The sequence below is a fragment of the Legionella septentrionalis genome (assembly GCF_003989745.1).
In the GTDB taxonomy this organism is placed as follows: domain Bacteria; phylum Pseudomonadota; class Gammaproteobacteria; order Legionellales; family Legionellaceae; genus Legionella_A; species Legionella_A septentrionalis.
On sequence record NZ_RZGS01000006.1, the window covers coordinates 1 to 57,671 of the forward strand.

Below are 57,671 nucleotides of genomic sequence, written 5' to 3' on the forward strand. Positions count from 1 at the left end.
ATCTTCACCATGTCGGCCTTTAGGCTTTGGAAGTAATTTTTCTAAACGAGACCACATCTCGTCATCAATGACCATCCGTGACATTCCCTCTCCCCAACCCTCTCCCGCGAAGGGCATCATCATACTATCAAAACTCCTATCGTGGGAGAGGGGGTAGATCGAAGTGAAATAGAAAAATTTGTGCTCAATTTAAGATGAAATCTTGGCTAAAAAACTTTAGGGACGTTGCCTAAGTAAATATAAAGGGGGGCTTTAAGAAAATAACAGTACTGCAGACAGGTTGGCATTGCTTGCAGCACAATGCCAACTTATAGATTATTTAACTTTTTTCTCTTTAAAAAGCACATGCTTTCTTACTACCGGATCATACATCATCAATTCCATCTTTTCCGGATGATTACGCGGATTTTTGGTGGTGGTTTTATAATAACCAGTACCAGCGGTGGATTCCATTTTTACTTTAACGGTGACAGCGGCCACGTTTTACCCCCTATAATTAAATTTTTTCGCCTTTGGCTCTTAGCTTATCAAGAACAGCTTTAATGCCGATTTTATCAATAATTCGCATACCCTTGGTGCTTACTTTTAGGGTGACAAAGCGTTTTTCTTCTTCAACCCAAAAACGGTGAAGCTTGATATTAGGCAGAAAGCGTCTTCGTGTTTTATTATTGGCATGAGACACATTATTCCCGGTAATGGGTCGTTTGCCGGTAACTTGGCATACTCTTGACATGTTGTTACTCCAAAGGGGCCGGTACTATTTCCGGTTTGTTAATTCATGATTCGCAAGCGAATAAGTTGAATGCAATACTGGAGGCGTTTTATAGCAAAAAAAGAACAAAGATGCAAGTTGTGGTAAAAAGGAAAGAATATAGGTAAAAAAATAATCAGGTGCAAATAAGCTTGATTGTATAAAAGGACGCATTTTTCTCAATTCCCAGAATTTAAATAAAAAGTAATTTTTGAAAATCCGTTCATTTCTTGTTGCATGAAAATAAAAACCGTTGATTGAGGTTATAAAATCCCCCTATGCTGGCTTCATTTGTTTATTAGCTTTGAATTACTTAAAACAAGGAATGCAATGGTGCGATTAGCTGGAATTTAAAAAGCGCTGCAGGACGAAATTTGGTATTAAAGTCTGTTTTACTCCCAGCAGTGGAAGCCTATTGAACATAGAGCGAATGAGTTCTTTTTCAAGGTTTTTAATACTCTACCCACAGAGTTATACACAGATTTTGTGGATAACTAATATTTCATGCAAAAAATTAAAAGGGCTTTTTGCCTTGATTTTATGCGGTACTTGAAATTTAGATGCTACATTGTTTTGAAAATATGGCGGGAAGAGCAAAAAATTATCCACAGGATAAATAAGAATAATCTTTTACGTGGATTTTGAATGGTATCTAAATAAAAATAAAAAAAACAGTCTTGACGAGTTAATATTTTTAAAGATTAGCAAGCTGACTCGATGAGACGATTTCTGCCTACTTAGATAGCTTTTGAGTACCTCGAGCGCATTGGTGCGTGCTCCTTTGAAGATGGTGTTTAATCTTATCGAGCGAATCAATACATTCAATGGCAATTCGAAAATGAAATGAGGCTATTTAAAGATAGTGCCTCAACTGAAGTGTCGCAGTTTGCGGGACACGTCACTTTTTATTAATCCGTGCGGAACATCTTATGAATTCTTTTTCTATTTCAGATATGTATATCCTTATGATTGGTAGCAAAGGTACTCTTTTGGGTGCTGGTTATAATGATTCAGGGCAATTAGGCACTCTTGCAGAAGAAACGCCTTTCCTAAAAAAGATACCGTTTACTGAGCCTTTATCTCAGATAAAAACGGGCTACAAAAGCTCATTTTTAATTACTAGAGATAAGAAGCTCTTTGCCTTAGGACTTAATAGCCATGGCAAGCTTGGATTAGGCCATATCAGAAATGTTCATGAAGCTTACGAAGTTAAAGGGGTGAATGAACCTGTAGCTTGTGTTGTAACAGGTTGCTCCCATACTTTAGTTTTAACAAACAACGGGAAAGTATATGGTGCTGGGAATAATTCTTATAACCAACTTGGCCTGCCTAAAACAACAGGAGAATCTCATATTTTCATTGAAATACCTTTATCTACCGAAAAACAGGTACGTGCCAAACTTATAGCGGGAGGAGCTTATCATACAATTGCACTAACCACAGAGAATGAATTATATGCTTGGGGTATTAATTATTGGGGCCACCTAGGGCTAGGGCATACAGAGGACATTGAAAGGCCTACACAGGTGCCTTTGGAAAGTTTGGGAGGTAAAAAAATTATAGATGTAAAAGCGGGTTCTAGTTTCAGTGCCTTACTTACTGAAACTGGTCAAGTGTATTGTTGCGGAAATCTAACATTTAAGAAATTTCAAGAATTTAAGCTTGTGAAGGGATTGAATAAGGTTAAGGCTTTAGCAGTAGGAGATCGCCATATTCTAGCTTTAACTCATGATGGTAAAGTATTTGCTTGGGGAAAGAATGAGTATAAGCAAATCAGTATTTCTGCTGGCCAAATTGTTGTCTTACCTCGGTTGATTGCTACAAAAGCCGTTGCAATTAGCGGTCTAAATAATTCCTCTTTTATTTTAACCAAAGAAAATAACCCTTTATTAGCGCAGTTTGATTCTTATCAATTAAAATGCTTAGGGGAGAAAATTAACGTTTTTTTTGGGAATAAAGAAATTCCTGGATTAAAGTTTTCGATGATACAGCAAGCAGAACAAGTAAAAAAACCACTGATTAATTGGGCTCAATTTCAAAAATTATCTATATTTGCTGATATATCAATTACTAAAAATGAAGACGAAAGCTATTTAAATCTTCATTCTTTACATGTTAAAAAATAAAATGCTAGATGCATTTTGGTGAGGGAAGGGCTCATCATGTCGGGTCCAACAGCAATACAGATTTGAACATCGCTTAGTGTTTGGAGATATGCTTTGTCGTTATAAAGGTGTGCGATTCAATTGTCAGTCACTTAAACTGAGATAGCACAATCTCATAATATTGCTCCTCATATATCGATCGTGAACTTATATTGATAATAAAAGAGTTATACAGCAAGGGGTAGCTTCAATATTCGGTCAACAATTACATATCACCTGATTGGACTACATCAATCATTGAATTACCAGGAGCTTTTACAAAAATGTAGAAAGAAGGATGATTGATAAGATGAGTATTTAAGTTCAAGCGACATTCTATATAGTCGTCAGCACGAGAAGGAAGCTTGCACTCAAGCCCTGGCTCAAATTTTAAAAGCTGAATGCAAGCGTAATAGTGTGCGTTAGGGAAGCGCAGTAAATGTATGGTATTTTGTTGTCAAACTGTATAAAATAAACTCCCTAAGCTTGGCCATTTATAGTTTTATTAAAACGTCAGCTATAATGAGTTGCCTTCTGGATGAGTGAATCGATGCAACGAACTATTAAAAGTTATGTTTTACGCGCTGGACGAGTCAGTAATCGTCAGCAACAAGCTTTGGACGTTTGGCTGAATCATTATCAACTTGCTCAGCAAGACACCCCCTGGTGCCTTCATCATGAATTCGATAGGAAAGCCGATACCATTGTGGAAATTGGTTTTGGGATGGGAGCTTCCTTGCTGGCTATGGCAAAAGCGCAACCTGAATACAATTACTTAGGCATTGAAGTACACCGTTCAGGAATCGGAAGCCTGGCAGCCGGTTTATATGAGCAGGGGATTAATAACGTTCGCATTGCCTCGTTTGATGCGGTGGAGGTTTTTAATAAACACATTGCAGATGATACCCTAGCAGGCGTGCAGATATTTTTTCCAGACCCATGGCCTAAAAAACGACATCATAAACGTCGCCTGGTTCAGCCGGATTTCATCCATTTATTGGCACGAAAGCTACGTACAGGGGGATTTATCCATTGTGCAACGGATTGGCAAGATTATGCCGAACATATGTTAACCGTTCTTGCAGCCGAACCTTTATTGCAGAATATCGATCCTGCTCTGGGATTTATCCCAAGACCCGACACACGCCCTTTAACTAAATTTGAAGAACGAGGCCAGCGCTTAGGGCACGGCGTTTGGGACTTAATGTTCTTACGTAATGCGGATGAATACAGTGAGATAGCAACATGATTGTCGAATTATTAGATCCATACACATCTAAGTATTCTTATCTGCAAACCGTGTGCAAAGTTTGCAGAGAACATCAATATTCCAAAATAATTGAAAATTATAAAACATTAGTTTTGACGGCTATTGAAAAGCATTATTTTACGCCCAAAATGCAAGCGTACTTCAAGTCAGTAAACCCTACAGGAGAGCCATTCACCAATTATGAGGAAGAACCAGAGCAGATTGGACAAATCAAGAAATTCGTCAATGCTCTTTACTATGCTGAATTAGCTTTAAAAGATTTTGAGACAGTTAATCTTGAAGATGGTGATCATAAACTGCAAGATTTAAGCAAACTATATTACAAAACTTCCCAATATATTTTCCAAGCTTCCTATTTGATTACTCATATAGATGTAGATTTGTTTGACATGTTTGCCAAGGAATGGGAAATAATTTCGCCTGTATTTAAGTTATTTCATAGCCATGCAGAAAATATTAAGGAAGATACCAAAAATTTCCTATTGAAACTTCCCAATTTTCAAGTCCCTCATAGTGTAGGGAAAGTCAGTGGCATTATTGTTGATCAGATGAAGCCGCACAGTGGTAAAATAGATTATGAATTTCTTACCCAGTTTACTGCAGTAATACCCGGTTATTTGGAAAAATTCAGTAAAAAAATCAGCGAATTTTCGGAAAAAGTTAAAGAGCAAGAACCGAATTTGGATAGAAAAACGCTGGCCGAACTGCAGGAACATGCTTTCCAATTGATTAATTCCATCGATAAACTCAATGGCGGTGACTTGTATTTGACGGTTAGGTTACTCCACTACATTTATATTGTCCGTCATGCCCTTACCTTAAGCATGAGCATTATTGAACAATTGGGCAATTTAAGCGATTCCACCCAGGATGCCATCCACACTAAATTGGCAGAATTTAAATATAAAGTATTACCTGAGATTTTTGACAGCATAGACAATCTGGAAGTCCAATTCATGTTAAAACCGGGAACCATAGCACAGCCAGTTATGGAGGGCTTTAGGCAAGTATATGCTTCGCTGACAGAATACACCGGAAAAATGGTTAATTTTGCCAGCAAGGGTGAACAGCATAAAACAATCGAAGATGTGGAGTTTCTGTCTTATCGCCTAGAGCGAACCTATCAGCGCATCGCTGCTAACAAAAAGAAACTGGTCTCGATTGAAGAAGCTCAGAAAGCGGCAACGTCCTTTTTTCGTATCCTCAAAGAGCAGCAAAATACTCATACGAGGCTTGTAGATGTATCAGTTGAAATTAAAAAACAATTAGCTTTTTATTATCATTATTTACACCCTTATATGGCTCAAATGGATATGGATCTTGATCATACTATCCTGGATAGTTTGTCAAGAGAAAAGGGGGTGATTGAAGCCATTGGAAAACCATTGCACTGGCTCCCCTATATGGATTACACCGATGACATCGGTTTTATCCTTGGCAAGGGTAGAAAAATAGAAACTGAGAAGGAACTTAATATTTTATTCTCAAGACAGAGAGAAACGATTAAGTTTAATGAAGAAATCAATAACGAGGTCATCAGCACCATTCAGCAAGATGCTGAAGTTCATCTCCATCCTTGGACTAATAAGACGAATGCGTTTACAGTGGATGCCTCCACGATAACCAAAAATGAGTTCCTTTTAACGATTTTTAATCTTATGGATGGTAAGGGTGAAGCCCCTGTGCTTTCAGATACACAGGCTTCGCAGGTCAACAGCTTATATAGGGAAAAAAGGCAAGAATTACTTGAAGCGCATACTGCCTTAAAGCTTTTTTGCGAGATATTGAACAATGAAGTGCACCAATCGGAAAGCTCTGAGCAGCTTTTAACGAAACTCGACAAAGAGAAAAAAGACAATCTATACCGCTTATATAGACAATTTCGATATTATCTGGTTAGAGCCAATATGGAAGGCAATATTTCCCTGGATCATACCTTGGAAGATTGTTTGCAACCTGACCCAACAAAAAAATTTGGCCTGCGGCAAGGGGAAGAAACTGAAATTTCAATAAAGGGAATCCTGCAAAAAATTCTTCCTTTTGAAAAAGGTATCTGCGCTATCGGTACCGCATTTCTAAAATTAAATGACAACTCTGCAGGAAAACCCAATTTACTTGCTGCCGAACAGGCTCTTGAAGTGTATGGGTTATGTGAGATAAAGATAGCAAAACTTAAAAGAGCAAAAGAAGCATATCAGGAATTTGCTAATATTTTAGCCAGGCAAATTGACCGCAGCAATGATGGCTTACTTTTGGAATCGCTGGGAAGTTATTCTAAAGGAAAACTTCGAAGTTTGTACGCTATCTTTCAGCCTTATCTTGCCAGTGCACAAATAGGGAATGGCATGGGGTTGGATCAAAAGATTATTGAAAGTATCAGCAAGGAAAAGACGGAAAATCCTGTTTTAGTTGGCACTGTTCTAAAAGAGGTAGCCGCTTTAAGTGATGGTCTAACATCCGAACTTGAAAATTTAGAAGATGATTGCCGTTTCATAAAAAATTACCATTTATTGTTGCAAGCATTTGCAACCGAAAGCAAACCACTTGCAAAACCTGCATCTTTACCTCGGGCTCACCATGTGATTAAACATCAGAAGTTTTCGCAAACTTTGACTGAAGTGAAGGTAACTTGCGAGCGTTTTTTAAGATTTTTTAATCCCGCAATCCTGGCTCGTTTAAAGCCAGCGCAAACAGGCATTCCTTATCCTGAGTTAGAATCTTTGGATGAAGCTTTAAAAGAAAGCCATCAGACACTTAAATTAAAACGGTTATTTAATTGTTTATACCATTTGGAACAAGCCAGTATTAATCTGGAAAGTCTGAATGAAAAAAGCGGGCAATTCAAATATATGGTGGCTGTCATTCATGCCGGATATGAGCTTTATCAAGCTTGGGAACTTATTAAAGCCTTAGCTAAAGATCCTGCCTTTGCACTGATTGGCCATGAAATTTTACATAAGCTCCAGCATGTTTATACTCTAGGATTGAGTGTTACCAAACCCTATCTACCACAAAAAGATGCCCTGTTACCGGAAACAAGTATTGGTGTTGGGGCCAATTACTTTATTAATATTTTAATGATTCTGCCTGAACACATAATACATGCGCAGAAAAAAGAAGATCTTAGTTCCGAACTTTTGGAAAAACTTCAGGCAAGCTCCCTTGCAAGCGCTAAGGAAATTGAACGGATTATTAATAGTTCCGATTCTTTATTTAAGTTATTTTTCAAAATATCCCCCATGTACAATCTGTTTAACAAGCTAAAAACGCAGTTGACGGATTTAGCCTTGACTGCACACGATTCCATTGCTGATCACTTAACAGAAATCAGGGATAGGGTATTAACGGGCATCCTATTGGAAACCGACCGTTGGGAAGACCAGCTGGGTTTAATGCCGGGTGCGTTATCGAATACCATGAAACGCATCCTGGATGAATTTTACCAAGGGTTGCTGGAGCCGCTGGGACTTGCCTCGCAACACCATATAAACCTGATTACCAGTACAGTTCCTTTGCAAAACCGTGAAGAGAATGTAAATGAAAAAATCAAGCAGGCTAAGCAGGAAAAAGCCAGAATTGCCGAGCAGCGGGAAATTGTAAAAAGCGTGTTAAACAATATACAAATGTATGATTCTGCTGCAATACGCTCCAATGTCAAAATTTTTGCCCATGTACAAAATTCCTTACACGAGAATATAAGAAGAGCCCTACCCTTATTCACGGCACAAAGTTCAGCCATTGTAGAGAGTGAGGGATTGGATATAGAAGGAGTTCGCGCCTTACTGGATAAACCAATTAACGAAGATAATCTGGAAAAACTCGAACTATTGGCTCTTAATAGCTTAAATTGTCTTGCAGGTGCAGATGCTTCCCAGGATGTGGTAATAGAAACTGCCGCTGAAAAGAAGGATTATTTTGCAGAATTAGCTCAGGACCAAGAAAAATTAAATAATCAATTCATTACTGATTATAAGAAGGATTTTTTCAAAAAGCAGCTTGAAATCTATGCCGGCAAACAATTTGGTTTGATTCATTGTGGAGGCGAGTATCAGGAAAAACTCAAAGCTTACCTTTATAGCCAGGAAGATGCGCTATTGGCTACGATACCTGATTCCGGAGATATAAAGGATGCGGTAATGAAATTGCTGCAAAACTCGATACGGCATTTTGAGCATCGCAATTATCAGCATTATCACCGTTTAGACAGCATAAGGGCAGCTATTGCAAACTTTCAATTATATATTTTCCAGATTAACAAAGAATTGGATGAAAGCACTGCACCAGAAAAAAGAACCCTGTTTGAAAGCGAAAAAACCTTGCGGGTTAAATTAGCACATATTAATAAGCTGCAAGAAATGGCAGAAAATAAAAATTTAAGCATCGTTGAACGCATACAACAGATTCGCCAACATGTGAAAGGAGAGCAATTTTCCCGAGACATGCTGAAATATCATGAGCATCATAATGAAACATGGATGTGGTTGAAACAATGCATTTTATATCTGTTTGAATTGCTTGGTTTGTATACTCCGCCCTATAAAAAACATTATCAGCACTTGGTAGAAGTTACTGAGAAAGAGCAAAGTATAAACAATTTAAGCGCCCGTTTTGGTTTATTCTCCACGGATTTGCGCGGGTATAATTTGCCTACTTTGGTAGAGGAACCGACTCCACAACCGAATGTGCTTTCTACGCTTAGCATGCAATGACTTGCTTAAACGCGCCAGACCCCATAAAATCTTAATTTTCTTTTGCTAGGCGGGAGTAATAACGCATGGGGTGGAATGAGCCGGATAAAGATAAAGATCCATGGAGCGGTAAAAATCAACAACCCCCGGATCTGGATGAAGCATTAAAGCGTTTGCAGGAGAAATTGAAGAAAACCATTTTTGGTAATCGTCCCGATGGCAACAAGCCCGTATCTTCAGCCAGCGGTGGTTTCTTAGTGTTGATTACTGCATTGATAGCCGTAGTTTTATGGGCTTTATCAGGAATATTTATTGTTGATCCCGCCGAACAAGCGGCTATTCTTCGTTTTGGCAAATACATAGAAACAGTAGGCCCTGGCCCTCACTGGATCCCAAGGCTTATTTCTTCCAAAGTAGTTCTTAATGTTGATCGCGTTTCGGATTACTCCTATTCAGGGCAAATGCTGACCAAAGATGAGAATCTTGTGTCCGTCGCTTTGGTTGTGCAATACCGTATTGGTGATCTGGAAGATTACTTGTTTAATGTTGCAGATCCTCAGGAAAGTTTGCAGCAAGCCACTTCCAGTGCCTTGCGCCAAGTAGTTGGCCAAACTACTCTGGATGAAATTATTACCGAAGGCCGGGAGGCTTGGGGAAGCAACGTACAGGATTCTTTAATCAAAATTCTCGAAAGTTATAAAACCGGTATTGTGATTGTCAACGTTTCTCCACAACCGGCCCGGGCTCCTGAAAATGTACAAGATGCCTTTGACGATGCGATTAAAGCGCAGGAAGATGAAAAGCGGTTTAAGGAGCAGGCGCGGGCTTATGAAGCTCGGGTAATTCCAATAGCTGAAGGAAGGGCACAGCGTATTCTTGAAGAGGCACGTGCCTATGCGCAACAGGTTGTATTGCGTGCCAAAGGCGAAACAGCTGAATTCCTGCAATTATTGCCGCAGTATACCCGTGCGCCCGACGTCACAGGCGAACGCATGTATCTGGATACCATGCAACAGGTTTTAAGCAACAGCAGTAAAATTATAGTGGATGGTAAATCTGGGAATTTGCTCTATCTTCCTCTGGAGAAATTAATAGGCTCTACTCCCACTTTAAATATCAACAAACAGGAAATGGCTAAAAATACGGATGTGACGAACGCTACAGACGATGAAGCTTTATTCGATGGCCGCAGTATCGTTAGACCTACCGAACGTCCTGGGAGGAATGAACAATGAAAGCAACCAAAGCTCTCTTGGCCATAGTGATTTTTATTTCCTTAATCATTCTGTTCGCCAGCGTATTTACCATTACCCAAGGCCAACATGGAATTCTTTTAAGGCTTGGGCGGTTAGTAAAAGAACCCGGTACTGACAAAGTGAAAGTGTTAGCCCCGGGCTTACACATCAAAGTTCCTTTTATTGAAAGCGTGCGTTTATTCGATACCCGTATCCAAACCCTGGACATCAAGTCTTCCCGAATCGTGACGCGTGAGAAAAAAGATGTGATTGTTGATTATTACGTAAAATGGCAAATTGATGATCTTTCCCAATATTTTAAAGCAACAAGCGGAAATCAATTTAAAGCTGAGACGTTACTGGAGCAACAATTAAATACCTCTTTACGCGCACAATTTGGAAAGCGTACCATCTCGGAAGTGGTTTCCGGCGGGCGCGATGATGTAATGGGGATGCTGCGCGAGCGCGCTGAGCAGCAAGCTGCACAATTGGGGATCCATGTGGTGGATGTGCGGATCAAAGGGATTGAATTGCCACCCAATACCAGTAATGCCATTTATCAGCGCATGCGTGCTGACATGCAAAAAATTGCCAACCGGCACCGTGCGGACGGTAATGCAGCTGCGGAGGCAATTCAAGCTGCCGCTGATGCGAAAGTGACGGTTTTACTAGCGAAGGCACGCAGTGAAGGTCAAATTCTCCGAGCTCAAGGGCAAGCTGCTGCTGCGGCTATTTATGCTGATGCATTTGGCCAAAATAAGGAATTTTTTGCGCTTTATCGCAGTTTAAAAGCTTATATTGAAAGCTTTAACAGTAAACAGGATATTTTAGTGCTGGATCAGAACAGTACTTTTTTTAACTATTTTAGACATGGTGCAACAAAAGGGAATGGTATTGCAGCGCGGAGTTAACTATAATATTCGACTTTCTAAAAGGGTTAAGCATACTTAACCCTTTTTTGTTGGAGATGGTGTGTTAATTAGTTTTCTTTCCGCATTGGCTTTGGTATTTGTATTTGAAGGCATCATGCCTTTTATTGCTCCCGAGAAGTGGAAGAAGCTGCTTTTGAAAATCATTATTCAGGATGAAAGAGCGTTACGTATTTTTGGCTTGTTTAGTATGTTAATGGGGGTTGTATTGCTCACCATTATTCATCAATTTGCAGAGTAAGAGTTCATTATGGGTAGAAATGTTGTAGTAGTGGGTACACAGTGGGGTGATGAAGGCAAGGGTAAGATTGTTGATCTGTTGACCCAAAATGCACAGGCGGTTGTGCGTTACCAAGGTGGCCACAATGCTGGGCACACCTTAAAAATCAATGGAGAGAAAACGGTTTTACGTCTGATTCCATCAGGTATGCTAAGACCCCATGTACAATGCTATATCGGCAATGGCGTAGTTTTATCTCCGCAAGCGCTGCTGGATGAAATCAAGGAATTAGAAAACAAGGGAATAGATGTACGAAGACGCTTGCACATAAGCCAGGCATGTCCTCTTATATTGTCTTGTCATGTTTCTTTGGATAAAGCACGGGAAATTCACAAAGGGAATGCTGCGATTGGCACGACAGGGCGGGGCATTGGGCCTGCCTATGAAGATAAAATAGCACGGCGCGCAATAAAAGCCGGCGATTTGTTACATCGCGAGCGATTTATTTCTAAGCTGAAAGAATTGCTGGAATACCATAATTTTTTATTAACTCATTATTACCAGCAGCCTGCGGTAGATATGGAAAGCATTTTACAAGACTCGCTAACCTGGGCGGAAGAATTAAAGCCTATGATAAAAGATGTAACCACCTGTTTACATGAGCATCGCAGCCGGGGAGACAACATTTTATTTGAAGGCGCACAAGGAGTTTATCTGGACATTGATCATGGAACGTATCCTTTTGTAACGTCTTCAAACACATGCGTAGGCAGCGTGATTAATGGCGCAGGTTTTGGTCCGCGTTATTTAGATTATATTCTGGGGATCACCAAGGCATATACTACCCGTGTTGGTGGTGGTCCCTTTCCTACTGAACTCAAGGATGAAATTGGCAAGCGATTGGCAGAGCGTGGCAATGAATTCGGAGCCGTTACCGGACGCCCACGCCGTTGCGGCTGGTTTGATGCAGTATTGTTACGTCGGTCTATAGAATTAAACAGTCTTTCTGGCTTATGTATGACGAAACTGGATGTTTTAGACGGTTTATCCACTGTACGCATCGCTGTGGCTTATCGTACATCCGATGGAAAATTGTTGCATCGCCCACCGCAAGCAGCCGAGGATTTTACTGACTTGGAAGTTGTATATGAAGAATTGCCAGGCTGGAATGAGTCTACGGCAGATGTTACCGAAGTTGCACAATTACCGGAAAATGCAAAGGCTTATGTTAAGCGCATTGAAGAATTATTAGAGATTCCAGTTGATATGCTATCAACGGGGCCTGAGCGTAATTCAACCATTATTTTGCGTGATCCATTCGCCTAAAAGGGCATATTATACTGGTGTCCTGGCTGTAATTCTCCAAAAGCAGCATGGTATCCTGCCCTGGCAGATAGCTGTGGGCAGGAACACCATCCTTGCTTAACCTATGCAAGCCCTTGCGCATATTGGCAATAGATTTAACAAGTATGGCTTACAATAATGATCTATGGGTTGGGATGCTCCTGCTTATGTTCATTCTTCTGGTTTTCATTGCTTTGCACTATTCCACAGGCAATGCGATCGCCGCCACCTCCGGCTTTCGGGTTGTCGCTATAGTTATCGCCGCCGGCATGAATCATTACGGCTGTATTTTTAAGTACACTGGTTTTCAACCGTGGTGCTAAAGTCGGCGTTGTAGCTTTACCATCTGCAGTAACGTATAAAACGGGTAAATCCCCAAGGTGGCCTGAGCCATAAGGTCCTTGATGTGATTTTGTGTTGTCCGGATCGAAATGTTCTCCTGCATCCATGCCATGGGCGGCGCAATTAGAATGCTGGTGTAAATGTAAACCATGCAAGCCTGGCGTCAAGCCATGTAAATCGGGAATAATCAATAATCCTTTCGCTGTATCTTTAAAAATAATTTCCCCCAGTGAATTTTCAGCAGCGGTGGTGTCGTAAATTGTAACCCGTACTTGTTCCGCATGACTCGCAAGACTTGCAAAAGTCAACGCTGTAATGAAAAACCATTTATTCATACACCACTCCTTAGTTATTTATACCGGGTTTTTAGCATAGCAGATGTAGGGAAAAAGCATAGGTCATATAGACTCAAGCTGTATTGTGCTATTATTTTTTCTTCCCCCATTTACTTGTTACCTCATGGAATCGCTAAAAGTAAGACTTATACTTGCTTGCGCCATATTTTTTTGGGGATCTGCTTATGTAGGCATCCGTATTGGTTTAGCTTCTTTTTCTCCAGGAGCACTGGCGCTATTTCGTTTCTTTATTGCTTCAATCATTATGTTTTTCATTTACCGCTGCACTTCATTCACCCAAAGCCTTCCTTGGCGTGTTCGCATGCAACTGATAATCATTGGAATGATTGGCATTGGGTTATATAACATTTGCCTCAATTATGGGGAATTGACCGTTTCTGCAGGGATAGCGAGTTTCATTGTAGGATTGATGCCGGTGATTACTTTGCTGTTTTCAATTATTTTCCTCAAAGAACGCCCAGCCCCTGTGGTGTATGTGGGGATAAGCATCAGCTTGCTGGGACTTCTAGGGATTGCTTTAGCAGAAAATATTCATCACTCCATGCAAATCGGGATTTGCACTTTATTTTGTTCCGCAGTCGTTGGCGCATTCTATACGATAATTCTACGACCTTTTTTAAGGCATTATCATCCAATTGCCGTATCAGCTTGGACTATTTGGGGCGGCATGATGATTTTATTAATGTATGTTTCATCATTATGGCACGAATTGGGGCATGCTGATCATAGAAGTATACTGGCTGCTTTATACATTGGCATTTTCCCCGCTGCATTAGCTTACATGGCTTGGAGTTATGTTTTGAACTTCCTGCCTGCTTCGCGGGCAGTTTTATATCTTTATGCCGCGCCGCTCGTTGCCATGCTGCTTGGTTTTTTCTTATTGCAGGAATGCCCATCCTTATTTTCACTAGCCGGTTGTGTATTAGCGCTGCTGGGTGCATTACTGGCGTCTTGTTCCCATTTGTTGCCATTTGCTTTCAAATCACGGCGAAAACTAGTAGTGGAATAACTATTGTGTTTAAAACCATGAACTTAATCTCGCTTCTGTAGGTATTAACCGGCTATACTAAATTTTTTCAACGATATGATTTGCCATGGAATTACTCGTTAATAAGCCTTTCAAAGCTTTGTTTGAACCTTTGGATCTCGGGTTCACGCAATTAAAAAACCGTCTTCTTATGGGTTCTATGCATACCGGATTGGAGGAAGACAAGCCTGATTTGCAGCGTCTTGCCACTTTTTATAAAGAGCGGGCCCAAAGTGGGGTGGGATTAATCGTTACCGGTGGTTTTGCTCCAAATCGCGCCGGCCGGCTGGCTCCATTTGCTGCGAAGTTGACTTCGGTAACTGAACAGCGCCGGCATGAAATAGTAACGCATTCCGTACATGAGGCTGGTGGTAAAATTGCCTTGCAAATTCTCCATGCAGGACGTTATGGGTATCATCCGTTTATCGTTGCTCCAAGCCGGATAAAATCGCCCATCAGCCCTTTTACACCTTGGGAGATGAGCAAACACCGCATACTAAAAACCATCCAGCATTTTGCCCGTTGCGCCCGGCTTGCGAAAGCAGCAGGGTACGATGGGGTGGAGATCATGGGCAGCGAAGGGTATTTGATTAATGAATTTATCGTTACCCATACGAATCAACGCCGCGATGAATGGGGAGGTTCTTACGCAAACCGCATGCGGTTCCCGATAGAAATTGTAAAAGCCGTAAGAGAAGCCGTGGGTGGGCAATTTATTATTATTTTCAGATTGTCCATGCTGGATCTGATTGCCGAAGGCAGTTCCTGGGATGAAATCGTTGAGTTGGCAAAAGCCATAGAAGCAGCGGGAGCAAGTATGATTAATACTGGGATCGGCTGGCACGAGGCACGAATTCCAACGATCGCGACCATGGTGCCACCAGCGGCGTTTACTTCGGTTACCAAACGCTTAAAACCCGATATTAATATTCCGATTATCACTTCAAATAGGATTAATACGCCGGAGTTGGCAAATGCAGTACTGGAAAACGGGGCGGCGGATCTTATCTCCATGGCAAGGCCATTCCTTGCAGACGCGCAATTTGCTGAAAAAGCGAAGCGTGGAGAAAGCGAAATGATTAATGTTTGTATTGCCTGTAACCAAGCCTGTCTCGATCGCGTTTTTGTGAATAAAACGGCTTCATGCCTGGTAAATCCTCGTGCTTGTAATGAGACAGAATTAATCTATCAGGCTACCAACTGTCCCAAGCGCATTGGTGTGGTAGGCGCAGGGCCAGCAGGGTTAGCTTTTGCCGCCGTGTGTGCAGAAAGAGGGCACCAGGTCACTTTATTTGAAAAAAGCGCATGGCTTGGGGGACAATTTAACTTAGCTAAGCAAATTCCCGGTAAAGAAGAATTCCAGCATACCATCCATTATTTTTCCCAACAATTGCAAAAATTCCAAGTCGATGTGCGTATGCAGACGGAGGCTAGCCTGGAATTGCTACAGGATTTTGACGAAATAGTTTTAGCGACCGGTGTCGATGCAAGAATCCCCGAGATCCCAGGGATTCGTCATGCCATGGTAATGACTTACATTGAAGCCATTACCGGGCAAAAAATTCCAGGGCAACGCGTCGCCCTCATTGGCGCCGGCGGAATAGGTTTTGATGTCGCCGAGTGGTTGACCCATGAGACAGCGAATTCCCGTGACCAATTTTATAAGGAATGGGGCATTGATATTAGCGGGCAGCACCGCGGCGGGCTAATGCCGCCTGCAATTTCCCCTTCCTTGCGGGAAGTATATTTATTACAAAGGAAAAAAGAAAAATTAGGGAAGCGCCTGGGGAAAACGACGGGCTGGATCCATCGTTTAAGCCTTAAACATAAAAAAGTGCATATGGTAAATAACGTCAGCTATGAAAAAATTGACGATGCGGGTTTACACATTCGTATAGGTGAGGAGCCTAGATTATTAGCCGTTGATTCGATTATTATCTGTGCCGGTCAAATTGAACAGCGTTCCTTGTATGAACCGTTAAAGGAGCAGGGATTGTCGGTGCATTTAATTGGCGGAGCCTTTCGGGCTTTGGAATTGGATGCACGGCATGCCATTGATCAAGCTTGTCGCTTGGCGGCATTAATATGAGTTCTTGGTTTCACTGTGAATATAGCTCTCCGTTGAACATTTTTAAGACGTTTGAATGATAATGAATTTAATTCGATGCATTAGTAATTTGTTTTTGCTTCCGTTGCTGCTATTGCTATGGACCGTGCAAATAGCATGGTCTGCCGTACCGTTTATAGTTGATACGGATATGGGGGTCGATGATGCCATGGCCCTATTGTATTTGTTACAGCGACCTGATGTTGAGCTTAAAGCGGTTACCATTGCCAGCGATGGCAATGCACATTGCACACCTGCTTTGCGCAATACTTTGGGTTTGTTGCAAATGTCACAGCGACCGATTATACCCGTAGCTTGTGGGCAAGAGACACCGTTGCTTGGCAAGCATCATTTTCCACAGGCGGTATTATTAGAATCCGATACACTGGCAGGTACTGTAAAATTATTGCCTAAGGTATCTACTAAGCAATCACCTCATACTGCCGTGGATTTGCTGATAAAAACAGTCCAGGATGCTTCGCAGCCTGTGACCATACTTGCGATTGGACCATTGACCAATATTGCCCAAGCCTTGCAAAAAGCTCCTGAAATCAAAAGGAATATTCGTGTTATTTATATTATGGGGGGAGCTATTGATGTGCCGGGAAATATTCCTGAAGTTGACTCTGCCAGCAAAAACCATACGGCAGAGTGGAATTTTTATCTAGACCCGCTGGCTGCAGAAATCGTATTAGCGCAGGGCCTGCCGATCGTTCTTGTACCGCTTGATGTCACCAATCAGTTACCCATTGACATGGGTTTCTATAATGCCGTGAAAAACAAACATCATACCCCAGCGGCTGATTATGTTTTTTCCATGTTGCAAAACAACATCAAAATCTTGCGGGCCAAGGAGTGGTTTTTCTGGGATCCCTTAGCTGCCGTTATTGCAAGCGATGAATCCATTGCCGCGTTCAAGGTACAACGCCTGAAGGTTGTTTTATCCCCTGAGATACAATCTGGCAGAACAATTGTTGATAATAAAGCAGGCCATAGTGTGCGTGTGGTGACCGGCGTGGATGCAAAACGTTTTACAAGCATTTTTTTGAATTACTTAAATAATCCCAATAGCAGGGCCTGAAAATTATTATTGAATTTGCATATTGTAAAAATAGGTGCCTGCTCCTAAAGCAGTTATAACCCTGTTTTATCCTTTTTAGAGAATAATTGACTGGAATGTCAATAATAATCCAAATAAAAAATGCATTTTGGTGTAAAATTTGCTATTATAGTGAGCATTTTTTGCATTGATTAATCTATTTTTGGAATTTTATGACACAAGATAAAACTACTTTTGCTTCTCTTGGCTTATCCGAAGCGTTATTGAAAGCATTAGATGATTTGAAATTCGTACATCCTTCGCCAATCCAAGAACAAACGATCCCTTGGTTATTGCAGGGACGGGACTTAATTGGCCAGGCACAAACTGGAACTGGAAAAACAGCAGCTTTTGCCTTACCGGTCTTACAAGGTATTATTGCAGCCGAATTAACCCCACAAGCTCTCGTATTGGCTCCTACGCGGGAATTGGCCATTCAAGTTGCCGAACATTTTCAGACACTCAGTAAATATCAAAAAAATATCCGGGTGACTATTCTATGCGGTGGGCAGGATTATCGGCCGCAATTAAAGGAATTGCGTGAAGGCGCGCAAATTGTCGTCGGAACACCGGGAAGAATCCTTGATCATCTGGAGCGTGGTACTTTGCAGCTGGAGCAGCTGAAAACTTTCGTGCTCGATGAAGCAGATGAGATGCTGCGCATGGGCTTTATCGAAGATGTTGAGACGATATTGGCCAAATTGCCTGCCGGAAAACAAATGGCTTTATTTTCAGCTACGATGCCGCCTCGTATCCGGCAGATTGCTCAGTCGTATTTGCATGATCCGGTTGGCGTGGAAATCCGTGCGGAAACAGCAACCGTAAAAAGCATCGAACAGCGTTTTTTATTCGCGTCACAAGCGCAAAAACCGGAAGCATTAACTCGCGTTTTAGCAGCAGAAGATCACCAAGGTGTTATCGTGTTCGTCCGTACCAAGAGCAGCGCGGATGAAGTTGCAGAATTCTTGCAAGCGCATGGACACCATGCCATGGCCATCCATGGGGATTTAACGCAAGCGTTGCGGGAACGCATCATTGCCCAATTTAAACAAGGGGCCATCGATGTGTTAGTGGCAACTGATGTGGCGGCGCGCGGATTGGATGTAGAGCGGGTTACGCATGTAATTAATTATGATATTGCGCATGATTGTGAAACCTATGTACACCGTATAGGCCGTACAGGTCGAGCAGGGCGCAGCGGCGTCACCATTTTATTTGTTACGCCCAAGGAAGGACGTATGTTGAATGTTATCGAACGGCACACACGCCAGCGGATCCAAAAAATTTCGGTGCCCAGTGATTATGCCATTCAGGTGGCAAAACAGCAGCGTTTCCTGGCCAAGATTAAGGAGCGGTTGCAACATGAATATTTACCTGCTTATAAAAATATGCTGGAAAATTTCGCTAATGAGCATTCTGTTTCAGCTTTGGATGCAGCGGCAGCTCTGGCATTGCTTTTAAATCAGGACAAATCCTGGGAGACTAAAATTACAGCTTCTCAAAAAGCACCTTTCCCTGAAACAATGCATGAGGAGCGTCATTTTAGACAAGATAACCGCGCCAAAAAATTCAATGGGGAGCGCAAGGCAAGTGGTGAGCGTAAACGGGGAGCTGAAGATTATCCGCAGGAATTATTCCGCCTGGATGTAGGCCGCGTGCACGGTGTTAAACCGGGTAATATTGTTGGCGCCATTGCGAATGAAGCAGGATTACAAAGCCGGTATATTACCGGTTTAAAAATTCACGATAATTATTCTACTGTGCGTTTGCCCAAAGGTATGTCAAAGGAAATCGTGCAACACATTCACAAGGCTTGGGTTTGTGGGCGGCAATTGAAGATTACTTCCATGGGTACAGCTTAGTCTTTATTATTGCATGAGTTAATTTTACGAATATGGCGACCCAATCAGGGTGTAGAGGCATAAAAGAAACACCAAAATAGTTTTTTCATTTCGGTGTTTGTTCAGGCGCTACCTTTTGATTGGGCTTTTTTTTCAACTATAATGATGGTTAAAAATAATAAAGGACAAGCATGAAAATTATCTTTTCTTTTTTTCTGTTATTTGCTTCTCTGGTAACCTTCGCAGCTCCTATCAACAAAATTGTGTCATTCGGCGACAGCTTGTCTGACAATGGTAACTTGTATGAATACATGAAACACCAACTGCCAGTATCTCCTCCTTATTTCCAGGGCCGATTTACCAATGGTCCTGTGTGGATCGAATTGCTGACGCAAGCTTATTATCCCAATAATCCTTCCGAACATTTGCTTGATTTTGCTTTTGGCGGTGCTGGAGTTTCTGAAGAGGATGCGGATGATACTTTGTTTACCCTAAAAAGGGAGGTAGACAGTTATTTATTGGCTCACCACGATAAAGCAGATGAAAATAGTCTATACGTGGTATGGATTGGTGCGAATAACTATCTTTCCATTCCTGATGATGCACAAAAATCCTTACAAGAAGTTACCTTGGGTATTAGGCATGATCTTGAGCGCCTACTGAACAAGGGCGCGCAAAACCTGTTGGTGGTTAATCTTCCCGATTTAGGGAGAACACCCATGGCCCGCGAGCTTGAAGCCGAGCAATTCTTAACAGATATTGCCAGAAAGCATAATGAAATCCTGGGGCAAATGGTGGTGGATTTGCAGGCCGGCTACCCGGACAGACGTGTTCTTCATTTGGATGTGTATGAAATTTTGGGAGAAGTACTTCAGTCGCCAGAAGAATATGGTTTTTCAAATATTACGCACACTTGTTACGAATCTTTGTTAGAGCTGGGTTCTGCCAATCCTGTTTTAAGCATGGTCGCTAAAATCAATGCAGGGCAAGGCCATGACGCCTGTAAGGGTTATTTATTCTTCGATCCCGTCCACCCTACTGGGCCTGCCCATAAAATTTTGGCAGAAAAGTCTAAAGCGTTTTTCGATGAGCTTGGCCTTGAATTTCAATAACACCAACTCTTTATCGTGATACTGTCTCTTGTAGAGGGGCAGTATCATGAATTTTAAGCCGATCTTAAGCTTACAGAATTGTGAGCCCTTATTCCCAGCCTTTACTTGCGCAAATTTGCTCATAAGCTTGCCGAATTTTTTGCGTTTTATCAGTCGCAAGCTTAATCATTTCTTCGGGTAGCCCTTGTGCGATAAGTTTGTCTGGATGATTACGGCTCATTAGGCGCCGGTAAGCTTTTTTCACGTCGTGTTTGCTGCTATCGGGATTGATTTCAAGTATTGCATAAGCATGCGCCAGCGAACTATTAGGCGGCGTATAGCTGGTGTAGGAAGATGAAGAAGATTGACGCTGCGAAGATTGCTGTCGCGAATGATTCCGATGGGTAGAGTGAAATTGGAAGTCTTCATAAAAACGATACTGTTGTTCTAAAGGTGCAAATCCCAAATATTGCAAAATGGTATTAATCGTTTGAATTTTTTTATCAGTTAATCCATCAATTTTCGCCGCCCGATATTGGATATCAATAAATAATTTCAATAGATCCAAATTGTCATGGGATGTTTCTTTCAAAAGGGTTAAAATTCGCTTGAAATTAAAATTGGTTGATTTACCTTCATTAAATAAGGATATGGCTGTTCTCTTTTGTTCAGCATTGAGGCGCATTTCTTCCATTAAGCCTCTAGCCATCCTAATTTCTTGTTCAGAAACTCTGCCGTCCGTTTTAGCAATATGCCCCATGACGGAAAAAGTTGCTTCAAAAAATATTTTCTGCACTTTTTTACGCTTCTCAGCATGATAATGCCAATAGGGACGACTGAAATGTTCATTTAAACCGCGGTCGAAAAAATTACCGATGAGAATACCGAATAGCGCTCCGAGAGGCCCGCCCATTAAGTATCCTAAAAAAGCACCAATGATTTTTCCCCACCACGTCTGATTGATAAAAAATTGACGTAGACTCATCTGAAATCCATAAAAATTGAAAAGCGTAGCTGTACTTAGCTCGATAAATAATAATTTTAGCTGTACTTTATTGTTTTTTGTACTATTAACTGGAATTAGATGGGTTTTTGCTATTTTTGCTGGCTTCTACGTGATGTGTTTCTTGATTATCTTTTGCGCCTTTACCCTCAGGCTGACAATATTGATAGTCAATCGCCAAGCATCAGCTTATAATGTTTGTTTTGTATTTTTACCTCTATGCGTCGTCTTTATACACTTCTTTTTTACAGTTTGATTCCATTTCTCTTGTGGCGGCTTTACTGGAAGGGACGTCGTTTGCCTGCTTATCGCTTACGCATAAAAGAGCGTTTTGGACTTTATATTAAGGACAATAAGCCGGTGGATGTTTGGCTGCATGCTGTTTCTGTAGGGGAAGTGGTTGCCGCCTTTCCTTTAATTGATGCATTGCTCGCACAGCAAAAAAAAATTCTGGTCACTACCATGACGCCGACTGGATCGGAAAGAGTTTTAAAACAATATGGAGGAAAAATCCAACATCAGTATATTCCTTACGATTTACCTTTTGTGCTGCGCCGTTTTTTCAGAAACTATGCTCCCCGAATAGGTGTCATCATGGAAACGGAGTTATGGCCTAATTTAATTTATGAAGCAAAACGTATGCAAATCCCCCTTTTATTGGTCAATGCACGCATATCTGATAAAGCATTTGGCTCCTATCAACGCGTAAAATTCTTATTTAAATCCGTTTTAAATCAATTTACGGCGATTTTGGCACAAAGCGAGCAAGATAAAAATCGTTTTATCCAGTTAGGGGCGGCAAAAGGAATGGTTTCAGCAGCCGGGAATATAAAATTCGCTATCCAGACAGGGACTTTTATTAGTGCCATTATGGATTACAAAAAAAAATGGGGTGCAACGCGTCCAGTATTTATTGCAGCGAGTACTCATGAGAATGAAGAAGAACAATTGCTGCAATGCCTGCCCGAATTGCAAAACGCTATAAATAATGTGTTGTTTATCATTGTCCCCCGTCATCCTGAACGTTTTTCTTTTGTTGCCGGGCTTAGCAGGCAACTAGGCTTTGCCACGGCTTTACGCAGTCAGCCTGAAAGCATTACGAGCAAGATAGAAGTATTGATAGTGGATTCCTTAGGTGAGTTGTTGAATTTTTATAAATTAAGCGATTATGCTTTTGTCGGAGGGAGTCTTGTTCCGATAGGCGGGCACAATGTGTTGGAGCCAATTGCTATGCAGGTTCCTGTATTTTGCGGACCTTATCTCCATAATTCTAAAGCTGTCTGTGAGGATTTGCTCAAAGCTGGCGGCATGCAACGGCTTGCAAGTGCACAGGAAGTGGTCCACGCAGTTATTACGATGCATAAAAATCCACAATACCGCATAGATCAGATTGCAAAGGCTTTTCGTCTATTACAAGAAAATCAGGGAGTAGTTGCCGATTACCTGCAAAAGATTAATACGGTGTTGGGGAATACCTGACTGCGAGTGCAGTCAGGTATTAAATTAATTGCCTTGGTTTTGCCTTTCTTTAATTTCGGACAGGGTTTTGCAATCGATACAAAGTGTCGCAGTAGGGCGTGCTTCCAGACGGCGCAACCCGATTTCAATCCCGCATGCCTCGCAGTAACCGAAATCCTCATCACGCAGACGTTCCAAGGCATCCTCGATTTTTTTAATCAATTTGCGCTCTCTATCCCTTGTTCGCAACTCCAAGCTGAATTCTTCTTCCTGACTTGCACGATCAGAGGGATCAGGGAAGTTAGCTGCTTCGTCTTTCATATGGGTGACAGTACGATCCACTTCTTCCATTAATGATTGGCGCCAAGCCAGCAAAATTTTTTCAATATGTGCCAGCTGTTTTTCATTCATATACTCTTCACCCGCTACCTCTTGGTAAGGGGAGATGCCCATGTTCCCAACTGCGTCATTTTTCACGTTTTGTTCACTCTTTTTAGTTAAATCAATCGTTTCTTGTGGCATAAGGCCTCCTGCAAACTTTCTTTCCATAGTCACGCCATGTGAAAACGGCTAGGTATATCAAAAAACCCATTATTCATCAACTATAGCTCATTAAAAAAAAATTGCTTAAAAATTAGCATTCTTAGCAAGCTAAGGTTTATTTCAACACCAACCACCACTGATGCGATCATGCCCTTGAATATCAGGCCAACATTGTGTGTGTTGATAACCGCATTGATTTAATTGACTCAGTACCGCGTGTTTTTGTTGCCAGCCGTGTTCGAGCAACAATAAGCCGCCGGGGCGTAAATAGTATTTGCTCTCTGCAATAATATGATGGAGAGCTTCCAAGCCATCTGCACCGCTTATTAGAGCCAGGCGTGGTTCAAACCGTACGTCCCCCTGGGAGAGATGGGGATCGTGTTCGGCTATGTAAGGGGGATTGGAAATCACTGCATCAAATTGCCGCTTAGGCAGGGAGGCAAACCAATTGGAACATAAAATGGTTACATTGCTTAAGTTAAGCTGTTTCGCATTTTCACGTGCTGTATGCGTTGCTTGCTCGCATACATCGCAGGCTAAAATACGCCAATGCGGGCGTTCGGCAGCCAGGGCTAAAGCAATCGCCCCACTGCCTGTGCCTAATTCCAAAATGGTTTGCGGTTTATCAGCAAGTAAACTTAAGGTTAATTCAACCAAGCGCTCGGTTTCAGGTCTTGGGATCAGTGTGGTGGAATTGACTTGCAAAGGTAAAGACCAAAATTCACGCTGCCCGGTAATGTACGCAATAGGCAACCCTTCTTGCCGCAGAGCAACAAGTTGCAGGTAAGCTTCACGCTCTGCCTGATTTATTGGTTTCTCAGAGTGAGCATACAAGTAAGTACGGGATACCTGCAGTGTGTGGGCCAATAATATTTCCGCATCAAGGTAAGCAGAAGCACTCGTGTGGGCAAGGGCCGCCGCCGCTTGTTGTAAACTTTCTTTCAAACTAATCATTGTGGCCCAATTCAGCAAGCAGCTCGGCATGATATTCGCGCTTTAATGCTTCAATTACAGGGGTTAAATCGCCGGCAATCACATCATTTAATTGGTAAAGGGTAAGATTAATACGGTGATCGGTTAACCGTCCCTGTGGGAAATTATAAGTGCGAATACGCTCCGAACGATCCCCGCTTCCCACCAAAGAGCGGCGTGTTTCTGCCTGTTGCTGACGCTGCTTGCTTTGCTCTGCATTTAAAAGCCGGGTTTTTAACAAGGCCATGGCTTTGGCACGGTTTTTGTGCTGTGAGCGTTCGTCCTGGCATTCAACGACTAAGCCGGTAGGCAAATGCGTAATACGGATTGCTGAATCTGTTTTGTTGACGTGCTGGCCGCCTGCCCCCGATGAACGATAGGTATCAATGCGCAACTCGTCCTGATTTATCTCAATGTCATCAATTTCTTCAACTTCTGGCAAAATGGCAACAGTACATGCCGAGGTGTGAACTCGCCCCTGAGATTCCGTTTCAGGAACCCGTTGTACTCGATGCGCACCGGATTCAAATTTTAAATCTCCATATACATTGGTGCCGCTGACCCGGGCAATCACTTCTTTAAAACCGCCATGCTCACCATAACTGGCGCTGACGATCTCAACTTGCCAACCTTTTATTTCTGCATAACGGCTATACATACGGAATAAATCCCCGGCAAAAATAGCTGCTTCATCACCTCCTGTGCCGGCCCGAACTTCAAGATAAATATTACGCTCATCATCCGGATCTTTCGGGATTAAATGCCATTGCAATTCTTCATCCAAAGCGGCCAAACTAGCTTTTGCTGCCTCGATCTCTTCTTTAGCCATGCAAGCCAGTTCCTGGTCTTCCCCTGCAAGAAGCTCCTGCAACGAAACTACATTAGCTTGCGCATCCAGGTATTGTTTATAGCATGCGGCTATAGGCTCAAGTTGGGCATATTCTTTGGAAAGCGCTTTAAATTGATTTTGATCCGCAATGACGGACGCTTCCGATAGTAAACGCTCAACTTCCTGAAAGCGTTCCAGCATTTGTTCCAATTTTAACTCAAGGGATTTCTTCATAAGTGTGATTAATCGGCAGGTGAAGTAAAAAGATAATGTGCCAAGTCGAGCAAGTCTTCGCGATTATCCATGGCAGCTTGTCTAAGCCCGACGGTCGGGCTATGAATCAATTTATTCAGTAAACGCTCGCTAAACTCAGTCAAAACATGCGGATGGGAAAGACCCGAGTCCAACTTCTGCATGGCACGTTGCAATTCAAGTTGGGCAAGTTCCTGCATTTGTTTACGGTAGTCGCAAATAACTTTTTTTGCTTGTAGGGAACGACGCCAGCGGATGTAATTATCAAGTTCGCAGTCAATCAGTTTTTCAGCTTGCATGGCTGCACTTTTACGCTCATCCATTCCTTTTTCTGTCATTTTTTGCAAGTCATCAATATTAAACAAATGAACGCCCGCTATCTCGCATACATCAGCTTCAATATCTCTTGGTACAGCTAAATCCAAGAAAAACATGGGGGCTTCATTGCGCTGCTGCATGGTATGCTCGACCAGGCTTTTGGTAATAAAAGGCAGTGGGCAGGCCGTAGCGGTTACAACAACGTCGGCTTGCGCCAAGTAGTGCGGGATATCGCCAATTGTTAATGATTTGCCTGCAAATGCATCGGCCAACTGTTTTGCATTTTCAGGATTGCGACTGGCTACCAGGAATTGGGTTACTCCTGCATTATGCAAGTATTTTGCTACCAAGGAACTGGTTTCGCCAGAGCCAATAAGTAATACCTTTAGGGAAGATAGCTCGGTAAAAAGTTGGCCAATTTTCTGGACGGCGGCAAAAGCAACTGAAACTGGGTTATTGCCGATGCCACTGCGGGTTCTAATGCGTTTACTTGCCCGAAAAACGTATTGAAACACCTGGCGCAAATTATGTTTAACAGTTCCTGCACGGCAAGCTTGTTGATAAGCTTGTTTCATTTGCCCCAGTATTTGCGGTTCCCCGAGCATCATCGAATCCAAACCGCTTGCTACCCGAAACGTATGTTGTAAGCCTTGGCGCCCATGGTGACTATAGAAAAAGGGTTTAATGAATTCGGGTGAGAGTTGGCGGCTTTTTGCAAGCCAGGGAAGAATACCATCCGGATGGGCTGCGTCGCAATAAATTTCCAGGCGGTTGCAGGTAGATAAAATAACCGCTTCATTTACTGAAGGCAAATCCACAAGCTCGCCCAGCAAGGTATCTTGCATGGCAAGCGGCAGTGCGATTTTTTCACGCACGTCGAGAGGGGCAGTCTTATGATTGAGTCCGCAGGCAACAAACACCATATCAGGAGAATGAAGGGATAACTGTCAATAGGATAAATTGTAACCTATTACAGGTAAAATTTATAGATTTATTACTGGCTGCGGGATAAATGCGTCCAATGCCAAAGGTTACTTTGTCTTCGCTATTGCTGTAAGTCAATCCAGTGAGGATTAATCTGGCTTTACTGGTTTTTTGTCATAATATTTATTCCAATTTCTAAAGTCTTATAAGTTGCCGCCGTTAAATGAATTAAACACTTTTTACAGGCTTGATTTCCTGATAGGAGAGTGAAATGGAAATAATTTTCCAGGGCAAGTTTGAGAATGAGGAAGCAGCTGAGAGCATTTTAAGCGTTATAAAATTGTTTAAAGACCGTTACCGCATTAAGCAATTTCGCGAAATTCATCTAACCGTTACGCTTTTGGATGAGCAGGGCGATGATGTAGAGCTTGTGGATAGTGAGACAGGGGAAGTTTATCGATTTTTTGAAGTACATCGTGAAAATTATGAGTTGAGTAGACGTCCTTCCTTGCCCGTGTTGAAATTGGTGGTTGATAACACGCGAGGGGAAAATTCTGGTGGTTAAATCGGTTATTGCGATTGTCTTGAGTTTGGTGTTGGTCATTGGCTTGCACGAGTTGGGGCATGCACTCGCTGCGCGCCTATTCGGGGTAAAAATAAAACGGATTTCGATTGGTTTTGGCAGACCTTTACTTAAATGGCACGCTAAAAATGGATGCGAATGGATATGGGCGTTATGGCCGCTTGGGGGCTACGTGCAATTGCTCAATTCGCGTATTGAGCCAGTATCTACCAAAGATTATACCGTTTGTTTTGATAGGAAACCCGTTTGGATGCGTATTATTGTCCTTTTGGCAGGCGCGATGGTAAATTTACTCATTGCCTGGCTGGCTTTGTTAGTTATTTTCATGATGGGATTTCAGCGGGTTTCACCTGTGGTTGCTGAAGTGCACCCCGCCAGCATGGCCGCCGCTGCAGGCATACAAGCTGGCGACCAATTCATTGCCATCGCTGGCAAGGAAGTGTTTTCCTGGCGTGATGCAGGCATGAGATTCATCATGGTTTTAGGTAAAAAAAATGTGCCTGTTATTCTTGAAGATAAACAAGGGGATAGACGCCAAGTGATTATGAACCTTGCGCACTGGCATTATGTGCGCGGATCCAATGCATTGTTGAAAGGATTGGGGATAGAAGCTGATATCACCATTCAACCCACGCAAAAAATGGGTTTGCCGTTCCTGCAGGCAGCGAAGGAGGCTTTTTTAAGCTCGTTTTATACGCTTGCCTTTTATTTGGTTATGCTTAAACAATTGTTATTAGGGATGCTTCCCTTTGCTGCGTTACTAGGACCATTGGGGCTGTTTACAACCATGATCACGTCATTTGCGCAGGGCATTATTGTCTTTTTATTATTTATCGCAAATTTAAGCCTGGCCGTAGGCCTTGTTAATTTATTTCCAATTCCGGGTTTGGATGGAGGGTCCATTATCTATGCTTTGCTGGAAAAAATTCGTGGAAAACCTGTATCTATTGCGCTGGAGATTTTATTACATCGTTTGGCAATGATTATTTTTTGCGTATTGTTCATCCAGTTAATTTTGAATGATGTCGCCTGCTATCTAGAAAAATAGCGAGGCGGTTTGTTAGGTTTCTAACAAAAGCCGCCTGGCAGCGATTAGCAGCTAGAGCTAGGCAAGCGGCTGGGGTGCGGTTCTTGTTGCGCATTTCGGGTAAGCTCCCTGACGCGCCTTTCTTGCCATTGTCCCAAAGAAGCTGCGGCCAAAGTTATATTATTTTTGCTTATAAATTCGGCTGCTAGGCAGGGAGCATAAAACTCTACATTTCTATCTTCAAAGTTATAGTTAAGAGCTTGCAAGATAAAATCCGGCGTGTATTCATGATTGCAATAAATGGGTACAGTGTTGTTGTCAAAACAAGATTCAATTGGTTTTCCATTTTTAAACAAAACTGAAGCATGTTCCGCATTTAGTGTTTCTTTTAGGTATCCCATTGTTGTTTCTTTAAATACGTGTACTTTGCTTTCTGCGTTTTTTCCAATAAAACCAAGCACATTTACCTCGGGAAGGAAAAAGCTTAAAAGGCGTGCGGGAGAATTAAAATAAGTACCATCTTTTACATTAACGAATTCATTCGCGGTAAAACATGCGCTTAAAACAATATTGGCCACTTCACATTGCGTATAAGTTTCCACACGCCGCACGAATTCCACGAAATTGGCTGTTGCTTCCAATTCGGAATTTGCATCACGTCTTCCCGAAAAAAGCCAACCTGAAGCACCATGTGCTGAAAGCCATATGGTCAGTGATTTGTTCTTTAAGGTTACTGGTTTGATGGCTGCCGAGAATTCGGTGTCTTCGCTGTTAAAAAAGAGGGGTTTTTTATTGATGATCCCGTAACCTAGCTCATCACGTACCATGGATTCTGCATCCTTAAATCCTATCGCATGCGAGCCTTCATCATAAGGGGATAAAACAATTAGGGCTGCCGGTTTGTTCTTGTTTGTTAATCCTGCCTGTTTCGGTTTCAACAATGCGTTAATTGTTTGATTCATTTGAATATTTTTATTTGGGTGGTTGAGGATTTTTTATTTTAATCCACTTTGCTTAATAAATTATTAAGCTTTAAGTTTTTATGCCAAATAGTTTATTTTTAAATAGGTTATCTTTTTTCTAAAAGACTAACAATTAATCATGTTGTAAAATAATTTATTCTTTGTTATAAAATAATACTGTTTTACTATTAATTTAATATCATGAAAACTTCCACCAGTTCTCTTCAGTCTGCCAGTTATGAACTTAATGACGCACGCTCTTCTTCCAATGCAGTCGATGCCGAGGATTTATTATTTACCCTGAAATTCATTCCAAGAGTTTTGTTAAATTCTGTGAAATTTGGAGCATGCGGCATGTTATTAGGTTGGGGGTGTGCTTATAATTTTGCTGAGCTTTGGAAAAGTTTCCTTACCAAACATAGTCAATCTGTTCATGGTTTAGAAGATTATGTGCCCGATGACCAGCGTTTTTTACATATGTCTCGTAATCAGCATTTTAATCAAGTTACACCTTCCATAGCGAGTATCGCACCTACTGTGGGATTAATAGTGGGGGCGGGTTTTGGTATATGGTATGGAGCAAGTAAAAAAACAGCTGAGTTTATGGAAGACTTAAATGCCGATCGTGCCGAAAGAAAAAATATAAGCGGCAATTTAGTTTAATGATTTAAATTAAGCAGAACCAACTATTATTGTAAACGGTGAATGAAACAATCAGTTTAGAACAGCACGCGCACAACACCAAACGTCAACTTGCTCGACTCCTTGTTTTTTTAACGCTCGTGCTAATTCATTTGCAGTACTGCCTGTGGTTAACAAGTCATCGACCAGTGTCACATGTTTATACTGAATGGCTTTCACCATAAACGCACCGCGAATGTTCTTCTGTCGTTGTTTGCTATTTAAGCTGGCTTGCGCGGCAGTTTCTTTTATTTTTCTACATAAATCTAGCTCATACGGTATTTGCAGGCGTTTAGACAAACGTTTGGTTAACTCAACCGCCTGGTTGAATCCTCGCATGCGAAGGCGCGCAGTACTCATAGGCACAGGCAACAAACATTGCGAATCGGTCATGCGGCGGGGAATCTTTTCCAGCATCAACTCAGTAAAAAGCGTGGCGAGATAAAGTCCTTCGCGGTATTTAAATTCATGCAGCAAGGTACGCAGTGGTTCTTCAAAATGGTAAGCAGCGACAGCTTCATCAAAATAAGGTTTTTGTTTGCAGCAATATCCGCAAATTAAAAAGGTATCTTCACCCTGCAGCGGCAGCGCGCAAAGTTGACATGCCTGTTTTATTGGCTGTAATAGCTTAATGCAGTCATTGCAAACTGCAAAAGCACCATAATGATAATGATTGCAGAGTGTGCAAATAGAAGGTAATCGCAGAATTTGTGTTATACTTTTCCTTTTTTGCATGCGGGCTGAAGCTCTTATTCCATTTGGTTCATCATGAATATAAAAACCGAAATTTGCAATGCATTTAATACCCATGCAGCAGAGTACGAAGAGCATGCCAAGGTGCAACTGGAAATAGGCGAGCGTCTTTTTGCCCGCCTCCAATACCTTAAGGTTCAGCCGCGCTATGTTCTTGATTTAGGTTGCGGGACAGGTTTTTTTTCACAAAAATTAAAACAATATTATCCTGCTGCCCACGTCATCGGTTTAGATTTGGCTCATGCAATGCTTTTGCAGGCAAAGAAAAAACAACGCTTCTGGAAAAAATGGCCTTTAGTGACAGGGGACATGACGGCATTACCGTTTGCAGCAAATTTATTTGATTTGGTTTTTGCCAATCAAGTGGTGCATTGGTCGCAACCCTTGTCTGCTGTTTTTGCTGAATTAAGTCGGATAATGAAACCTGATGGCTGTTTGATGTTCACCACATTGGGCCCGGATACTTTTCTAGAGCTACGCCAGGCTTGGTCTGTGGTAGATCATCATGCGCATACAAATGAATTTACTGATATGCATGATCTCGGCGATTTATTGCTAGCAGAACATTTTCTGGATCCAGTGGTGGATATGGAAAAATTAACCATGCACTATTCAACTTTGCCGCAGCTTGTAAATGCATTGAAATCGCAAGGCGTGCGCAACATTAATTCTTCCCGCAACCGTGGTTTAACTGGAAAGAAAACCTGGCAGAAATTTACTGCTGCAATGGGAAATCTGCGTACAACCATGGGAAAATATCCATTAACTTATGAAGTAGTTTATGGTCATGCTTGGAAAGGAGCTGGGCGGCGAATCGGGACGGGCACGGAAACTTTAATTTCTGTCGATAGTTTGCGTAAAAAACTTGAAAAAAATTAACTATTACTGAATGAAGATAGACAGAAATTCATCTTTTATAAAATTTTGCATTATCATAAATAAAAACTGCGGATTATTACTTAAGGAGCATCATGGAATTTGTCAGCCGTTATGTTGCGCATCAGCCAGACGAACAAGGCCTGGTGAGTTATTCCGCAAACGAGCATCGCGTATGGCAAATATTGTTTGAGCGACAATGCAAGTTGTTGCCCGGTAGAGCTTGCGATGAATTTTTATTGGGTCTGGAGAATTTGGGCTTAACTGCTACTCAAATCCCGCAATTACCTGAGGTTAGTGCGCGGCTTAAAGCACTAACTGGTTGGGAAGTGGCTCCTGTAGCGGCTTTAATTTCAGCGCGGGAATTTTTTGAATTGCTGGCTGACCGCCGTTTTCCCGCGGCTACTTTTATTCGTTCCGAAGAAGAATTGAATTATGTAAAAGAGCCCGACATATTTCATGAATTATTCGGCCACTGCCCCATGTTAACTAATCCTGTTTATGCCGATTTTGTGCATAATTATGCGCGTAAGGTATTGGAATTCCCCGAATGCGAATGGGCATTGCTGCAACGTTTATTTTGGTTTACCGTGGAATTTGGTTTAATCCTTACGGAAAAAGGAATGCGGGCTTATGGAGGCGGAATCCTATCTTCCATCAGCGAGACTGTTTACAGTGTTGAGAGCGATGTCCCTCTCCGAGTTTTATTCGATCCAGTTGCTGGATTCCGTATGCCTTACCGCATTGACATGTTGCAGCCCGTGTACTTTGTTATACGCAGTTATGAAGAATTGTATGCTTTTGTTATGTCCGATGTTAAGGAATTAATTCAGCGAGCAAGAACACTTGGAGAATATCCACCCTTTTTTCCAGTAACTGCAGGGAATCCAAATATTCATATCCACGCTTGTTGATTTTTATAAGGGGTTCATGCTGCTGCATTTCCAATGGCATTCCCATTGTAATGATTGGTTTCTCTTGTTAATATCGTTTCACCTTTGTGTTCATTGGCTATGTCTTGTCAAGGAGCATCCCTTTGATAAAAGTTCTAATTGTTGATGACCATGCTTTGGTGCGAATGGGCATTCGACGATTATTGGAAGATATGTCCGATATGGAAGTTGTCGGTGAAGCCGAAAGCGGTGAGGTAGCTTTAACTTTAGTCAAAGCAAAGCAGCCAGATGTCGTCTTGTTGGATATGAAGATGCCTGGTATTGATGGTTGGGAGGTAACCCGACGGTTGAAGAAATCCCACCCTCAAGTAAAAGTCATTGCGGTCACTGCCGTATATACTGAACCTTTGCCGGCACGAGTTCTGCAGTTGGGCGCCATGGGTTATTTAACCAAGGAATCCGGTGCAGAGGAAATGGCAGCTGCCATTCGGAAGGTATATAAAGGTGAAAAATATCTAAGTGCAGAAATTGCACAAAAAATGGCGATTAATAGTTTGCAGGCGCCTCATGAATCCCCGTTTGATTTATTGTCTGAACGTGAAATGCAAGTGATGCTCATGATAACGCGCGGCATGACGGCACAGGAGATTGCCGATCGGCTATTTTTAAGCAGTAAAACCATCAACGGTTACCGCTATCGTATGTTTGAAAAACTGGGTATCAAGAATGATGTGGAATTGACCTATTTGGCAATGAAGCATGGCGTGATTGAAAACCCTAGCGAATCAACGCAAGAAAGTTAACTTTTTCTGCCTTATAATTAAGATATAAACTAATTCAGTTGGCCAGGATGAATCTAAGGTATGCTTCGCGGCGCCTTCTTTGTTGCAATTAGCGCAATTTTGTTTGATATTGCATGCCAATTATACAAAGTGCAACATAAAGTGCATCGTCGTGTATAATAAAAAGCCATGTCATCTTAGGCACTGTATGACTGAATCCACCACAGAATGATGTACCTTTGATTACCAATGAATAAGCGTAATTCTTCAATTGATCTAGGCGATTTCCTTGCGTCTCTTACCCCAAAGCCTGGTGTGTACCGGATGCTGGATGCACAAGGGCAAGTATTGTATGTAGGGAAAGCCGCCAATTTAAAAAAAAGAGTTTCCAGTTATTTTAATAAAAATAATTCTGGGGTAAAAACGCGATCGCTGATAAGCCAAATTGCTGCTATTGAAGTGAGCATAACCCGCAGCGAAACGGAAGCATTGCTGTTGGAAAGCAGTTTGATTAAATCACTTCGCCCCAAGTACAATGTGCTATTACGCGACGATAAATCTTATCCATATATTCATGTAAACCATCATATTTTCCCGCGCATGGAATTTTTGCGTGTTAAAAAGAAGCCTAAAAAGGGCCAATTTTTTGGGCCTTATCCCAGTGCCGCTGCGGTGCGTGAAACCTTGGGCGTTATTCAGAAAGTATTTAAAATCCGCAATTGCAGCGATAATTATTTTAATGGACGTTCGCGGCCCTGCCTGCAATTTCAAATTAAACGCTGCAGCGCTCCTTGTGTAGGGAACATAAGCAGGGAAGATTACCAACAGTCAGTTGATGATGCGACCCGCTTCTTACAAGGTAAATGCCAACTAATTCTCTCCGAATTGGAACAACGCATGGAAAATGCAGTCAGCAAACTTGAGTTTGAAGAAGCTGCACGCTTGCGAGATCAAATTAAAAGCTTACGTTTAATTCAGGAGCAGCAGGGTGTTATTCAACTGCGTGGTGATGCGGATGTGATTGTAATTGACGCACGCCCAGGTTTTGCCTGCGTGCAATGGGTGACGGTGCGCGACGGACAAATTCTTGCAAGCCAAAGTTTTTTTCCAAGTATTCCGGAACAAGGATTAATTGAAGATGAACATACAAGCGCACATTTGTGGCAGCAAGTTTTTTCAGCATTCATTGCTTATTTTTATATAGACACACCAGAACGGATCCCTTCCTTGATTTTGACTGATCATGACATCACAGAACAAGGGGCATTGGAAGACATGCTGGGCACTCTGCGCGGCAAGGCTTGTAAGATACAAGCAAATCCACGTGGAATAAAAGCTCGTTGGCTGGATTTTGCCCGGCAGAATCTGCAAGTCAGTGTGCTTGAGCAAACCAGCTCAACCCAGCTTCTGGCTGACCGCTATGAAGCGCTGAGGCAATTGTTGAATATGCCGGAAGCAATAGAACGTATGGAGTGTTTTGACGTAAGCCATACTCAAGGAGAGGCTACGGTTGCCTCATGTGTGGTATTTAACCAGCAAGGGCCTGCCAAAAATGAATATCGGCGCTTTAATATAACCGGCATTACTGCAGGTGACGATTATACGGCGTTGGAGCAAGCCATTACCCGCCGGTTTAAAAAATTAACCGCTGAGCAGAATTTGCCGAGTCTATTGATCATCGATGGCGGAAAAGGACAAGTCGCTGTTGCAAAAAGGGTGCTGGAGTCTTTTCAAATCAATAGCGTTAAATTGCTAGGTATTGCTAAAGGTCCGACCCGTAAGGCAGGCTGGGAGCAGTTAATTTTGGCGGATGAAGCGCGCGAAATTACAGCAGCGCCCGCATCTCCGGCATTGCATTTGCTGCAGCACATTCGGGATGAAGCGCATCGATTTGCCATTACCTTGCATCGTAAAAAAAGACAAAAGGCCCGGCTCGATTCTTCTTTAGAATCTATAGAAGGCATCGGCGCGAAAAGGCGGCAAGCTTTATTAAGGCGTTTTGGAGGGTTGCGTGAGTTGACGCGTGCTCCTGTCGAAGAAATTGCTAAAGTGCAGGGAATAAGCCGCAGTTTGGCGGAGCGGATTTATCAACACTTACACAATTAAACTGCGTATGCATCAGGTATATTTCTTCTAAGCTACCGATATATATAGATATTTTTTACTATTCAAATAGCTTTATTTAAATTTTGGGCTAAACTTTTATTAAAAAAGGCCGATAATTAATATAAGCAATAGCACAGAAAATTCCTTGATTAGAATAATTGGAAGGTATCTATTATGAACCGATGGAAGCTAATAATAACAACTGTGTTATCTATGACGGCAATGCTTGCCAAAGCTGCTGACACACCAATCTACTACGGGCCTGCCTTGTGCGCCTATCCGCAATTTGAATGCATAAAAACGGGACGCGGTGACACGTGGGAACGTTTATTTCCTGATGAAAATCAGCGCGATTTGGTGCAGAGGCTTAATCGCAGCTACAACCATTTATGGCCAGGGAAAGAAATTGTGGTTCCTAAAAATCTCTCGCAGATCACTTTATTCGATATTTCGCCTTTCCCATTGAAAATTAACCCTGAAGAAAAAGAAAAACAAATCATCGTTGATCAAGAAAAGCTTGCATGGGGGGCTTACGATGAGCAAGGCAACTTGGTTAAGTGGGGCCCTATCTCCTCCGGTAGCGATCGTTGCTCTGATAACAGCAGCCCTACCTGTCGGACCATGACTGGAATATTCCGGGTGTTTAGTAAAGAAAATGAGAAGTGCAAGTCCGATGTTTTCCCTTTAGGTAAGGGGGGGGCAAAAATGCCTTATTGCATGTATTTTCACAAAGGTTTGGCTCTACACGGTTCGGATGACATCCCGGGTTATCGGGCAAGCCATGGATGCATACGCATGTTTGTTCAAGATGCAAAATGGTTGAATTTAAATTTCGTACAGTTATCCAATGAGCGGAATAATTTCCTTGGCACAAAAGTTGTCATACGCCCATTAATTGCGGTCGAAAAAAAGCAAGTGACTGGAAAAAAACAAGCAACTGAGAAAATACAATGAAAAAAATAAAAACAATTATGCGTAAAGCCACTCTCCCATTGCTTCTCTGTGTATGCGGTATAAGTTTGGCGCAGGCTGCAGCGCCCTCCGCTCCGAAAAAAGAAAAACCAAATGAAGAAAGGCAGAATCCATTAGGTTGTCGCGACGTAGGGTATCAATTCGAATTAAAAGTATTAGAGCTTCTGCCAGAAGCTGCGGGTGAGCGAAACTCACTTTATTTTATATTAAATAAATTGGACAAACCCATTAATCTGTATCAAATGCGTAGCAATGACAGCGCGAGGAGTATGTATTTAAACCATGTTATTCAGGGTAATCAATGGGCGGTACTTTCCACCTGTGAGAAAAATCTTAAATACATTTGCACCGTGAATGAAGGCAAATCTCCCTATGGAAAAATAGTGGATTGTGGAGAAAGTCTGCAAGTTTGTGAGTATGCACGTGTTAGATTTGGATTGAATAATCGGGGCAATTATTGGGTGGTCAAGAGCACTAACCGTAGCGGTGCGGTAAGGGAAGTAGTCCATTATGGCATTATTCCGCAATAGTAATTGATAGTGATGTATTTGCAGGGAATTTATACATAAGCCATTGCGTGCGCTAATGCCGGTTAGCTGCCTTGGCGCAATAACAAGGGGAATATAATGAAATCGCTGATGCCATGGGTTTGTTTAGTTGCTACCGCAAGCGTTCAGGTAGCCTTTGCAAATGAGGGCTTAGATGCCTACCGGGAAGGTGATTATGTGAACGCTGCTGCAAAACTGGCAGCGGATGCCGGCAAGGATCCAATCGTGGATTACTATTTAGGCCGCATGCGTTTATATGGTTATGGCCAGCTTAAGAATAATGCCTTGGCTTTGCGTCACTTCAAACAAGCAGCAGAAAAAGGTTTTTTACCTGCTCAGAATATCATGGCGCGATATACTTTACTTGTGGAAAATAATCCAGAACAAGCCTTGTCCTGGTTTAAAAAAGCGGCTGAAGGTAATGACGTACAGGCGCAAATGTATTGCGCAGCAGCTTATCTATTTGGCATTGGCACCAATAAGAATTCCAATCTTGCCAAAAAATATTACATTGACGCCGCCAAAAATGGCAACAGCATCGCTGAATACACACTGGCCGAGCACTTTTTGCAAAGCCGACATGGCAATGATAAAAAACTGGGTTTAATCTGGCTGAATAAGGCAGTTGAAAAAGGCAACCCGCAGGCGCAGTTAAAATTGGGGGAATTATATGCAGAGGGAAAACTTGTCCCGAAAGACTTGGATAAATCCAGCCAGCTTATCAATCAAGCCATAGCACAAGATTATGTAGATGCTATTTATGAAGCCGGAAAAATTGCTGAAGAACAAAAAGATTTAAATGCTGCAAAAGATTGGTACGCAAAAGGTGCTTTTAAAAATTATTTACCTGCACAAGTCGCTCTTGCCCAATTATACTTACGGACTGACAGCCCGCTTTACAATCCACATACAGGATATTTGTGGGTATTAAAAGCTGCACAACACGACTCTGCTGAGGCTCAACATTTATTGGCAAAGCTTTACCAGGAAGGTAAGGTCATTGCGAAGGATGAAGTTTTAGGCAAAGAATGGGAGCAAAAAGCGCTTGCCACTGAAAAAGCAATGCAGGGGCCTGCGGCTTTAAGTGCACAGGCTGCGCAATGGTTGAGCAATCAAAAAGCGGTTACTTTCGCCCAAGGCGGGTATCAACTGGGTGGGATTTTCAGCGCTTGGCAAAATCCCGAAGCCTTAAAGGAAAACAATTACAACCAGTCTCCAAAAATGGATGTAGTTGATAGGACCGCCCTGTATCGTCCTAATTTTGTGTTTACTACACCTAATGAAATAGTAGTCAGCGAGTATTATGATGCCTTAGCCGCTTCTTTGGGAAATTTGGATGATGTTGTTAATTTTCCCAAATATGCGCTTAATAAAAACGAATTTGTTATCCACAGTCCTCCCAGCGTGCCCAACAGCCCGCAATTATGGGAAGTGGCTGCTAATCCGGTAGAGAGCGAATCATTTGATGTATTCACTTTGTTAAGCAAACCTGCCGCGCCTCCTTCTTTATCATTTTTTGATCGCCTTTATGAGCAAGCAATTCTTGGGAATTCAAGCGCTCAATTTCTGTTGGCACAAATGTATGAAGATGGCATCGATGTTAAACAAAACGTCCAGGAAGCCATAAAATTCTATCAATTGGCTGCCGAGCAAAAAGATTTGCGCGCCGAATATAATTTGGGTCTCTTATATCTTGAGGGTAAAGGAGGTATGGCCCCTGATTATCAACGCGGGATGAACTGGCTGCAAGACGCTGCATTTAAAGGCAATGCGTATGCGCAATTTGCTTTAGGCCGCATCAATGAGCGAGGCTTACGTGATGCAAGCGGCAAAGAAGTGATAGCGGCTAATGCAGATGAATCAACCGCGATGTATTATCTCGCTGCGGCCAATGATTTCGGCACGGCACAATATCGCTTGGCTGAACTTTTAGTACGGGAAAAGCCCGCCGATGTCAGCATGGCTGCAAAAGCAAGGCGAAATCAGTTAATTAAACAATTATACGAAGGGGCTGTAGCCGGCGGAGTACAACAAGCTGCGTTACCGCTCGCTTTTTTCCATGCCATGGATTCCGATAAGGCGAAACAAGTGCAAGCGTTTAACGTGGCCAAGAACGAAGTAAGCAAAGGCAATGGTCAAGCTGCTCTTTTGTTGGGGATTTTATACGACCGCGGCCTCGGCGTTGAAAAAAATAGCGCTGAAGCCATGTACTGGTATCAGCAAGCTTCGCTAAATCCGGTGAGTGCCTTTATTTTGGGTACGTATTTTATTGAGGGCAAGTCGGTGAACCAGGATAAAGAAAAAGGGCGGGCTTTATTGCAGCAAGCAGCCGATGCAGGCTTTCCTTATGCAGATCTGAACCTCGCTGTTTTAAAACAACAACAAGGCGAACCTTTTTTACCGGAACTCGATGCAGCTCATGCTCTGGGTAACAGCAAGGCCAGTTTATTATTGGCAGATTATTACTTATCGCAAGCAACAGATGAGCAAAAAATGCAGCAATCCCGTGAGATTTATCAGCAATTGGCTGAAAAGGGAGATAAGGAAGGACAGTTAAAGCTTGGTTTTATGTATGAAAAGGGCTTGGGTGGCCCTGTAGATATGGCGATGGCGCAACAATGGTATACCGCTGCAGCCAATCAAGAGCAGCCTGTGGCGCAATATTTGCTAGGCCATTTATATCAATTAGGTTGGCTTGGAAAATTGCCTGATTACGTCGAAGCGAAAAAATGGTATGGCTTGGCGCAATCGAATTACTCTCCTGCTGCCGTGGCGCTTGGCTTTATTCATGAAACGGTTGAGGATGATTATGAGCAAGCCTTTATTGATTATGAAATGGCAGCTTTGCAAAATGATCCAAATGGGCAATTTAACCTGGGTTTAATTTATGAAAAAGGGAAAGGCCGTGCTGTTGATTTCGAAAAAGCCAGGGAGCTTTATGCATCGGCTGCTGAAAAAAATCATAGCCAGGCTATGACGCAATTGGCTGGTTTATTTTTCAATGGACAGGGTGGGCCACGCGATCAAGAGCAGGCTCTTTATTGGTACAAGAAGGCAGCGGCTTTAGGCGAACGTGAGGCTTTATATCAGTTGGGTTTATTATCTGAAACTGGAGTAGCGCTCAAACTTGATTTCCCAGAAGCACTACAATACTACGAACAAGCCGCTGATAAAGGCAATGCAAAAGCCATGTTAGCCTTGGCGCGCATGTATCAATATGGGTTAGGGGTTGAAAAAAATAATCAACAAGCTGCAAAATTCTATGAGAAATTAGCCGCACTGAATAATCCCTATGCACAATATCAATTGGCCACTTTTTATTATGATGGTGCCGCTGGGGAGCGCATGCCAGAGAAAGGTAAAAAATTATTGCTGCAAGCGCAAGAAAATGGCAGTGCCCAGGCGCGTAAAATATTACAAAGACTGGAAGCTCAAGGGCAAGTACGCTTAAGCTACATCGAACCTGTTTCCTTGAATTCTGCGCCCCATTTAGCAGGCCGCCCTGTGGAATTAATGTATCTGGATGCATTAAATGAATGGAATTTGGGAGATGAACAATCCTCGCGCATAATCTTGGATAGAATCATGATGCAATTTCCTCATTATGTCCCGGCCAAGCGTGCCTATGAGCAACTCAACCAGACTTTAAATTCACCTATCTTTGGCTAAACATAAAAGGTATCGTTTCAGGGAGTTGATTTTCTGTAAAAACTCCCTATATACCCTATGTAGCTTTCAATTTGCTGTAATCATTTTCTAGTTGTAGTAAACATAACTTACTTAACAAGGAGAAGAAAAATGGCTCTTATCAAACGCGATCAACAAATTTGGCCCAGAGATTATTTAAGTACCATGTTAAACCAATTTTTACGGCCTTTTAATTATGAAGAAGATACGGGAACAGATGCTAGTTTATGGAGTCCGGCTGTTGATATTAAAGAAACTAATGATAAATATATTGTAACCGCAGATCTTCCGGGTGTAGAAAAAGACGACATTCATTTGTCACTGGAAAATAATGCCTTGACCATAAAAGGTGAGCGCCGCTACGAGAAGACGGAAGAAAAAGAAGGTTTTTCCCGTATTGAACGCATGCAGGGACAATTCTATCGTCGTTTTATACTGCCTGAAACTACGGATGAATCTAAAATCAAGGCAAAATACAAAAAAGGCGTTTTGGAAATTGTTATTCCTAAGAAAGAAAATAAATCCAGAAAGATAGAAGTCCGAGTCGAAGAATAATCAAAAGGCCGAACCGGTTTTCCGGTTCGGATTTCGGTTAGAGCAACGGAACCTTAGGCAGCAGCCATAGCTTTTACGCGGGCGCTTAAACGGCTTTTGATGCGGGCTGCTTTATTTTTATGAATTAGACCTTTGCCAGCAGCTTTGTCAATAACAGGCTGGGCTTTTGCATAGGCTGCGCGAGCGGCGTCTTGATCACCGGTTTCTACAGCTTTTAACACATTTTTGACATAGGTACGGTACATAGAACGTGCGCTTGCATTATGCTGGCGTCGTTTAACGTTTTGGCGTGCGCGCTTAATAGCTGACTTAATATTTGCCACTTACACTCTCCACTCATTACAATAATAAAAAAGATTAATCATGCCTATCTTGACGTAAATTGTCAAGGTGGCTTATGCTTGGTCAGACACTTCAAATTATACTTCATTCGCCTATGTCTGTGACGGAAACCATGCTGCCCAAACGACAAAGTTTACTGCGTTCTACCTCATTGGTATCCGCAATGACGTTTATGTCCCGTATTATGGGCTTTGTACGCGACATGATTTTAGCACAGTTATTCGGCGCGCAGGCAGGAATGGATGCTTTTTTCATCGCCTTTAAAATTCCTAATTTCATGCGACGCTTATTTGCCGAAGGCGCTTTTTCACAAGCGTTTGTTCCGGTTTTAAGCGAATACCAGAAAACAAGAACACTTGAGGAAATCCGTTTGTTTCTGGCACGAATTGCCGGAAGCTTAAGCATTGTTTTAACCCTGGTGACTTTAATTGGCATTATAGCGGCTCCTTATATTGTTTTTATTTTTGCCCCAGGATTTGGGGAGCATACCAGCCGCTCAGTATTGGCGACCGAAATGCTGCGCATCACTTCGCCATATTTAATGCTGGTTTCACTAACGGCTATGGCCGGGGCTATTTTAAATACCTACGGATATTTCGGGGTGCCCGCTTTTACGCCGGTATTGTTGAATATATGCATGATTTTAGCCGCGATTTACCTAAGTCCTCATTTTGCAGAACCGGTGGTAGCGCTTGCATGGGGGGTATTCATCGCGGGGATCGCCCAGTTATTGTTCCAGTTGCCTTTTCTCTACCACAGGAAATTGTTAGTCAAACCCAGTTTGATGATGAAGGATGAAGGCGTAAGGCGTGTTTTGAAATTAATGGTTCCTGCTTTGTTCGGTGTTTCAATCGCACAAATTAACTTGCTGGTGGACACCATTTTTGCATCTTTTCTGGCAGTAGGCAGCGTTTCCTGGCTGTTTTATACCGATCGTTTGACCGATTTCCCGCTCGGAGTTTTTGGCGTCGCCATTGCGACGGTGATTTTGCCGCATTTGTCGCGCCGCCATGCCGAGCAAAGTTCAAACCTTTTTTCTCGCGCTTTGGATTGGGGGTTGCGGACTTTATTGCTGGTTGGTGTCCCTTCCGGGCTAGGTCTTGCCTTATTCGCCATGCCGTTGATAGCAAGCTGTTTTGCTTATGGCGAATTCTCTCTCACTGATGTAGTGCAAACTCAAAAAAGTTTGTTTACCTTGGCTTTAGGCGTGCCGGCCTTTATGATGGTCAAAGTTCTTGCCTCAGGATTTTACGCGCGTCAAAATATTAAAACACCGGTAAAAGTAGGTGCATTGGCTATGGTAGCCAATACTATTTTTTGCGCGTTGTTAATAAAACCCTTGGCTCATGCCGGTTTGACCCTTGCATCCACTCTCGCCGGGTATATCAATTGCGGTATTTTGCTGGTCCTATTGATAAAACGTGATATTTACCACCCATGTCCCGGATGGCGCCGTTTTTTATTGCAATTGGGTGTGGCCAATTTGATCATGAGTGCTTATTTGCTATGGGCGGTCGGTGATCCTGTGCTTTGGGTAGCCAAACCAGTCAGCCTGCGATTGGCTACCTTGCTGCTTCATGTATTGGCGGCTGCGATCATTTACGTATTCTCTTTGGTTCTTTGCGGAATGAGGCCTTCTCAATTCCGAGGGCAAATGAAGGAGTAAGCATGCGAGCGGAAATTTTTTATCAAACCAGAATGGAAGGCGCTTTACCACTTGTGTTGCTGGGTAAAGACGACATGCACGAATTAACTAACCCCTATGATCGTAATTGTTTGGCATCTCAACAGTTTCAGGGCCGGTATGGTGATGTTGGTATCGTGGGTGATGAAAAAGGAAACACCGTAAAAATTTATATTGGGGCCGGCGAAGGAGCAGAGGCACAAGCGGTGGCGCATGCCTTAAACCGTTTGCCCGCGGGCCATTATTTTTTTGAACAACCCTTGTCATTGTCTTCGCAAGTCATATGGTCTTTGGGGCAATATTATTTTGATCGCTACAAAAGAAAAGAGCATTCTCCCAAAATTTTATCTGTTGCAGCGCATGATTTCGCGGAAATATTGGCGCAAGCCGATGCAATTTTTTTAATCCGGGATTTGATTAACACGCCAGCTAATGATATGGGGCCTGCCGAGCTTGCGGATGTGGTATCCCAACTGGCTAAGACGCATGGGGCTGAATTTAAACAATGGATAGGGGAAGAATTATTGCACCATAACTTTCCTGCCATCCATGCGGTCGGGAGAGCGGCGGCTGCCGAACCTCGTTTACTGTCTTTAATTTGGGGGAATCCTGAACACCCGAAGGTCACCTTGGTTGGGAAGGGGGTATGCTTTGATACAGGCGGATTGGATATCAAGCCGTGCAATTTTATGCGGCTGATGAAAAAAGACATGGGTGGAGCTGCTCAAGTCATCGGTTTGGCGCAATGGATTATGGCCAAGCGCTTACCCATCCGTTTGCACGTCTTGATTCCTGCAGTCGAAAATGCCGTATCCGGCAATGCCTACCGTCCCGGGGACATATTGACCATGCGCAATGGTTTGCGGGTTGAAATTGACAATACAGATGCTGAGGGCCGGTTGGTGTTGGCTGATGCACTGGTCAAAGCATGCGAAGAAAAGCCTGAATTAATCATTGATTATTCAACATTAACAGGAGCTGCCCGCACGGCCGTAGGCACTGAAATTTCGGCCATGTTTTCCAATGATGATGCAATGGCGCAAGCTTTATGCGAAGCTGCAAATGAAACCAATGATTATATATGGCGGATGCCCTTACATTCCGGTTATAAAGACTTGCTGGAATCAAGCATTGCCGATTTGGTAAATTGCAGCGGCTCTCCTTACGCAGGTGCAATTACTGCCGCATTGTTTTTACAATATTTTATTAGCGACAACATCCCTTGGGTGCATTTCGACATCATGGCCTGGAACGTTGGCAATAAGCCGGGTAAACCCGAAGGGGGCGAGGCCATGGGCGTACAAGCTGTAGGCCAGTACCTATTTCGGCGCTATGGTTAACTAGCCATCACGCACGCATGGTTTCAATGGTGTGCGTGTGTAACTCACAGCCATGCTTGCGGTATTCCCGGTAATGTTCGCGGCTGATTTCCTTTGCCGCATCATTTGGTGTAACAATTTCCATAATGCGGCGAAATCTCGTGAAAAACGGCGGAATGATGGAAGACATATTAAGAAGAATATCGCTAAATCCTCTTGGCTCGGTGCTGTATCCTATCTGGATAGGTGGAGGTGGCTCCGGGCCTTCACCCTGTAAATTGTGAGGGATGAAACTGTCTTCCTTATAAGTCCATAGCAATTCATCGATTAATTCGGCGTCTTCTTTTTTATTGCAAAAAACAAATACTTGATGGCCACGGGTGTAAGCTTTTTCCAGCAAGCGGCAGGCAGTTAGCCATTCATTTTGCTGGTATTCGTGAGCTAATAAATAAAAATCAATGCGAATAGGCGACATGTTCTAATAACCGTATGAGTAGAGAAACAGGGCGTCCAGTGGCGTTGCGTTTTTTACCCGAAATCCATGCCGTGCCTGCAATATCCATATGCACCCAGCGAAAATTTTCAGCGAATCTTGCAAGAAAGCAGGCGGCTGTAATACTGCTGCCAGCCCGGTCCGTTGCATTGACCATATCCGCAACTGGACTTTCCAATGCTTCCTGATAGGCATCGTCTAACGGCAAGCGCCAAGCCTTATCACCGCTTCGTGCAGCTGCAGATAAAATAAGTTCTGCAAGTTCTTCGTCTTTGGTCATGAAGCCCGTCATTAAATAACCAAGCGCAATGACCATGGCTCCGGTCAGCGTGGCAATGTCAATCACGAATTTTGGCTTAAACCGTTCAGCATAAGTGAGCGCATCAGCCAAAACCAGCCTGCCTTCGGCATCGGTGTTGATGATTTCGATGGTTTGTCCCGACATGCTTTTTACCACATCACCTGGCCTCATCGCACTGCCACTGGGCATATTTTCAGCACAAGCCATTAAGCCGATTACATTTATGGGCAGTTTGAGCAGTGCACAAGCTTTTAATGTACCCAACACCGTCGCAGCACCGGCCATGTCATATTTCATTTCCGTCATGGCATCGGCTGGTTTCAGGGAAAGCCCGCCTGAATCAAACGTGATGCCTTTGCCAACGAGCACGACAGGAGCACCTTCACCGTTCTTATAACTCATTTCAATCAGTTTAGGGGGTTCCTGACTGCCCTGGGCGACAGCGAGTAAGGCGCCCATACCCAATTGTTCCATATCCGTACGGTTCAAAACTTTGGTTTGCAATTCCGGATGTTCCTCTGCGAGTGCCTGAGCTTGCTCGGCAAGAAAGGAAGGCGTACAAATGTTAGCCGGTAAATTGGCCAGGGTGCGGGTCAAACGAAGGCTTTGAGCCAATGCTTCGGCCTTGTATAAGCACGTTGCTTGTGCATTTGGGATGAAAAAAGAAAGGGATTTCAGTCGGTGGGGTTTGTTGTTTTTACTTTTAAAATCCAGAAACTGATAAGCTTGTGCATCAAATTGCAAGATCATGTGTTGCATCTGCCAGTCGGCATCGCGTGTTTCTAATTGCGGCAGGCAAATGGTCGCTGTCTCGACACGCTGTTTTAATAAGGTGGAAACTATATTTTCAATGCATTTGTTTAAGGCTTCGATGCTAAATTTTTCTCGCGCACCACAATGGATAAGTAGCAAGCTTGCGCCGTAACAATCTTCTTGCCAAACTGCATCGCCGGGCTCTGATAATTTATTTGTTAATTTCTGGAAAAGAGCTTGCTGTTCTTTAGGAAAATTACTGGTGAAAGGAGGCAGGGATAGATCGTTTAGAATACCTAAAACCAAGCATTCGCTGGTATGTAAGCTTGGCGCAGCAACCATTTTATATTCCATATGAGTATCCCATGCAATAAAAAATTGCTAGTTTACTTAGGTTTGCTTGAGTTGGCTACTCGAATCTAGGTCAGGTATAGTCTTAACGTTAATTAAGTATTCATGATGGATTTATAAAAGTTTCTTAAGGCCAATTATTACTATGGAATTGCCTCGGTAAATAATAAAGCGAGCATACTTTTTAAGTGGCAAAGCACTTGTTAACCGATATCCCCAATCGGGTTTTTAGTATATAATTTGGCGTTATTGTTAGCTAATTACTCTATTCTTTCAAAAGAGGTGGAAAACCGGTGCTCATTTTTCGCTATTTAGCCAAAGAAGTATTTGTAACCTTGGCAGGTTTGACGACCATCTTATTGCTGATTTTTATGAGTAATCAATTCATGCGTTATTTGACCCGCGCAGCCAGTGGCCAAATTCCCGCTATGTTCATCATGAAACTCATGATGCTCGAATTACCCAATCTCATGGGTTTATTACTGCCTCTTGGCTTTTATGTAGCACTTTTAGTAGCTTACGGGCGTCTCTATGCGGAAAGCGAAATGACCGTATTGCAAGCTTGCGGTTATGGACCCAACCAGCTTTTGAAGCATAGCCTCATCATGGCGACGGTAGTGGCCGTCCTGGTATTAATCATTATGATCTGGGCAAGTCCTGTGATAGCAATCGAGCGCGCCAAACTGCTGCGTACGTCCGGGATACAAACGTTAATTAAGACTATTGTTCCAGGGCGCTTTCGTGAGCTGCCGGGCGGGCGGCAGGTTTTTTATGTGGAGGAAATGAATCCGGCGCATACAGTAGCGAAAAATGTATTTTTGGCAAAACTTGGGGAAAAAGACGGTAAGCAACAATGGAATATATTGTGGGCGGATAAAGCATTTGCCAAAACCGATGCGCAAACTTTTGAAGATTACGTCGTTTTTGAAGAAGGTAAAGCATATCAAGGAATTCCCGGCAGCGCAGATTATGAAATCGCGGAATTTGGTAACTACGAAGCGCGGCTCCCACACCCTGTCGTAGCTTTAAAAAACGATATACGCACATCGGATACGGCAAGCCTTCTTCCTCTGAACAACCCTGATACGCGTAAGGCGGCGGAATTGCAATGGCGACTTGCGGTGCCTTTGATGGTGTTGACCTTAACTCTGGTGGCAGTGCCTTTAAGCCGAGTTAATCCACGTGCTGGCAAATTTGCAAAATTATTGCCTGCAATCGTGCTCTATATCATTTATGCAAATTTTATATTCGTGGCACGTGATTGGCTTATTGTAGGAAAAATTCCAGTATGGTTAGGGATGTGGTGGCTGCATTTGGCAGTAGCTTTGCTGGGATTGTTCTTAATTTGGCGCAATCAGGTGAAATTAGCATGAAGATGAATTTATTAGATCGCTACATCGCCAAAACTGTCATGGCATCGATTGCTTTGATTACGCTGATGCTGGCAGGCTTGCAAGTTTTTATATTATTTGTGAACCAGTTAGATGATTTGGGCAAAGTAAATTATGGCATCGTGGAGGCTGCTGTTTTTATTTTGCTGCAAATGCCTTATCAGGTTTATTTGTTTTTTCCCATGGCAAGCCTTTTGGGTAGTTTAATTGGCTTGGGAATTCTTGCCAACCATCGCGAACTGGTGGTGATGAGAGCGGCCGGAATGTCCGTATGGCAAGTGACCGTGGCGGTGTTAAAAGCAGCTTTGATTACCATTGTTCTGGTCACACTTTTGGGGGAAACTTTAGTCCCAAAATTGGCTGCCCTGGCAGCTGATAAAAAACTGCAAGCCATGAGTGAGGGGCAAGCGACGCGTACAGCCAAGGGAATATGGTTGCGTAATCAAAATGATTTTATCAGCATAGGTTCGGTTTCCAAGGATAATACTTTGCATGATGTGTCACAATTCCGTTTTGACGACACCCATCATATGCAATTGGCGCGCAAGATTGAAAAAGTGGTTTATCAAAATGGTGCCTGGATAGCTTCCAACGTAGCAGAATCCATTATTGGAGGAGACAATACCAAAGCTTCTCAGTATCAGGAAATGAACTGGGATGTGCCGCTAAACCCCAAGATTTTACAAATCAGCGGCAATGAGCCGGATGAAATGACCCTGCCTGAACTAAACCGCTATTTACGCGTGCAAAAAAAGAATCATCAAACTGCTTTGAATTACCAGTTGGCTTATTGGCAGCGTTTGTTGCAGCCATTTACCACGGTGGTTATGATGGTATTGGCCATCCCTTTTATATTTGGTCCCTTGCGCTCCTCTACCATGGGATCGAAACTCCTGGCAGGAGCGGTGATGGGATTCGGATTTCATATCGTCAACCGTATTTTTGGGCCTATAAGTCAAGTGTTTCAGTGGCCTGCTGAAATTGCCGCGTTTGCGCCCACCTTTTTGTTTGCCTTCCTGGGGATGTATTTGATGCGCCGGGTTCGATAAAGATGTTTATCTGGAGGCATTTGTTTGAAGCGCTGCTTAATCCCTTTTTTCTGGTTATTTTCTTATTAACCGTTAGCTGGATATTATTTTTGCGCCAAGCTAATCGTCGCGCCGGCATATTATTGACTATTGCCTTGGCCAGCTTGTTATTGTTAAGTACAGGCATCATTCCTGAATTGTTAACGCGCAAGCTCGAAGATCAATACCCTGTCGTTACTAAAATAAATAAAGATATACATTGGATAGTGGTGCTGTCAGGAGGGCAGGCACAATTTGCCAAGGCTGATGTGGCAATCAACCAAATTTATACAGCAAGCTTACGTCGCCTCATTGAAGGGGTGCGATTATACCGGCAGTTACCGCATGCCAAACTGTTATTATCAGGTGGCGAGTTTGCCGGGGAATTGGCAGAAGCGCAGCAATTGGATTTATTGGCAGCCTGGTTGCAAATTCCCGAAGACAACAGAGTGCTGGAAACTGCGTCCACCAATACGGCGTCGCAAGCTGAGAAAATTAGGCAATGGGTGCGGGATGAGCCTTTTTATTTGGTGACTTCGGCTCTCCATATGCCTAGAGCGATAGCGCTTTGCAGAAAACAGGGATTGCATCCGATTGCAGCACCCACGGATTTTACTTATTACTGGTATGATGAACGCTGGGGAAAATATTATTTACCCAATCCGCATAATTTAGTTTATTTAAACCAAGCATGGCATGAAATAGCAGGGCGGCTTTGGGCATATCTTCACCATAAGTCTTAAGCCCCATCTTTATTTAGCCAGTCTGACAGTACGCTGATGATTTTGCGGGCTTGTTCTTCACTGGAAATGTTAAATTTTGATTTTTGCCAATACTGGTTATTGCGTTTTTGATAGCGCCGTATTGAATATTTAACAGGCCCGTATTCCTGTGCCGTTCGATCCCATTCTTGATAACGAAAAAGAATGGTGGTCCATGCACCTTTCGATAATACGTATTTGTCCAATTCTTTTACTGTATCCATGCCATCTTCGTTGAACGCAATGGTTAAATCTTCAATGGTTTCACTCATAAAATAATTTCCAAAAAAACGGAATGTTAGAAGTTGAAGTGTGCAGCTTACATGCAATTTCTCAAGAGAAATGCACAAAAGCTTATAATTTCAGCCTTCGGCGTTAATCAATGGATTGTAATTGGCCGTTCACAAATGTCAAGGTGAAGGGTTGTTGGAATTGATCAACTTGATAGACCCATACGTGCGGCGGTTCGTTGCTTGGGATAGGCTGATTAATAAACGTATTGTTTACCATATCTGGACTGCCGCAAGCATTATACACGGCGCTTTCATTGTCTCCGACATTTACATTGATGCCATCGCATACGGTCATGGCATTGGTATCTGAGCCATTAAGGCGGATCTCGCTGATTTTGTCGTTGATGATGTCCACTTCAAGGTTAATATTAGTGCCGCTTGGAAGCGACCATTGGTTGTAAATCGGATCAAGGCTTGGATAAATGCTGCCCTTATTGACCGTGGAATAAATCAATTGTTTTACGGGGACTTTTTGTGTCACAGGTCGATTGCTTTCTTCCTTGCTAAGCGGTTCGCCGCAAGCTGCAATCACTTCTGCTTCCGTCATGCCTACATTAATATATCCCTGATTTTGCGGGCAATAGAGAGATTGAACGGCACATGCATCGAATGGAAATAAAAAAATACCAAGCAAGCCAAGATGTTTTAATCTCATTATCCTATCCCCGACATGAGCTGCTATTCTTATTATAGCTTCGTTTGCCTTATTTATGCGTCAGGTACAAGCAATTTCACTCCGGCACTTTCGCCTAAAAGATAACGAAGTGACGTCATATTAATGGCAAAGGTAACGATGCCTGAATGAATAAAACAATAACTTTTAAAATGATCATGATCACAATGGGGGAAAAATCAAATCCTGAAATGTTTGGAATGATTCTGCGGCCAATGCTTAAAGCTGGCTGGGTAATCCGGTATAAAATATCCGCCAGGGGGTGCTTCCACATCGGGTTAACCCAACTCATAATCGCATAAGCAAGGATGGCATAAAACAGTAAATTGCAGGGTTGGATGATGAGATCAGCGAGTACATAAATGAGAATCCATAGCAAAGGCAATGCCATGCCTAAGAACAATATATTGATTAAGGCAAATTTGATGATTTCTATAGCAATTAATACAATGATCGCCGGCCAATCGTAGCGACTGATCAGCGTTTTTACGGGAAATAACCCTGTTATGGGCTTTAACATGGGTTGCGAAAATTTATGCAGCAACTGACTCACGGGATTTAACGCACTGATGCGGAAGTAACGCAGCAAAATACGCAGCCACAATAAAGAAATAAGTAGACCGAAAAAAAGGTGGAATAAAAAATAACCTACCGCAACTAAGCCACTGCCCATGGTAACCTCATGATTGTTCCAGTTCATTTGCACGTTTAAAAGCAGCTTGCATAGCCGTTTCAACGAGAGTATTTAAATTTTGTTGCATGAATATGTCAAGGGCTGCTGCAGTTGTCCCATTCGGTGAAGTCACTTGTTCCCTCAATTCAGCTAAAGGTTGTTTTTTTGCCAAAGACAAGCTTACTGCACCTGCAAACGTTTGTAATGTAAACGATTGGGCAGTTTCTGCAGGAAGCCCAAGACGAACCGCCGCCTGCATCATACTTTCCATAAACAGGAAGATATAGGCAGGACCGCTGCCTGACAGGGCAGTAAATGCATTCATCTGCTGCTCATCATCAACCCAGGCTGCTAATCCGATTTGCCGAAACAATTCTTCAGCCCATTTTTTTTGTAGAGGAGTCACTCGTGCATTGGCAATCATCGGAGTAGCGCTTTTAGCCACTGCAGCGGCAACATTCGGCATGGCGCGCACGATGGCCGGTTTGGTGGTTTTACACTGCTTATCGAACCAGGCCAAACTAAGTCCGGCAGCAATGGAGAGGATTAGGCAACTGGGTGAAAGATGTTCGTTAATTTCTGTTAAGACCGTTTTCATGAGGGCAGGTTTAACCGCCAAAATAAGCACATCAGCATCGCTTAAAAAAGCCAGATTACTGGGATCGGTTTTTATTTTTGCAGTGGACGTGTTTTGGGGCAGGGAAGGAGCGCTGGCCCGCAATTCATAACTGCTGTTTCCTGCCAATCCTGCAGCAATAGCTTTCGCCATGTTGCCAAAACCAATAAAAGTTATTTTCATCGCCGTTCACCGAATATTGCCCTGCCGATGCGAACCAATGTGCTGCCGGCTTCAATGGCTGCACACAAATCATCGCTCATCCCCATGGAAAGGGTATCCAACTGCACATGCAATTGCTCATTCAACTCATGCCGCAAGTGGGTTAAACGCATAAAACTTGCATATTGCTGCTCATGAGTTTGCAATGGTTTGGGTATCATCATCAGGCCGCGCAATGTCAAGCGCGGTAAGTTGAAAACTTGTGCAGCCAGGGTGTGGGCCATTTCCGGCTTGATACCGGATTTTTTCTCATCATCAAAGTTAACTTGCAGGCATATATTGAGCGGTGGCAGATGAGGAGGCCGCAAGTTGTTAAGTGCTTCTGCTATTTCATAGCGGCACAAGCTATGCACCCAGGAAAATTGGCTGGCTATCCCCTTGACCTTGTTGCTTTGTATAGGGCCAATGAAATGCCAGCTGATGGGTAGATGAGCTAATTGCTTAATCTTTAGTTGAGCTTCCTGTAAATAATTTTCGCCAAAATCCCTGATGCCAGCAGTATAAGCTTCAGCAATTGCAGCAGTCGGATGGCTTTTACTGACAGCCAGTAATTTTACTGCACCTGGTTCTCTGTTGCCCGCCTGTTCTGCCTGATGGATGCAAGCTTTAATAATTTGTATACGCTCTGCAATCGTCATATTAACCGCATATTGTTTTCCATAAACCATAGAGTATGGCTGAGATGGCGATTAATCCTATGAAGGTAACAAATCCATTTTGCAGCGGACGCCGATAGATTTTCATCGCAGGAACCGCAGCAATCGCATACATCGGCATAAGAAACAGGATGATGGCAATGATTGGTCCGCCCAATGTTTCTATCATGGTGAGGATATTGGGGTTAAACGTTGCAGCCAACCAGCAACTTAAGATAATAAAACCTTCAATCAGGTATTGCAAAGGCGTCTTGCCTATCATTTTGCCGCGTGATTGCAATGTTTTGCCAAGGAGGCCATGCAAACCTTCGCTCGCGCCCAAATAGTGGCCAAGGAAGGATTTGGCGATGGCAATAAAGGCGATCACTGGGGCGACATAAGCTATAAAGGGTGTATGGAAATGGTTGGCGAGGTAAGAGAGGATGGAAATATTTTGCTGCTTGGCCAAAGCTAAGTCCTGTGAAGATAAGCTAAAAACGCAGCTGAATACAAAAAACATGACGGTGGTAACCATTAAAATATGGCTATTTCTTAAAATCCGTGAACTGTTTTTATCGGCTTTTGCCCCAAACAATTGTTTTTGACTGACGGCAAAAGAAGAGATAATAGGGGAGTGGTTGAATGAAAATACCATTACCGGGATGACCAGCCACAAAGTCATCAGGAAACCATGTGGATGATGCGTGGTGTTTGCGTGGTGGAAAATTGCACCATTCCAGTGCGGCACGAGGTAAAGTGATAATAAAATTAAAATACTGAGGAATGGGTATACAAGATAACTCATCGAGCGAATAATGACTTGTTGCCCAAGACGCACGATACCCATCAAACCGAGAATGAGCAACAAGGCTAACAAAGCCCTTGGGGGAGCAGAAACACCCAACTGGTTAACGATAAAACTGTTGGTTGTGTTGGTTATAGCCACACTATACATCAGTAAGATTGGAAAAATTGCAAAAAAATAAAACAGCGTCAGTATTTTTCCGGCAAAGGGACCAAAATGTTCATCCACCACATCGGTAATATCATTTTTTGCCGCAGAACCGGATAACACAAACCGGCAAAGTGCCTGGTGTGAAAAATAAGTCATCGGGAAAGCTAGAAGGGCCATGATGATTAGCGGCCAGATGCCATGTAAGCCCGCATCAATGGGGAGAAACAGAGTACCCGCACCTATGGCTGTGCCATATAAGCTGAGCATCCAAACGGTATCTTGTTTCCGCTCTTTTACAATGGGTGTTTCTTTAGCTAGAGCTACATCTGGCGGCATAAACTAATCCTCATCATTTCTGTCTAATAACTATCCTGCTTTAATTGCTCACTCGATATAAGAGTGACAAAGATGTTAAGATTTATCACATTCTGTTCTTCTTTCAAAGAGTAGTAGTAGATTATTGATTTGTATTTATACATTATTTTCAATTTAAATACAATATGTTTCGAAAAAATAGGTAATGTCTGGTCAATAATAGCTTAACTTTGGCATTGATTGAGGGAATCAATGCCAAATTATTATACTGAAATGGAAGCTTTGGCTTTCGGCTTTTCCATGGAAAGTTCTATTTCTTTTATAATTCCCGGGAGGAAGGTGTTAACTTTTGCTATTTGAGAATGGGCTATTTGTAACAATTCTTTTTCTTCTTTTGCTGCACTTTTTTCTTTAAGTTGCGTGACCACTGCTTCTACTATCTTCTGTTGCGATGCGGGCTGCAAGTAAGTTTGTAGAGCCTGGAGATTATATACTTGCTCTTGTGGCTCTTTTTCCATGTATTTATCCAATTCCACAAAAAAATTGCTTCTTGCTGCACTTTTAAAGAAAAAATTTCCCTGGTAGCTTTTATCAATTTTATAGGCAAGTGCACTTTTTACACCTTGTAGCGTTCTTATTTCCTTATTGATTTTCTTGGTTAATTCTTTTAATGGATGTATTTTTTCGGGGGCTTGCTCCAGATTTTTAAAGGTAGAATGGCTGATTAAATGACTGATGGCTTTCAGCAAAGCGACGTCATGCATGCGTTCGGGATTGGTCGATTCAAAACTGTACAGAATTGAGTTTTTACTTTTTTCATAAGAGGAAACAATTGAATTGATGCTGTCTATTTCTTTTTGTACAGTTTCCATAGCGCTCGCCAGCTTATTTTTTTCTTTTTTAATTTTTTCCTGTTCTTCCTGTTTTTTTTGTTTAGACAGTCCCATTTTGTTCTCCTTGTTTTTATGGATGCGAGTTTTAAAAATATAACAAGAAAGTGATTATTGAAAGCAGAATTGCTCAGCGAAATTATGCATCCATGTTGGCAATGGCATGTTCTTATATTGGGCTTCCTATGTAATCAGTTCAATTTGAGTGATATTATCGAAGTGAGTAAGTCCAATGCTCGATAACAAGGAAGAAAGAAGATGAAAGTATTTTACGTCTATATGTTGGCAAGTAAGCGCAATGGCACTCTATATGTCGGCCTAACCTCAGATCTGATTAAATGGGTTTGGGAGCATAAAAAATAAGATGGTACCAGGATTTACTGCTCGGTATAATGTTCATCTGTTGGTCTATTATGAAACGCATTCAATTTATCCAGAAGCTGCTCGATGTGCAAAACGATTTAAAAACTGGTGCAGACAATGGAAAATTAATTTGATGGAAGAGCTTAACCCTGAATGGCATGATCTGTATAAAGGAATTTGTTCTTAATCTAGATTCCTGCAAGCCGAGGCATAGGTTGGGGCAATTGTCAACACGGCCCCTACTCTAATTACAAAAATTAAGTATTAACAGGATGTTATTGCCCATGGATATTACCGAATTATTAGGTTTTGCAGTAAAAAACAATTCATCCGATTTGCATCTATCGGCTGGAATGCCGCCCATGATTCGAGTCGATGGGGACTTGCGTAAGATCAATGTTCCTCCTTTGCAACATAAAGAAGTGATAAAAATCGTTTATGACATCATGAATGATAAGCAACGCAAAGAATATGAAGAACATTTGGAAACCGATTTTTCTTTTGAGGTTGCCAACCTTGCCCGTTTTCGCGTGAATGCATTCAACCAGGCCCGTGGTGCGGCAGCAGTTTTTCGTACTATTCCCTCTAAAATTTTGACTCTGGATGATTTGCAGTTGCCGCCTGTATTTGTGGAAATGGCTTCTTACCCCAAGGGGCTGGTTTTGGTAACCGGGCCTACCGGTTCGGGGAAGAGTACCACGTTGGCTGCCATGATCGATTACATTAACAGCAGCCGCTATGATCATATTCTGACGGTTGAAGATCCGATTGAATTCATTCATCAAAGTAATAAATGCCTGGTGAATCAACGCGAGGTACACCGCGACACCCAGAGTTTTAGCGCGGCTTTGCGTTCTGCGCTGCGTGAAGACCCTGACATTATTTTGGTTGGAGAGTTGCGCGATTTGGAAACCATACGCCTGGCCATGACTGCTGCTGAAACCGGCCATCTGGTATTCGGGACTTTGCATACCAATTCCGCCACCAAAACCATAAACCGCATCATTGATGTGTTCCCGGGAGAGGAAAAAGCGATGGTGCGCTCCATGCTTTCAGAATCACTGCAAGCCGTGGTCGCGCAAACTTTGCTTAAAAAAACAGGAGGCGGGCGGATTGCTGCTTTGGAAATTATGATTTGTAATGCCGCCATCCGCAATTTAATTCGCGAAGATAAAGTCGCGCAAATGTATTCATCCATTCAGACAGGGCAAGCACAGGGAATGATGACTCTGGATCAACATTTAACGCAACTGGTCAATGCCAACCTTGTCTCGCGCATCACTGCGAGGGATATTGCCATCAATAAGACCCTCTTTTAATGGGTAATAACAACTCCGGATGCTTTTATGCAGCATCCGGTTATGAATTTGGAAATAGTTGAGTTTATTTCACAGAGGAGATTTGTGCCGTTAGGCATTGCGTTGCAATTCAATCAATTGGCGTATCCCGTGTTCGGCAAGTTGCAGCATGTCGTTAAGCTGATTGCGATTAAAGCTGCCGTCTTCCGCTGTACCTTGAATTTCAATGAAATTGCCTGCTTCATCCATGACCACATTCATATCGGTTTCAGCCAATACATCTTCAGCATAATCGAGATCAAGGACTGGCTGGCCGCGGTAAATTCCTACTGAAACGGCCGAAACCAAATGAAAATCGGGGTGTCTTCTTAATTTTTCGCGCGAGACCATCCAGTCTACGGCATCCTTGAGTGCAACACAGGCACCGGTAATGGCGGCAGTGCGTGTGCCGCCATCAGCCTGAATCACATCGCAATCAAGCGTAATGGTGTTTTCCCCAATAAGCTTTAAATCCAGGCAGGTGCGCAAAGAGCGGCCGATGAGCCGTTGGATTTCGAGAGTTCTACCGCCTTGTTTACCTTTGCTGGCTTCACGTTCACTGCGGCTGTGCGTGGAGCGGGGCAACATGCCGTATTCAGCCGTTACCCACCCTTGATTTTTCCCTTTAAGAAACCTTGGCACCCCATCGATTACCGATGCTGTACAAAGTACACGGGTTTGACCAAATTCCACTAACACGGAACCTTCCGCATGATTAGTGTAATTGCGGGTTATTTTAATTTCTCTTAATTGATCCGCTTCACGATTGCTGGGACGCATATTGATCCTTGATAAAAATGAATGAGTATATCTTATTTAAGTATTACTTTACGAGATAAAAGAGAAGCTGCCATTACAGGGAAATACATAACTGCAACCGAAGGCACAATCTTTGCTTGTTTGTATGCTGGCGGAAGATTATGTATTTGCCTGGCAGGGATGGGTCAGGCGATCGCCTAACCCATATTACTTTCTTAATGTGCACCCAAGGAATTTCCTAAACGAGAGCCGCTGCTGGGTTCGTTCACATCAATAAAACATTCCACATTGGTAACAAGATATTGCAGAT

Annotated in this window: 53 protein-coding genes and 1 pseudogene (1 of these 54 running past the window's edge); 32 read left to right on the forward strand and 22 right to left on the reverse strand. The window is 42.7% G+C overall.

The features are described from left to right. Nucleotides 1–315 precede the first annotated feature (315 nt). Nucleotides 316–480 carry a 50S ribosomal protein L33 gene (gene rpmG, locus ELY11_RS03480; protein WP_126954715.1) on the reverse strand — a complete coding sequence of 55 codons (165 nt, stop codon included), beginning with the start codon at nucleotides 478–480 and terminating at the stop codon, nucleotides 316–318. A 16-nt stretch (nucleotides 481–496) separates the two neighbouring features. Beyond that, entirely contained in the window at nucleotides 497–733 is a 237-nt protein-coding gene (rpmB, locus tag ELY11_RS03485; RefSeq protein ID WP_126954714.1) for a 50S ribosomal protein L28, read from the reverse strand. 947 nt (nucleotides 734–1,680) lie between these two features. Between rpmB and ELY11_RS03490 the strand changes: the two genes are divergently transcribed. The 7 genes from ELY11_RS03490 to ELY11_RS03520 all read left to right on the forward strand — a co-directional run bounded on the left by ELY11_RS03490 (nucleotide 1,681) and on the right by ELY11_RS03520 (nucleotide 12,563). Beyond that, on the forward strand, nucleotides 1,681–2,877 hold the full coding sequence (locus tag ELY11_RS03490) for an RCC1 domain-containing protein (protein WP_127032536.1): 1,197 nt from the start codon (nucleotides 1,681–1,683) through the stop codon (nucleotides 2,875–2,877). 568 nt (nucleotides 2,878–3,445) lie between these two features. Further along, nucleotides 3,446–4,144, forward strand: coding sequence for a tRNA (guanosine(46)-N7)-methyltransferase TrmB (trmB, locus tag ELY11_RS03495; RefSeq protein WP_126954099.1), 699 nt, complete (start codon nucleotides 3,446–3,448; stop codon nucleotides 4,142–4,144). Beyond that, nucleotides 4,141–8,874, forward strand: a complete 4,734-nt coding sequence (locus ELY11_RS03500) for a hypothetical protein (RefSeq protein WP_127032537.1) — start codon at nucleotides 4,141–4,143, stop codon at nucleotides 8,872–8,874. Before trmB ends, ELY11_RS03500 begins: the two co-directional genes overlap by 4 nt. Nucleotides 8,875–8,939: 65 nt before the next feature. Continuing rightward, nucleotides 8,940–10,088, forward strand: a complete 1,149-nt coding sequence (gene hflK / locus ELY11_RS03505; protein WP_126954097.1) for an FtsH protease activity modulator HflK — start codon at nucleotides 8,940–8,942, stop codon at nucleotides 10,086–10,088. Then, the gene (hflC, locus tag ELY11_RS03510; protein WP_126954096.1) at nucleotides 10,085–10,999 is read left to right on the forward strand and encodes a protease modulator HflC; all 915 of its coding nucleotides are present in this window, start codon (nucleotides 10,085–10,087) and stop codon (nucleotides 10,997–10,999) included. The genes hflK and hflC overlap by 4 nt, the downstream gene beginning before the upstream one ends. Before the next feature lie 61 nt (nucleotides 11,000–11,060). Next, nucleotides 11,061–11,258 carry a DUF2065 domain-containing protein gene (locus tag ELY11_RS03515; protein ID WP_126954095.1) on the forward strand — a complete coding sequence of 66 codons (198 nt, stop codon included), beginning with the start codon at nucleotides 11,061–11,063 and terminating at the stop codon, nucleotides 11,256–11,258. A gap of 9 nt (nucleotides 11,259–11,267) precedes the next feature. Further along, complete coding sequence (locus ELY11_RS03520; protein WP_127032538.1) at nucleotides 11,268–12,563, forward strand: adenylosuccinate synthase; 1,296 nt, start codon at nucleotides 11,268–11,270, stop codon at nucleotides 12,561–12,563. Between the two features lie 161 nt (nucleotides 12,564–12,724). On the opposite strand, the gene ELY11_RS03525 is transcribed toward ELY11_RS03520, so the two are convergent. Then, on the reverse strand, nucleotides 12,725–13,258 hold the full coding sequence (locus ELY11_RS03525; protein WP_126954093.1) for a superoxide dismutase family protein: 534 nt from the start codon (nucleotides 13,256–13,258) through the stop codon (nucleotides 12,725–12,727). A 124-nt stretch (nucleotides 13,259–13,382) separates the two neighbouring features. Between ELY11_RS03525 and ELY11_RS03530 the strand changes: the two genes are divergently transcribed. The 5 genes from ELY11_RS03530 to plaA all read left to right on the forward strand — a co-directional run bounded on the left by ELY11_RS03530 (nucleotide 13,383) and on the right by plaA (nucleotide 20,465). After that, complete coding sequence (locus ELY11_RS03530) at nucleotides 13,383–14,288, forward strand: DMT family transporter (protein ID WP_126954092.1); 906 nt, start codon at nucleotides 13,383–13,385, stop codon at nucleotides 14,286–14,288. Nucleotides 14,289–14,373: 85 nt separating this feature from the next. Beyond that, a complete protein-coding gene (locus tag ELY11_RS03535; protein WP_126954091.1) occupies nucleotides 14,374–16,395 on the forward strand; it encodes an NADPH-dependent 2,4-dienoyl-CoA reductase in 2,022 nt (673 codons plus the stop codon). 61 nt (nucleotides 16,396–16,456) lie between these two features. After that, nucleotides 16,457–17,494 carry a nucleoside hydrolase gene (locus ELY11_RS03540; protein ID WP_158614982.1) on the forward strand — a complete coding sequence of 346 codons (1,038 nt, stop codon included), beginning with the start codon at nucleotides 16,457–16,459 and terminating at the stop codon, nucleotides 17,492–17,494. Nucleotides 17,495–17,685: 191 nt separating this feature from the next. Further along, nucleotides 17,686–19,374 (forward strand): DEAD/DEAH box helicase, encoded by a 1,689-nt coding sequence (locus ELY11_RS03545; protein WP_126954089.1) that lies wholly within the window; start codon nucleotides 17,686–17,688, stop codon nucleotides 19,372–19,374. 170 nt (nucleotides 19,375–19,544) lie between these two features. Next, complete coding sequence (plaA, locus tag ELY11_RS03550) at nucleotides 19,545–20,465, forward strand: GDSL family lysophospholipase PlaA (RefSeq protein WP_126954088.1); 921 nt, start codon at nucleotides 19,545–19,547, stop codon at nucleotides 20,463–20,465. An 88-nt stretch (nucleotides 20,466–20,553) separates the two neighbouring features. Here the strand turns inward: plaA and djlA are convergent, their stop codons facing one another. Further along, the gene (gene djlA / locus ELY11_RS03555; RefSeq protein WP_126954087.1) at nucleotides 20,554–21,429 is read right to left on the reverse strand and encodes a co-chaperone DjlA; all 876 of its coding nucleotides are present in this window, start codon (nucleotides 21,427–21,429) and stop codon (nucleotides 20,554–20,556) included. Between the two features lie 237 nt (nucleotides 21,430–21,666). On the opposite strand from djlA, the gene waaA reads away from it, so the two are divergent. Further along, nucleotides 21,667–22,926, forward strand: coding sequence for a lipid IV(A) 3-deoxy-D-manno-octulosonic acid transferase (gene waaA / locus ELY11_RS03560; protein ID WP_126954086.1), 1,260 nt, complete (start codon nucleotides 21,667–21,669; stop codon nucleotides 22,924–22,926). A 24-nt stretch (nucleotides 22,927–22,950) separates the two neighbouring features. Here waaA and dksA read toward each other — a convergent pair whose 3' ends face one another. The 4 genes from dksA to hemA form a co-directional block, all read right to left on the reverse strand. Beyond that, nucleotides 22,951–23,427, reverse strand: a complete 477-nt coding sequence (gene dksA, locus ELY11_RS03565; protein ID WP_126954085.1) for an RNA polymerase-binding protein DksA — start codon at nucleotides 23,425–23,427, stop codon at nucleotides 22,951–22,953. Nucleotides 23,428–23,568: 141 nt separating this feature from the next. Then, nucleotides 23,569–24,402: a peptide chain release factor N(5)-glutamine methyltransferase gene (gene prmC, locus ELY11_RS03570; RefSeq protein ID WP_127032539.1), complete on the reverse strand. Its 834-nt coding sequence runs from the start codon at nucleotides 24,400–24,402 to the stop codon at nucleotides 23,569–23,571. Further along, nucleotides 24,395–25,483: a peptide chain release factor 1 gene (gene prfA, locus ELY11_RS03575; protein ID WP_126954083.1), complete on the reverse strand. Its 1,089-nt coding sequence runs from the start codon at nucleotides 25,481–25,483 to the stop codon at nucleotides 24,395–24,397. Before prfA ends, prmC begins: the two co-directional genes overlap by 8 nt. Before the next feature lie 8 nt (nucleotides 25,484–25,491). Further along, entirely contained in the window at nucleotides 25,492–26,742 is a 1,251-nt protein-coding gene (gene hemA / locus ELY11_RS03580; RefSeq protein ID WP_127032540.1) for a glutamyl-tRNA reductase, read from the reverse strand. A gap of 272 nt (nucleotides 26,743–27,014) precedes the next feature. Between hemA and ELY11_RS03585 the strand changes: the two genes are divergently transcribed. Together ELY11_RS03585 and ELY11_RS03590 are read left to right on the forward strand one after the other, a co-directional pair. After that, nucleotides 27,015–27,308, forward strand: coding sequence for a hypothetical protein (locus ELY11_RS03585; RefSeq protein WP_126954081.1), 294 nt, complete (start codon nucleotides 27,015–27,017; stop codon nucleotides 27,306–27,308). Further along, complete coding sequence (locus ELY11_RS03590) at nucleotides 27,301–28,374, forward strand: M50 family metallopeptidase (protein WP_127032541.1); 1,074 nt, start codon at nucleotides 27,301–27,303, stop codon at nucleotides 28,372–28,374. Before ELY11_RS03585 ends, ELY11_RS03590 begins: the two co-directional genes overlap by 8 nt. A 44-nt stretch (nucleotides 28,375–28,418) precedes the next feature. On the opposite strand, the gene ELY11_RS03595 is transcribed toward ELY11_RS03590, so the two are convergent. Further along, a complete protein-coding gene (locus tag ELY11_RS03595) occupies nucleotides 28,419–29,315 on the reverse strand; it encodes a hypothetical protein (protein WP_127032542.1) in 897 nt (298 codons plus the stop codon). A 201-nt stretch (nucleotides 29,316–29,516) separates the two neighbouring features. Between ELY11_RS03595 and ELY11_RS03600 the strand changes: the two genes are divergently transcribed. Further along, nucleotides 29,517–29,978: a hypothetical protein gene (locus ELY11_RS03600; protein WP_127032543.1), complete on the forward strand. Its 462-nt coding sequence runs from the start codon at nucleotides 29,517–29,519 to the stop codon at nucleotides 29,976–29,978. A gap of 51 nt (nucleotides 29,979–30,029) precedes the next feature. On the opposite strand, the gene ELY11_RS03605 is transcribed toward ELY11_RS03600, so the two are convergent. Then, on the reverse strand, nucleotides 30,030–30,731 hold the full coding sequence (locus ELY11_RS03605; RefSeq protein ID WP_127032544.1) for a ComF family protein: 702 nt from the start codon (nucleotides 30,729–30,731) through the stop codon (nucleotides 30,030–30,032). A 33-nt stretch (nucleotides 30,732–30,764) separates the two neighbouring features. On the opposite strand from ELY11_RS03605, the gene bioC reads away from it, so the two are divergent. From bioC to ELY11_RS03645, 8 genes are all read left to right on the forward strand, one after another. Next, on the forward strand, nucleotides 30,765–31,628 hold the full coding sequence (bioC, locus tag ELY11_RS03610) for a malonyl-ACP O-methyltransferase BioC (protein WP_126954076.1): 864 nt from the start codon (nucleotides 30,765–30,767) through the stop codon (nucleotides 31,626–31,628). Between the two features lie 92 nt (nucleotides 31,629–31,720). Beyond that, complete coding sequence (gene phhA, locus ELY11_RS03615; RefSeq protein WP_126954075.1) at nucleotides 31,721–32,539, forward strand: phenylalanine 4-monooxygenase; 819 nt, start codon at nucleotides 31,721–31,723, stop codon at nucleotides 32,537–32,539. Between the two features lie 122 nt (nucleotides 32,540–32,661). Next, nucleotides 32,662–33,321 carry a two-component system response regulator LetA gene (gene letA, locus ELY11_RS03620; RefSeq protein ID WP_127032545.1) on the forward strand — a complete coding sequence of 220 codons (660 nt, stop codon included), beginning with the start codon at nucleotides 32,662–32,664 and terminating at the stop codon, nucleotides 33,319–33,321. Nucleotides 33,322–33,549: 228 nt separating this feature from the next. Then, entirely contained in the window at nucleotides 33,550–35,406 is a 1,857-nt protein-coding gene (uvrC, locus tag ELY11_RS03625) for an excinuclease ABC subunit UvrC (RefSeq protein WP_126954073.1), read from the forward strand. Nucleotides 35,407–35,619: 213 nt separating this feature from the next. After that, nucleotides 35,620–36,360, forward strand: a complete 741-nt coding sequence (locus ELY11_RS03630) for a L,D-transpeptidase (RefSeq protein ID WP_126954105.1) — start codon at nucleotides 35,620–35,622, stop codon at nucleotides 36,358–36,360. Beyond that, complete coding sequence (locus ELY11_RS03635) at nucleotides 36,357–36,908, forward strand: endopeptidase IV (RefSeq protein WP_126954072.1); 552 nt, start codon at nucleotides 36,357–36,359, stop codon at nucleotides 36,906–36,908. The genes ELY11_RS03630 and ELY11_RS03635 overlap by 4 nt, the downstream gene beginning before the upstream one ends. 96 nt (nucleotides 36,909–37,004) lie before the next feature. Next, the gene (locus ELY11_RS03640; protein ID WP_127032546.1) at nucleotides 37,005–40,595 is read left to right on the forward strand and encodes a tetratricopeptide repeat protein; all 3,591 of its coding nucleotides are present in this window, start codon (nucleotides 37,005–37,007) and stop codon (nucleotides 40,593–40,595) included. 129 nt (nucleotides 40,596–40,724) lie between these two features. Continuing rightward, nucleotides 40,725–41,168, forward strand: a complete 444-nt coding sequence (locus ELY11_RS03645; protein ID WP_126954070.1) for an Hsp20/alpha crystallin family protein — start codon at nucleotides 40,725–40,727, stop codon at nucleotides 41,166–41,168. Between the two features lie 53 nt (nucleotides 41,169–41,221). Here ELY11_RS03645 and rpsT read toward each other — a convergent pair whose 3' ends face one another. Then, nucleotides 41,222–41,491 carry a 30S ribosomal protein S20 gene (gene rpsT, locus ELY11_RS03650; RefSeq protein ID WP_126954069.1) on the reverse strand — a complete coding sequence of 90 codons (270 nt, stop codon included), beginning with the start codon at nucleotides 41,489–41,491 and terminating at the stop codon, nucleotides 41,222–41,224. 113 nt (nucleotides 41,492–41,604) lie between these two features. Here rpsT and murJ point away from each other — a divergent pair, with 113 nt between their 5' ends. Further along, nucleotides 41,605–43,176 carry a murein biosynthesis integral membrane protein MurJ gene (gene murJ, locus ELY11_RS03655; protein WP_126954104.1) on the forward strand — a complete coding sequence of 524 codons (1,572 nt, stop codon included), beginning with the start codon at nucleotides 41,605–41,607 and terminating at the stop codon, nucleotides 43,174–43,176. Between the two features lie 2 nt (nucleotides 43,177–43,178). Continuing rightward, on the forward strand, nucleotides 43,179–44,534 hold the full coding sequence (locus ELY11_RS03660; protein ID WP_127032547.1) for a leucyl aminopeptidase family protein: 1,356 nt from the start codon (nucleotides 43,179–43,181) through the stop codon (nucleotides 44,532–44,534). A gap of 7 nt (nucleotides 44,535–44,541) precedes the next feature. On the opposite strand, the gene ELY11_RS03665 is transcribed toward ELY11_RS03660, so the two are convergent. Both ELY11_RS03665 and ELY11_RS03670 read right to left on the reverse strand, forming a co-directional pair. Continuing rightward, nucleotides 44,542–44,988: a DNA polymerase III subunit chi gene (locus tag ELY11_RS03665; RefSeq protein WP_126954067.1), complete on the reverse strand. Its 447-nt coding sequence runs from the start codon at nucleotides 44,986–44,988 to the stop codon at nucleotides 44,542–44,544. Then, nucleotides 44,969–46,414 carry a leucyl aminopeptidase gene (locus tag ELY11_RS03670; RefSeq protein WP_127032548.1) on the reverse strand — a complete coding sequence of 482 codons (1,446 nt, stop codon included), beginning with the start codon at nucleotides 46,412–46,414 and terminating at the stop codon, nucleotides 44,969–44,971. The genes ELY11_RS03665 and ELY11_RS03670 overlap by 20 nt, the downstream gene beginning before the upstream one ends. A 290-nt stretch (nucleotides 46,415–46,704) precedes the next feature. Between ELY11_RS03670 and lptF the strand changes: the two genes are divergently transcribed. The 3 genes from lptF to ELY11_RS03685 are packed head-to-tail and all read left to right on the forward strand — an operon-like array spanning nucleotide 46,705 to nucleotide 49,612. Then, the gene (lptF, locus tag ELY11_RS03675) at nucleotides 46,705–47,784 is read left to right on the forward strand and encodes an LPS export ABC transporter permease LptF (protein WP_126954065.1); all 1,080 of its coding nucleotides are present in this window, start codon (nucleotides 46,705–46,707) and stop codon (nucleotides 47,782–47,784) included. Continuing rightward, the gene (lptG, locus tag ELY11_RS03680; protein WP_126954064.1) at nucleotides 47,781–48,851 is read left to right on the forward strand and encodes an LPS export ABC transporter permease LptG; all 1,071 of its coding nucleotides are present in this window, start codon (nucleotides 47,781–47,783) and stop codon (nucleotides 48,849–48,851) included. The genes lptF and lptG overlap by 4 nt, the downstream gene beginning before the upstream one ends. A 20-nt stretch (nucleotides 48,852–48,871) precedes the next feature. Further along, a complete protein-coding gene (locus ELY11_RS03685; RefSeq protein ID WP_233579616.1) occupies nucleotides 48,872–49,612 on the forward strand; it encodes a YdcF family protein in 741 nt (246 codons plus the stop codon). Here the strand turns inward: ELY11_RS03685 and ELY11_RS03690 are convergent. The 7 genes from ELY11_RS03690 to ELY11_RS03720 form a co-directional block, all read right to left on the reverse strand. Next, nucleotides 49,609–49,902, reverse strand: a complete 294-nt coding sequence (locus ELY11_RS03690; protein ID WP_126954062.1) for a hypothetical protein — start codon at nucleotides 49,900–49,902, stop codon at nucleotides 49,609–49,611. The two genes, ELY11_RS03685 and ELY11_RS03690, sit on opposite strands and share 4 nt — an antisense overlap. Before the next feature lie 103 nt (nucleotides 49,903–50,005). Next, the gene (locus tag ELY11_RS03695; RefSeq protein ID WP_126954061.1) at nucleotides 50,006–50,578 is read right to left on the reverse strand and encodes a DUF2845 domain-containing protein; all 573 of its coding nucleotides are present in this window, start codon (nucleotides 50,576–50,578) and stop codon (nucleotides 50,006–50,008) included. A gap of 115 nt (nucleotides 50,579–50,693) precedes the next feature. Beyond that, complete coding sequence (locus ELY11_RS03700) at nucleotides 50,694–51,296, reverse strand: YggT family protein (protein ID WP_233579618.1); 603 nt, start codon at nucleotides 51,294–51,296, stop codon at nucleotides 50,694–50,696. Further along, nucleotides 51,277–52,068: a pyrroline-5-carboxylate reductase gene (proC, locus tag ELY11_RS03705; RefSeq protein ID WP_127032549.1), complete on the reverse strand. Its 792-nt coding sequence runs from the start codon at nucleotides 52,066–52,068 to the stop codon at nucleotides 51,277–51,279. The genes ELY11_RS03700 and proC overlap by 20 nt, the downstream gene beginning before the upstream one ends. Continuing rightward, nucleotides 52,065–52,745: a YggS family pyridoxal phosphate-dependent enzyme gene (locus tag ELY11_RS03710; RefSeq protein WP_127032557.1), complete on the reverse strand. Its 681-nt coding sequence runs from the start codon at nucleotides 52,743–52,745 to the stop codon at nucleotides 52,065–52,067. Before ELY11_RS03710 ends, proC begins: the two co-directional genes overlap by 4 nt. Nucleotide 52,746: 1 nt before the next feature. Further along, on the reverse strand, nucleotides 52,747–54,033 hold the full coding sequence (locus tag ELY11_RS03715; RefSeq protein WP_126954058.1) for an SLC5/6 family protein: 1,287 nt from the start codon (nucleotides 54,031–54,033) through the stop codon (nucleotides 52,747–52,749). Between the two features lie 242 nt (nucleotides 54,034–54,275). Beyond that, nucleotides 54,276–54,959, reverse strand: coding sequence for a hypothetical protein (locus ELY11_RS03720; RefSeq protein ID WP_127032550.1), 684 nt, complete (start codon nucleotides 54,957–54,959; stop codon nucleotides 54,276–54,278). Between the two features lie 201 nt (nucleotides 54,960–55,160). Here ELY11_RS03720 and ELY11_RS03725 point away from each other — a divergent pair. Continuing rightward, nucleotides 55,161–55,452 (forward strand): annotated as a pseudogene (locus ELY11_RS03725) (GIY-YIG nuclease family protein). A 97-nt stretch (nucleotides 55,453–55,549) separates the two neighbouring features. Then, nucleotides 55,550–56,584 carry a type IV pilus twitching motility protein PilT gene (locus ELY11_RS03730; RefSeq protein WP_126954056.1) on the forward strand — a complete coding sequence of 345 codons (1,035 nt, stop codon included), beginning with the start codon at nucleotides 55,550–55,552 and terminating at the stop codon, nucleotides 56,582–56,584. Nucleotides 56,585–56,674: 90 nt separating this feature from the next. Here ELY11_RS03730 and rph read toward each other — a convergent pair whose 3' ends face one another. Continuing rightward, nucleotides 56,675–57,382 carry a ribonuclease PH gene (rph, locus tag ELY11_RS03735; RefSeq protein ID WP_127032551.1) on the reverse strand — a complete coding sequence of 236 codons (708 nt, stop codon included), beginning with the start codon at nucleotides 57,380–57,382 and terminating at the stop codon, nucleotides 56,675–56,677. A gap of 21 nt (nucleotides 57,383–57,403) precedes the next feature. Here rph and ELY11_RS12390 point away from each other — a divergent pair, with 21 nt between their 5' ends. Then, nucleotides 57,404–57,562, forward strand: coding sequence for a hypothetical protein (locus ELY11_RS12390; protein WP_158615167.1), 159 nt, complete (start codon nucleotides 57,404–57,406; stop codon nucleotides 57,560–57,562). Nucleotides 57,563–57,576: 14 nt separating this feature from the next. Here ELY11_RS12390 and ELY11_RS03740 read toward each other — a convergent pair whose 3' ends face one another. Continuing rightward, nucleotides 57,577–57,671: the 3' end of a hypothetical protein gene (locus ELY11_RS03740; protein WP_127032552.1), read on the reverse strand. The gene runs 11,872 nt beyond the window's last position; 95 of the gene's 11,967 nt are visible here — the last part of the coding sequence; its start codon lies off the right edge, out of view — the gene reads right to left on this strand; its stop codon occupies nucleotides 57,577–57,579.

Bases quoted from the DNA above. Each gene is read 5' to 3' on its own strand.
- rpmB (WP_126954714.1), bottom strand. From the start codon at position 733: ATGTCAAGAGTATGCCAAGTTACCGGCAAACGACCCATTACCGGGAAT.
- ELY11_RS03490 (WP_127032536.1), top strand. From the start codon at position 1,681: ATGAATTCTTTTTCTATTTCAGATATGTATATCCTTATGATTGGTAGC.
- trmB (WP_126954099.1), top strand. From the start codon at position 3,446: ATGCAACGAACTATTAAAAGTTATGTTTTACGCGCTGGACGAGTCAGT.
- ELY11_RS03500 (WP_127032537.1), top strand. From the start codon at position 4,141: ATGATTGTCGAATTATTAGATCCATACACATCTAAGTATTCTTATCTG.
- hflK (WP_126954097.1), top strand. From the start codon at position 8,940: ATGGGGTGGAATGAGCCGGATAAAGATAAAGATCCATGGAGCGGTAAA.
- hflC (WP_126954096.1), top strand. From the start codon at position 10,085: ATGAAAGCAACCAAAGCTCTCTTGGCCATAGTGATTTTTATTTCCTTA.
- ELY11_RS03520 (WP_127032538.1), top strand. From the start codon at position 11,268: ATGGGTAGAAATGTTGTAGTAGTGGGTACACAGTGGGGTGATGAAGGC.
- ELY11_RS03525 (WP_126954093.1), bottom strand. From the start codon at position 13,258: ATGAATAAATGGTTTTTCATTACAGCGTTGACTTTTGCAAGTCTTGCG.
- ELY11_RS03530 (WP_126954092.1), top strand. From the start codon at position 13,383: ATGGAATCGCTAAAAGTAAGACTTATACTTGCTTGCGCCATATTTTTT.
- ELY11_RS03535 (WP_126954091.1), top strand. From the start codon at position 14,374: ATGGAATTACTCGTTAATAAGCCTTTCAAAGCTTTGTTTGAACCTTTG.
- ELY11_RS03540 (WP_158614982.1), top strand. From the start codon at position 16,457: ATGAATTTAATTCGATGCATTAGTAATTTGTTTTTGCTTCCGTTGCTG.
- ELY11_RS03545 (WP_126954089.1), top strand. From the start codon at position 17,686: ATGACACAAGATAAAACTACTTTTGCTTCTCTTGGCTTATCCGAAGCG.
- plaA (WP_126954088.1), top strand. From the start codon at position 19,545: ATGAAAATTATCTTTTCTTTTTTTCTGTTATTTGCTTCTCTGGTAACC.
- djlA (WP_126954087.1), bottom strand. From the start codon at position 21,429: ATGAGTCTACGTCAATTTTTTATCAATCAGACGTGGTGGGGAAAAATC.
- waaA (WP_126954086.1), top strand. From the start codon at position 21,667: ATGCGTCGTCTTTATACACTTCTTTTTTACAGTTTGATTCCATTTCTC.
- dksA (WP_126954085.1), bottom strand. From the start codon at position 23,427: ATGCCACAAGAAACGATTGATTTAACTAAAAAGAGTGAACAAAACGTG.
- prmC (WP_127032539.1), bottom strand. From the start codon at position 24,402: ATGATTAGTTTGAAAGAAAGTTTACAACAAGCGGCGGCGGCCCTTGCC.
- prfA (WP_126954083.1), bottom strand. From the start codon at position 25,483: ATGAAGAAATCCCTTGAGTTAAAATTGGAACAAATGCTGGAACGCTTT.
- hemA (WP_127032540.1), bottom strand. From the start codon at position 26,742: ATGGTGTTTGTTGCCTGCGGACTCAATCATAAGACTGCCCCTCTCGAC.
- ELY11_RS03585 (WP_126954081.1), top strand. From the start codon at position 27,015: ATGGAAATAATTTTCCAGGGCAAGTTTGAGAATGAGGAAGCAGCTGAG.
- ELY11_RS03595 (WP_127032542.1), bottom strand. From the start codon at position 29,315: ATGAATCAAACAATTAACGCATTGTTGAAACCGAAACAGGCAGGATTA.
- ELY11_RS03600 (WP_127032543.1), top strand. From the start codon at position 29,517: ATGAAAACTTCCACCAGTTCTCTTCAGTCTGCCAGTTATGAACTTAAT.
- ELY11_RS03605 (WP_127032544.1), bottom strand. From the start codon at position 30,731: ATGCAAAAAAGGAAAAGTATAACACAAATTCTGCGATTACCTTCTATT.
- bioC (WP_126954076.1), top strand. From the start codon at position 30,765: ATGAATATAAAAACCGAAATTTGCAATGCATTTAATACCCATGCAGCA.
- phhA (WP_126954075.1), top strand. From the start codon at position 31,721: ATGGAATTTGTCAGCCGTTATGTTGCGCATCAGCCAGACGAACAAGGC.
- uvrC (WP_126954073.1), top strand. From the start codon at position 33,550: ATGAATAAGCGTAATTCTTCAATTGATCTAGGCGATTTCCTTGCGTCT.
- ELY11_RS03630 (WP_126954105.1), top strand. From the start codon at position 35,620: ATGACGGCAATGCTTGCCAAAGCTGCTGACACACCAATCTACTACGGG.
- ELY11_RS03635 (WP_126954072.1), top strand. From the start codon at position 36,357: ATGAAAAAAATAAAAACAATTATGCGTAAAGCCACTCTCCCATTGCTT.
- ELY11_RS03640 (WP_127032546.1), top strand. From the start codon at position 37,005: ATGAAATCGCTGATGCCATGGGTTTGTTTAGTTGCTACCGCAAGCGTT.
- ELY11_RS03645 (WP_126954070.1), top strand. From the start codon at position 40,725: ATGGCTCTTATCAAACGCGATCAACAAATTTGGCCCAGAGATTATTTA.
- murJ (WP_126954104.1), top strand. From the start codon at position 41,605: ATGTCTGTGACGGAAACCATGCTGCCCAAACGACAAAGTTTACTGCGT.
- ELY11_RS03660 (WP_127032547.1), top strand. From the start codon at position 43,179: ATGCGAGCGGAAATTTTTTATCAAACCAGAATGGAAGGCGCTTTACCA.
- ELY11_RS03665 (WP_126954067.1), bottom strand. From the start codon at position 44,988: ATGTCGCCTATTCGCATTGATTTTTATTTATTAGCTCACGAATACCAG.
- ELY11_RS03670 (WP_127032548.1), bottom strand. From the start codon at position 46,414: ATGGAATATAAAATGGTTGCTGCGCCAAGCTTACATACCAGCGAATGC.
- lptG (WP_126954064.1), top strand. From the start codon at position 47,781: ATGAAGATGAATTTATTAGATCGCTACATCGCCAAAACTGTCATGGCA.
- ELY11_RS03690 (WP_126954062.1), bottom strand. From the start codon at position 49,902: ATGAGTGAAACCATTGAAGATTTAACCATTGCGTTCAACGAAGATGGC.
- ELY11_RS03695 (WP_126954061.1), bottom strand. From the start codon at position 50,578: ATGAGATTAAAACATCTTGGCTTGCTTGGTATTTTTTTATTTCCATTC.
- ELY11_RS03700 (WP_233579618.1), bottom strand. From the start codon at position 51,296: ATGAACTGGAACAATCATGAGGTTACCATGGGCAGTGGCTTAGTTGCG.
- proC (WP_127032549.1), bottom strand. From the start codon at position 52,068: ATGAAAATAACTTTTATTGGTTTTGGCAACATGGCGAAAGCTATTGCT.
- ELY11_RS03710 (WP_127032557.1), bottom strand. From the start codon at position 52,745: ATGACGATTGCAGAGCGTATACAAATTATTAAAGCTTGCATCCATCAG.
- ELY11_RS03715 (WP_126954058.1), bottom strand. From the start codon at position 54,033: ATGCCGCCAGATGTAGCTCTAGCTAAAGAAACACCCATTGTAAAAGAG.
- ELY11_RS03720 (WP_127032550.1), bottom strand. From the start codon at position 54,959: ATGGGACTGTCTAAACAAAAAAAACAGGAAGAACAGGAAAAAATTAAA.
- ELY11_RS03730 (WP_126954056.1), top strand. From the start codon at position 55,550: ATGGATATTACCGAATTATTAGGTTTTGCAGTAAAAAACAATTCATCC.
- rph (WP_127032551.1), bottom strand. From the start codon at position 57,382: ATGCGTCCCAGCAATCGTGAAGCGGATCAATTAAGAGAAATTAAAATA.
- ELY11_RS12390 (WP_158615167.1), top strand. From the start codon at position 57,404: ATGAGTATATCTTATTTAAGTATTACTTTACGAGATAAAAGAGAAGCT.